Here is a 57,671-nt window from a genome sequence, read left to right as displayed (position 1 = left end):
GAGAGCAACGGCGAGGTCGTCATGCACCAGACGCTCACCCTCGAGCAGTGCACGCGGGCGGTCGATTGGCTCAACTCGCGTGGCCTTGCGTTCTATCTCGAAAGCAACAGTGGACTCTACGCCAGCGAGGGGTTCGAGGAGGGGGCGCTCGCCGCCGTGCGCGAGTATTCCGCGCGCAAGGGCAAGGAGGACGCCTGCACGATGACCGTGCGCGACGGCTATCCGGAGATGATCTATGATGGTGAGCTGTACCGTGGCGACGTCAACAAGATCAGCTACGTGCTCGGTTCCTATCAGGATTTCCTCGATACCAGGGAACGGTTCGACGACCTGCAGAACGGCACATGGGGTGGCAGGGACGCCACGGCGCTGTGGGGTGACCTCGGCGTCAAGGGCATCACCAAGGCGCATGCCATCGACGTGCTGCTGGCGCATCTCGGAGCCGACAGGGCCGACACCATCGCGTTCGGCGACGCGACCGTCGACGTGCCGATGCTCGAATACTGCGCGTTCGGCGTCGCGATGGGCAATGGTTCGGACGACGTCAAGGCGACGGCCGACCTCATCGCCGACGACGTCGAGGCCGACGGTCTCGCACACGCCTTCGAACGGATCGGATTGGTATAGGCAGTGTGCTGGCACGTGAATACGTGCCGGATGCCGGAAGAAGGATGTCCGTAGGGGGATGGTCGCCGTAAGCGACCATCCCCCTACGTTGTTAGCGGTCTTTCCGGTATGTGGTGTTCGGATGTCGATCCCTTATTCGAATTACCGGGCGGACGCGGATGGCGTCATCCGTGAGGGAGGAGGGAGTTGCTGGCCCAGCGGCATGAAATTATTCGAATAAATTTTCCGTTCGGCGTGTCGCGTAGGGGCTGAGTGAACGCTAACAGTGTTGTAAAATCAGTGCTTTCCGGTAGGAAATGAAACGTTGCCGCGCATTTGACACTTTCCTCAGAAAACGTATACTGGAGCCACAAGTTATTCGAACAACAAAGAAAACGACGAATAACTTCGGCTCACAAGGCCGATGGAAAAAGGAAAAGGTGCGGGCTATGAAAGCTCGCAAAAGTCCAAGGAAGGACCCCTTTGATGAAGGAATGGTTCACCAATGTGGCGCAGAAGGCGCTTGATGTGTTCGTGAAATTCGCGAGCACCAAGGCCATCACCGCACTCAAGGACGGCTTCGTTCTGTCCATGCCGGCGACGCTTGTCGGCTCGATCTTCCTGCTGCTCGCCAATCTGCCCATCAATGGTTACACCGAGTTCATGGCCAAGACGTTCGGCGCCGACTGGAACATCGGTCTCAACCAGATCAACAATGCCACGTTCAACATCCTGGCGATCATCATCGCCGTGGGCATCGGCTACTCCTACGCTCGCAATGAGAAGCTTGACGGCATCTCCTGCGGCATCCTGACGCTGATCTCCTTCCTGATCGTCTCTCCGTCCTCCCTGCAGATCACGGGTGGCACGGTCAAGGCGCTGGGTGATAAGACCGCCGAAGTCTCCGGCGTGCTGCCGACCACATGGATGGGCGGCAACGGCATCATCTCCGCCATCATCATGGGTCTGATCGGCTCTTGGGTCTACTGCACCTGCATCCAGAAGAACATCCGCATCAAGATGCCGGACGCCGTTCCGGAAGGCGTCGCCAACGCGTTCTCCGCCATGATCCCGGGCTTCTTCATCATGTGCTACTCCGCCGTGATCTATCAGGTGTGCCAGATGTTCGGCGGTGTCTCCCTCACCGAGCTTATCTTCAAGGTCATTCAGACCCCGATGCAGTCCCTCACCGACAACTGGGCCGGTGCCATCATCATCGTCCTGCTCATGTCCTTGCTGTTCTGGTGCGGTATCCACGGCCCGAACGTGGTTTCCGGCATCATCTACCCGGTTCTCACCGCGAACTCCCTGGTCAACCAAGACCTGATGAACAAGGGCATCGAAGTCACCCAGGCCAACGGCGGACACTACCTTGTCCCGCAGCTCATCGATTGCTTCTGCAAGTACGGCGGTGTCGGCCTGACCCTCGGCTTCATCGTCTCCGGTTTGCTGGTCGCCAAGTCCGCCCAGATTCGTGAGCTGTCCAAGTTCGCCCTGGTGCCCGGCCTCTTCAACGTCAACGAGCCGATCATCTTCGGTCTGCCGATCGTGTACAACCCGATCATGCTCATCCCGTTCGTGCTCGGTCCGCTGGTCGCCGTGATCCTCACCTACGGTGCAATGGTCATCGGCTTCCTGCCCGCCTTCGGCGCCATGCAGGTGCCGTGGACCACTCCGCCGATCATCTCCGGCTTCCTGCTTGGCGGCTGGCAGGGTGTGGTCATCCAGCTGCTGATCTTCGTCGCTTCCGTCGCGATCTGGTTCCCGTTCGTCAAGATGCAGGACAAGATCTACGTCGAGCAGGAGCAGGCCAACGCCGAGGCGGAAGCCTGATCTGATCCGCATCCGGTCCCGTCCCCGCGTCTTGCGGGGCGAGGACCGGACGACTCTCACCAACATTCACCACTGTTCACCAACACTTAACCCAAAAACGACTTGCGGTTCCCGAAGAAAGGGCCGCACAACTGAAAGGAACAATGATCATGACTCACATCGTGCTGTGCTGCAATCAGGGCATGTCCACCTCCATCCTCGTCAAGAAGATGCGTGAAGCCGCCGCCAAGGAGAACCTTGAAGATGTGCAGATCGACGCCTACCCGATCTCCGAGATCGAGGAGAAGGCCCCGGACGCCGCGGTGATCCTGCTTGGACCCCAGGTTCGTTTCGAGCTGGGACGTGTGCAGAAGCTCTTCCCGAACACCCCGGCGGAAGCCATCAACCCGCAGGACTACGGTCTGGCCCGTGGCGGCAACGTGCTGAAGCACGCGCTCGAGCTGGCCGGTAAGTGATCCTTGCGCCGGCGCCGTCGATTTCAGCCGGCGCCGGCGTCTCCCATACTGAGCGTCTGTGCTCCCTCAAAATACAACAAAGAGACTTAATTATTAAGGACATTTAATTAAGGAACCCGTCACGGCGAAAACAAGCTGTGGCGGTTCCATGAAAGGAAACCAACGATGGCTGACGAACCCGTGGACATGGAAGTCCTGTGCATGCAGATGATCGTGGCGGCCGGTTCCGCCAAGTCGGACTACATGGAGGCTCTGCAGGCCGCCAAGGCCGGCGATTACGAGACCGCTGATGCGAAGATGAAGTCCGGCGACGAGAACTACGCCGTCGGACATGAGCACCATGCCCGCATGGTGCAGCAGGAGGCCGCCGGTGACCCCGTGACCATGACCCTGCTGCTCACCCACGTCGAGGACCAGATGATGAGTACCGAAACCATCAAGACCATGGTCACCGAACTCATCGATCTGTACAAGAAAGTCAACGCCTGATCGGGAATGTTCCCGGCATTATACGGCAGAATCCACAGATAAGGACAAAGACAATGGGTTTCCCCGATAACTTCCTGTGGGGCGGCGCGGTGGCCGCCCACCAGCTCGAAGGCGCATGGAACGAGGACGGACGCGGCCCCAGCATCTGCGATGTGCTCACCGGAGGCGCTGCCGGAGTCGCCCGCAGGATCACGGACGGCGTGGTCGACGGGCTCAACTACCCGAATCATCGTGGCATCGACTACTACCACACGTTCCGTGAGGACGACGCACTGTTCCAGGAGATGGGCTTCAAGTGCTTCCGCACGTCGATCTCCTGGTCGCGTATCTTCCCGAACGGCGATGACGAGGAGCCGAACGAGGCCGGGCTCCAGTTCTACGAGAGGCTGTTCTCCGACTACCGCGCCAAGGGCATGGAGCCGGTCGTCACGCTCTCCCACTTCGAGATGCCGCTGCACCTCGCCAAGATGGGCGGTTTCACTAACCGCAAGGTCGTCGATTGCTTCGTGCGGTTCGCGACCACGGTCATGGAGCGTTACAAGGATCTGGTGACGTACTGGCTGACCTTCAACGAGGTCGACAACCAGATGAACATGCACACGCCGATCTTCCCGTACACGAACTCCGGCATCATCCCCAATCCGGACGACGACCCGCACACCGTCGAGCAGAAGGTGTGGCAGGCGATCCACAACGAGTTCGTCGCCGCTGCGATCGCCGTGAAGAAGGGACGTGAGATCAATCCCGACTTCCAAATCGGTTGCATGCTCTCCTTCGTGCCGATCTACCCGGAGACCTGCCGCCCCGACGACGTCATGCTCGCCCAGACCGAGATGCGCAACCGCTATCTGTTCGGTGACGTATACGTGCACGGCGAGTACCCGCGCTACCTGTGGAAGCGTTGGGAGCGCGAAGGCATCGATATCGCGATGGAACCGGGTGATCTCGACGTCATCAAGGAAGGCGTCGTCGATTTCATCTCGCTGAGCTACTACATGTCCGTGGCCGTCAGCTCGCAGGGGTCCAAGCTGGACGCCATGGAGCATGGTCTTGATGGTCTCGTGCCCAACCCGTACATCAAGGCCACCGACTGGGGATGGCAGATCGATCCGGTCGGTCTGCGCTACTCCCTGTGCGAGATGTACGAGCGTTGGAACAAGCCGCTGTTCATCGTCGAGAACGGTGTCGGCATGTATGAGACCCCCGATGCCGACGGTTATATCGCCGATGATTCGCGCATCGAGTATCTCAAGAGCCACATCGCGGAAGTCAAGAAGGCTATCGACCTCGACGGCGTTCCCGTTATGGGTTACACCGTGTGGGGATGCATCGACGTGGTGAGCTTCACCACCGGCGAGATGAAGAAGCGGTACGGCATGATCTATGTCGACGCCGACGATGAGGGCCACGGCACCTTCGAGCGCCGTCGCAAGAAGTCCTTCTACTGGTACAAGAAGGTCATCGAGAGCAACGGCGAGGAGCTGTGAGCCCGATGACCGGTCATGTCACGCTCCACGGGGCGTGACGACGAACGAAATCCTCCCTTCGCATCATGCGGCGGGAGGATTTCGTCATATATATCGTCGTTCCATCGACGCCGACCGGTCCCGCCCGGAGGCCGAGACACCGTGCTCATCCCCGGATTCGGCAGCCGCCGGAACGGTGAACGCGCGGTGACGCGCGGGTGACGCGGAGCCGCGTTGCGAGTCGGCGAAATGGTCTATAGTCGGATAGGTCACGTTAGTGGCCACCTTATCCGCTTCACGCACGAAAGGTGAGCCGTGTCAACTCCACAAGAGCCGGCGGAGACGCCGATGATCGGTAAAAGTGTCATTTCGCTGGATGATCTGTCCATCGCCCAGATCAGGGATCTGCTGCACAAGGCGCAATACATTGATTCCCACCGTAGGGAAGTGGCGCACACCTGCGACGGCAGGGTGCTGGCCACGCTGTTTTACGAGCCCTCGACCCGCACGCGTCTGAGCTTCGAGACCGCGATGCTGCGTCTCGGCGGCAAGGTGATCGGCTTCGCCGGCGCGCAGCTCGCCTCCGTCACCAAGGGCGAGTCCATCGCCGACACCTTGAAGACCGTCTCCAACTACGTCGACGTGGTCGCGATCCGCCACCCGAAGGAGGGCGCCGCGCTGGTCGCCTCCCGCGCCGCGTCCGTGCCGGTCATCAACGCCGGCGACGGCGGCCACATGCACCCCACGCAGACGCTCGCCGATCTCGCCACCCTTCAGTCGCGCTTCGGCCGCGTCACGAACCTGACCGTCGGCCTGTGCGGCGACCTCATGTTCGGCCGCACCGTGCACTCCCTGATCGAGACGCTGTGCCGTTTCGGCAACGTGAACTTCGTGCTCATCAGCCCTGACGAGCTCAAGCTCCCGCAGTACGTGCTCGACCGCATCGACGCGACCCCGTCCTGCTCCTACACCGAGGTCAAGGACCTCGTCTCCGTGATCGGTGACCTCGACGTGCTGTACATGACGCGTGTGCAGAAGGAGCGTTTCTTCAACGAGGACGACTACCTGCGTCTGCGCGACACCTACATCCTCGACGAGGACAAGCTCTCCCACGCGAAGAAGGACATGGCCGTGCTGCACCCGCTGCCGCGCGTCAACGAGATCGCCGTCGAGGTCGATGACGACCCGCGCGCCGCGTACTTCGAGCAGGTCAAGAACGGCATGCTCATGCGCATGGCGCTCGAAAGCTCCGTCGTGGGCGACGAGCTGCCCGGATACGAACCGCTCGAATCCAAGGAGGTCCAGGCCTGATGGAGGTCACCAGCATCCAAAACGGCATCATCATCGATCATGTGCCGTCCGGCACCGCGCTCAAGGTGCTCGAATACCTGAAGATCGACCCGGCGAAGACCAAGCTCGCCCTGATCATGAACACCGACAGCCACCTGTACGGTTCGAAGGACATCATCAAGATCGAGGACCGCGAAGGCGAGGACAACCCGGCCATCGACCTCGACGTGCTCGGCCTCGTGGCCCGCACCGCGACCGTCGGCATCGTGCGCGGCGGCACCATCGTCGAGAAGAAGACCCCGACGCTGCCCGAGCATGTGGTCAACATCCTCACCTGCCGCAACCCCCGTTGCGTGACCACCACCGAACGCGGCATCGACCAGATGTTCCACCTGACGCACTCCGGTCGTCAGGAGTACCGTTGCGACTACTGCGACGAGGAAGCCAAGCTGTAGTCGATCCGCATAACGAGCACAAGGAGCACAAGGAGGACGCCATGCTCACGCTGCGCAACATCAAGGTGTGGGACACCGACGAGATCATCGATCTCAAGGTGCCAACGGACGGGACGCTGTTCGAGGACGGCGCGAGAGACGCGGAAGGCGGGAACGGCGACATCGAGATCGACGCCACAGGACTCACGCTCGCACCCGGCTTCGCCGATCCGCACGTCCACTTCCGCGATCCCGGCCAGACCTACAAGGAGTCGATGGTCTCCGGTTGCGCGGCGGCGGCCTCCGGCGGCTACACCGACGTGCTCATCATGCCGAACACCGTGCCCGCCATGGACGGCGAGATGATCGATGACCCGGATGCCCCCGGCGCGAAGGAGGTGCTCGATTCCGGCTACGACACCGTCATCGACTACCTCCAGCATTACGAGGCCATCCACGGCGTCAGCCTGCCGGTGCGCTACGACCTGTGCGTGTGCGCGTCCAAGGGGCGTGCCGGGCGCGAGGCCACCGAGTTCAAGCATTGGCGCCGCTACATGCCGGGCGTCGACGACGAATCCAAGGACGACGCCCAGCTGGCGCATCCCGTCACCGCGATCAGCGACGACGGTTCCGCCGTCACCCCCGGGATCCTCGACGATGTGCTCGAACTGGCCCGCGAGAGCGGACTGTGCCTCATCGAGCACTGCGAGCACCATGACACCGGAGCCGTCAACGAGGGACCGGTGTCGCGTGAACTCGGCGTGCCCGGCATCCCCGAGGACACCGAACTCAAGGTCGTCGCGCGAGACATCGCCAAGGCGCGCGAGACCGGCGTGCACGTCCACTTCCAGCACGTGAGCACCGCGATCTCGTTCGACGCGATCCGCGCGGCCAAGGCCGAGGGTCTGCCGATCACCTGCGAGACCGCGCCGCACTACCTCGCGCTGAGCGACGAGGCGCTCCTCAAGTACGGCACGCTCGCCAAGATGAACCCGCCGCTGCGCTCCGAGGCCGACCGCAAGGCCACCATCGCGGCCATCGCCGACGGCACGGTCGACCTGCTTGCCACCGATCACGCCCCGCACACGATGGAGGAGAAGGCCCGCGGCTTCCTCGAGGCGCCCAACGGCATCATCGGACTGGAATGCGCATACGGCGTGTGCCACGCGAAGCTCGTCGACGGCGGTTTCATCTCGGAGAAGCGACTCATCGAACTGATGAGCATCGAACCGATGCGACTCATGGGACACGAACCCACCGACATCACCGCGCTGCTCGACCGCGAAACCGACGCCTCCCGCGAACCGGACGCCAAGCGCGTGCTCGACCTGACGCAGCCCGGCGAGGCGGACGGCATCGGGCTGGTCGTGCTCGACACGGCCGCCGCATGGACCGTCGATCCGGAGGCCTTCCACTCCAAGGCCCGCAACACCCCGTTCGGCGGATGGCGGGTCACCGGACGACCGATGGCCACGATCATCGGACGGAACCTGACGTTCAGCCGACTGTAGAAGAACCGCGCACGCGGAAGAAACGTAGAGAAAGGGATCATCATGGACCGTCTGATCGATGCGATCGAGGCGACGCAGAATCCGAGCGTCGTCGGACTCGACCCCACCGAGGCGCTGGTGCCGCCGCAGGTCGTCGCGAGCTTCGCCGAGGAGGTGCGCGACTCCGTCGACACCCCCGAGGAGGTGCCCGCCGCACAGCTCGCCGTCGCCTACTACGAGTTCAACCGTACGATCATCGACGCGATCAGGGGCGTCGTGCCCGCGGTCAAGCCGCAGATCGCCATGTACGAGGCACTCGGCCCGGCCGGCATCGACGTGTACACGATGACCTGCGAATACGCAGCCGCGCAGGGGCTTTATGTGCTCGCCGACGTCAAGCGCGGCGACATCGGCTCGACGGCCTCCGCCTACGCGCACATGCTCTCCGGCGTCGAGGGCCATGACCCGTGGCACGTGGACGCGGTGACCGTCAACCCGTACCTCGGCACCGACGGCATCACCCCGTTCGTCGACGCCGCGAAGACCGCTGACAAGGACCTGTTCGTGCTGGTGCGCACGTCCAACCCCTCGTCCAGCGAACTGCAGATGCTCGACCTCGCCGACGGCTCCAAAGTGTACGAGCACGTCGCCGACCTCGTCGAAGGCTGGGGTGCCGACATGATCGGCTCCCACGGCTACTCGCGCGTCGGCGCGGTCGTCGGCGCCACTCACCCCGAGGAGGGCAGGGCGCTGCGCGCGCGCATGCCGCACACCTTCTTCCTCGTGCCCGGCTACGGTGCTCAGGGCGGCACCGCCGCCGACGTGCGCGGCATGTTCGATAAGGACGGCTCCGGCGCCATCGTCAACTCCTCGCGCGGCATCATCGGCGCGTGGAAGAAGAACGGCGGCTACTCCAAGTCGATGTCCGCCGACGACGCGCTCGCACTGGTCTTCGACACCGCGCGAGAGGCCGCCGAGGCCATGCGCGACGACCTGCGCGCCGTGCTGTAACGCTGCACCCCGCTACGCAAGCCCACAAGTCCACAAGTCCACAAGCCAAGTTCTACTTCGTAATTTCGTATAAGGAGCATGATGACCGCCACCTTCACCCCCACATACGACGTGGTGGACGAAGCCGTCGCGGCCGGGTACTTCCCGCCGCGTCACCCCGTCGAGATCACCGGCGTCGAAACCCTCGCCGACCGCGTGGTCCGACTGACCTTCCGCGACCCGTACATCGCGAAGCACGCCCGGCCGGCGCAGTTCGTGAACCTGTTCACCAACGATCCGCTGATGCCCATGCCTCGTCCGTTCGGCGTGAGCGAGGTCAACGGGGACGAGGTGAGCGTGATCTTCGCGGTCGTCGGAAAGGGCACCGCCGAATTCGCCGAGCTGCGCGCCGGCGACACGCTGCAGGTGCTGGGGCCGCTCGGACGCCCGTTCAGGACCAAGCAGGCCGCCCACTACGTGCTCGTGGCCGGCGGCCTCGGTGTGCCCCCGCTCATCTATACCGCGCAGTGCCTCGCCGCCGACCCGGCCGTGCGCACCACCGCCGTGTTCGGCTACCGCAACGAGCATTTCGCCGATCGCTTCGTCGAACCGTACGCGGACGCCACGGTGAGCATCGACGAATCCGAAGGCAACGTCATCACGCTGCTTGACCGGCTTGAGGCGACCGGAGAACTCCATGCCGACGGGCTCGAGACCGTGATCCTCTCCTGCGGACCGCTGCCGATGATGAAGGCCGTGGCCGCATGGACCGCCAAGCGAGGCCTCGCATGCCAGCTGAGCATGGAACAGCGCATGGGCTGCGGCTACGGCACCTGCGTGCTGTGCACCGTCGACACCGTGGACGGGCGCCTCAAGGTGTGCGCCGACGGACCGGTGTTCACCCGCGAACAGCTCGGATGGGGGGAGTGAACATGACGGAGCGGATCAAGGAACACATCAACCACATCAACCTGTACGAGGCCCACGAGTGGAAGCACCCCACCAAGGTCGCGGGCGTGACGTGGAAGAACCCCGTCGGCACCGCATCCGGCACCTTCCAGTACGCGGCCGTCCGCTGGTTCTACGACGTCAGCCAGCTCGGCGCCGTGTGCACCAAGGGCTGCTCGCCCGTACCGTGGGAAGGCAATCCGTCGCCGCGCACCGCCGAGGGGCCCGCCTCTAACATCAACGCCGTCGGCCTGCAGAACCCCGGCGTCGACCACTACCTCGTCGACGACCTGCCCAAGCTCAAGGAGGCCGGGGCCATGGTCATCGCCAACGTCGCCGGCCACAGCGACGACGACTACGCGGCGGTCGTCGACAAGCTCGCCGACTCCGCGGCCGACATGCTCGAGATCAACGTGAGCTGCCCCAACGTGACTCACGGCGGCATGAGCGTCGGCACCGACCCTGTGGCCCTCGCCAAGCTCATGGACCGTCTGCGTCCGATGACCGACAAGCCGATCATCGTCAAACTCACCCCGAACGTCACCGACATCACCGTGCCGGCGCGCGCCGCCGTCGAACATGGCGCCGACGCGCTAAGCATGATCAACACGCTGCTCGGCATGCGCATCGACATCCGCACCGGCGAGCCGCTCATCGCGCACGTCACCGGCGGCGTGTCCGGACCGGCCGTGCTGCCCGTCGGACTCGTGGCCGTCTACCGCACGCGCACCGTGCTGCCCGACATCCCGATCATCGGCATCGGCGGCGTCGACTCCGGCGAGAAGGCGCTCGAATACCTGTACGCCGGCGCGAACGCCGTCGAAGTGGGCGCCGCCGCGCTCTTCGACCCCGTGGCGCCTCTGCGAGTCGCCCGCGAACTTGACGACCTGCTCGACGATCGCCCCGAACTCGCGGCCAAGCTCGCCGCCGGCGAGACTTGGCGCTGACTCGCGCTGCACGACTACACGGCACATCCACAGAACCACAGAAAGAGATACAGGACCATCATGACCGACACCGCATCGCTCGACATCCGCTTCACCCAGTTCCTGCTCGAGGCGCAGGCCCTGAAGTTCGGCGAGTTCACGCTCAAGTCCGGGCGTAAGTCCCCGTACTTCATCAACGCCGGCGCGTTCAACGACGGCACCAAGATCGCCACGCTCGGCGCGTTCTACGCCGAGAAGATCGCCGCCGAGATCGAGGCGGGACGCCTGCCCAAGGACATCGACACCGTGTTCGGTCCCGCGTACAAGGGCATCCCGCTGGCAGTCTCCACCGCGATCGCGCTGGTCAGCGCGCACGGCATGGAGATCGGCTACACGTTCGACCGCAAGGAGAAGAAGGACCACGGCGACGGCGGCATGATGGTCGGCACCCAGCTGAAGGACGGCATGAAGGTCCTGCTTGTCGACGACGTGATGACCGCCGGCACCGCCGTACGCGAGGTCATCCCCAAGCTCAAGGCCGAGGCGAACGTCGAGGTCGTCGGCCTCGTGCTCTCCGTCGACCGTATGGAGAAGACCCGCGATTCCGACACCTCCGCGGTCAAGGCCGTCGAGGCCGAATTCGGCTTCCCGGTGTTCGCCATCGCCAACGTGCGTGAGATCTTCGAGGCCGGACAGCACATCGCCACCGCCTCCGGTGAGCCGTACGTGACGCCCGAGATCAAGGCCGCCGCCGACGCCTACCTCGCCCAGTACGGCGCCTGACAGACCCCGCGCCAGCGCGGCAGAGATTTGGGCTAGGCGCGTCATCGCGAGACAAATCGCTGAAAGCCGTGATCCTTCTGATGTATTCGGGAGGGATCACGGCTTTCGTTGTCTCTCGCATGTCCTTGGAGCCATCGCATCTATTCCGCCGTCGACGATGAATTCTTGATGACATCGCTGTTCGAGACTGTCCGGATCGAACCCGGATCACTACAGTTGATGATATGAGAGACAGGAATGAGGCGCAGGCGCCGATCGAAGGGGTCAAAAACACGCAGGTCAATCCGGTCATCGTCGTGGTGGTGACGGCGGTCGTCGCGATGCTGGTGTTCGCCGGCACGTACGCCGCCGGGCGTTCCGCCACCAAACCGACGGACAGCCCCGAATACCGTGCTCTGGTGTCGGACATCACCGACGTGAAGAAGCGTACGGCGGCCAACAAGGCCAGGGCGAAGGAGATCACCGACGAGGTGGAACAGCTGGAGGAGAAGCAGCAGGCCGCGGACAAGCGGCTTGAGGAGGCCAAGCAGGCGTATCAACAGTATGTGCCCGCAGGCAGCGTCGCCGATCAGCCGTTGACCGTCGAATCGCTCGACGTGGCGTTCGACAACTCCGACGGCACGGGGATGCACGTGCATCCCAGGTTCGTTGTGCGCAACACGTCTGGGCACATCATCACCAAGATCGAGATCGTCGGCGACATCGTGCGTCCCGACGGCAGTGTGGTCTCCGGCGATCAGTTCGTCTCCGCCGACGACATCCGTCTTATGCCCGGCAGGACCGCCGTCATCGAGAAGGTCCTCTTTTCGAAGGTCGGCGGCAGGGGAGATCTGTTCAAGCCGAAGCACTACTACTATCAGACCGCAGCGGAAAGCCAGTCCAAGAATGTGCAGTTCGGCGGCGACGTGACGGCGAAGGTGATCTCGTGAACGACCTCATGAACGGTAGGAGGGTGAAGACCGCGATCGTCGCCGTCATCTGCCTGATCGCGGTGGTCGCGGCCGGAATCATGGGCTGGAACATGGGAGGCCGCTCCATAGACGTACGCGCCAGCGCGGAATACCAAGCCAAGACGAAGGAGCTCAGGCGCGCCGAAACGGCGTTGACCGAATCGCAGCAGGACATCGACAACCGCAACACGCAGCTCAACGAGACGGACGACGCCATCGGGAAGACCGAGCAGGAGATGAAACGGTATCAGGATTTCGCCAAGGAATTCGGACCATCCGCCGGCGACGTCAACCCGCAGATCACCGTGAAGAGCATCAGTGCGGTGGATGCGGCGTACGGATACTATAAGATCCCGATCACCGTGCACAACAACACCTCGACCGCACTCACCTACTACGAGGTGCGGTACCAGTTCACCGACGACGCAGGGAACATCACCAACACTCATTTCGCAAACAGCGTCAACGGTTGCGCCGGCAACGCCGATTGCACTTTCATGGGCTACGGTCGGTTCAACCCGGCGGGCATGACGCTCACGCCGATCTCGTGGACCACCGGTTCGGCGGAGAACAGCTACGGGCACTACGGTACTGACGTGGTGACGCGGAAATTCTAGACGGACCCGGTTTCAAGAGTCCGTCTAGTGGACCGTCGGTAGGCCAAACGTAGGATGATGGGGCGTATCCTTGGCGTATCCTTTTGGCTGGGAGGCTCCCATGGGCAATATCACCGATGACATCCGCACACGGTTCGCGACGTTCGGCGAATCCTCGTTCAACGAAGCCGATTCCCTGGCGCTCTCGCAGCTGGCGTACGCGCGCATGCCCGATAATGTGCCCCGGTGGCGTGACGATGAGCGGGGGAGCGGGGTCATGCCCATGGTCCCCGTCCGAGACCTGCTGCGCGCCGAATGCTATGACGCGATGTTCGGCAAGGTGTGGTCGCCCGACATGAACGTCGACCTGCTGCGCGCGATGGCCGAAAGTCCCCGGTGGCGCGACCTGCGTATCGGCGCGTATGTGGACGAGTTCGATCCCGAGACCACGAAGCAGTTCTCCGCATGCGCGTTCGATCTCGGCGACGGCACGCTCTACGTCGCCTTCCGCGGCACCGACAGTTCGATCGTCGGGTGGAAGGAGGACTTCATGATGGCCTTCCGCCGCCCGGTCGCCTCGCAGGAGGCCGCGGCGCGGTATCTGGCCGACGTCGCCTCGAGGTGGGATGGGTCGATTATGGTCGGAGGTCATTCCAAAGGAGGCAACCTCGCGGTGTACGCCTCCGCCTGCGCGCCCGAGGATGTCCAACGGCGTATCGCGGCCGTGTACTCGCATGACGGCCCCGGTTTCGACGAGGCGTTCTTCGCCACCGACGGCTATGCTCGGATCTCCACAAGGATCCACAAGTCGGTACCGGGCTCATCGATCATCGGCATGCTGTTCGAGACGCGTGAGAACGCGGCGGGCGGCTATACGGTCGTCGACAGCGACGGTGTGGGCATCATGCAGCATTTCGCGCTCCACTGGCAGGTGAAGGACGGTGCCTTCGTCCAGGCCGACGGACTCACCGCCGGCGCCCGATACGCCGCACGTACGCTGAACGACTGGATGGCGCGGTACGACGACGAGCGTCGACGGCTGTTCATCGAGAACTTGTTCTCCATTCTCGAGGCGGGCGCGGCCTCCGGTGGGTATGCGACCTTCGGTGAACTCACCGCGCACTGGACTCAGTCGTTGCCCGCCATGCTCGTCGCGATGCGCGACGTCGACCCCGCCGACCGGGCTGTCATGATCGAGGTCGTCAAGGGGTTCGCCGCCACCGCGGCCGGCGCCGCAACCACAGTGATCCCCTCGATCGCGCGATAGCTAGTCGATGAGCTTGTAGCCGTGGTCGGAGACGACGGACTTGAGCTTCTCGAGGTAGTTCTCGGCCGCCGAGGAGAGCTTGGCACGCTCGTTGGTGATCCAGCCGACGAGCATCGTCTCGTCCGAGTCGAGTGGAACCGTGCAGATCTTCTCGTTGTTGAGGTCGCCGTTGTCGATGCCGGTGCACACCGTGTAGCCGTTGAGGCCGATGATGAAGTTGAGGATCGTGGCGCGGTCCGTCACGTTGATCTGCTTGGGGGAGTAGTCCGGCCAGACCGCCTCCTCGGCGAAGTAGAAGGAGCCGTCCTCGCCCTGCTCGTACTGGATGAACGGGAAGGGCTTCAGATCCTTCATCGTGACCATCTTCTTCGTGGCGAGCGGGTTGGTGCGCGCCAGGAACACATGGAGCGGGGCGCGGAAGAGCGCATGGAACTCCAGATGCTTCTCGCGCAGCAGCTTGCCGATCACGTCCTTGTTGAAGTCAGACAGGTAGATGATGCCGACGTCGGAGCGCATGTTGGCGACCGAGTCGATGATGTCGCGCGTGCGGGTCTCGCGAATCGTGAACTCGTACTCGTCGGACTTGATCGAGTTGATCATCTCGACGAACGCCTCGACGGCGAACATGTAGTGCTGCGTGGAGACGGTGCACAGCTGCTTGCGGGGCTTCGCGTTCTTGTAGCGCTCCTCGAGGAGCGCCGCCTGATCGAGCACCTGACGCGCGTAGGTGAGGAACTCGGCGCCGTCCACGGTCAGGGCGATGCCCTGCGAGGAGCGGGTGAAGATCTCGATGCCGAGCTCCTTCTCCAGTTCCTTGACGGAGGAGCTCAGGGCGGGCTGCGAGACGTAGAGCTCGTGGGAGGCCTCGTTCATCGAACCGCATTCGACGATCTTGACGATGTATTTGAGTTGCAGAAGCGTCATAAACCACAGTTATAGCAGTCAGGATGGTCGAAGAGAGAGGTTATAGCCGATTACTTCCACGACGGCGGACGCCATGTGAGACAGAGTTGGGGCACACCACGGCTGACGGAGGGACTGGCATGACATGCATCGTTTCGATGGAATATATGCCACCGGTTCCACGATTCGGCTGCTAACCTGTTGGCGTCGAAATCCTTCGACCTTCAGACTGTACAAGGAAGGTGAACTGGGTGGGAACCGTCAGAGTACTGATGCGGCACATCGGGGAGTTCAGACGGGACGCCGTCATCACCCCGCTGGTGATGATCGGCGAGGTCGTGTGCGAGATGATCGTGCCGCTGCTCATGGCCACGCTCATCGACGACGGCGTCGAGAAGGGGGATATGGGCGTCATCGTGCGCACCTCCCTGATCATGCTCGCCGTCGTGCTGTGCGGACTCGCGGTCGGATGCCTCGGGTCGGTCTTCGGCTCGAAGGCCGCTGCAGGCTTCGCGAGGAACCTGAGGCAGGACCAGTACGACAACATCCAGACCTTCTCCTTCACCAACATCGACCGCTTCTCCACGCCGAGTCTCGTCACGCGCCTGACCACGGACGTGATGAACATCCAGAACGCATTCATGATGATCCTGAGGATGGTGCCGCGCGCGGCCAGCTCGCTGATCGTCGCGATGTGCATGGCGTTCGTCGTCTCCGGTCGCATGGCCCTGATCTATCTCGCGGCCGTGATCTTCCTCGGCATCGTCCTCGGCGTGCTCATGAACGTCGCGGCCCGCTTCTTCCGCCGCGCGTTTCCCGAGTACGACGTGCTCAACGAGAACACCGAGGAGAACATCACCGCCATACGCGTGGTCAAGGCGTTCGATCGCGGCGACATGCAGAACGAGCTGTTCCGCACGGTCTCCAAACGCATCTACGACATCTTCCTCAAGGCCGAGCTGACGCTCGCCTCCGTCAACCCGGTCATCCAGTTCACCATCTGGGCCTCGATGCTGCTCATCAGCTGGTTCGGCGCGAACCTCATCGTCGCCGGAGACCTGACCACCGGAGACCTCACATCCCTGCTCATGTACTGCATGAACATCCTCATGAGCCTCGTCATGCTCTCGATGACCATCGTCATGATCACGATGTCGTCCGCCTCCGCGCGCCGTGTGGCCGAAGTGCTCACCGAACGGGCCGACATGCCCGTGGCCGAGCATCCCGTCATGGCCGTCAAGGACGGGGCCATCGACTTCAACGACGTCGACTTCAGCTACCCCGAGGTCACGCTCTCCGACAACGACCCGACCGCCAAGCGGCGCGCCGCCATGGCCGCGAAACTCACCGGCGCTCGGCGCCGCGAGCGCGTGCTCGACGACATCGACCTGCACATCCCCTCCGGCGCGGTCGTCGGCGTGATCGGCGGCACCGGCTCGGCCAAGACCACGCTCGTCAACCTCATCCCGCGCCTGTACGACGTGACCGGCGGCTCGGTCATGGTCGGCGGCGTCGACGTGCGCGACTACGACCTCGACACCCTGCGCGACAACGTCGCCGTCGTCCTGCAGAAGAACGTGCTGTTCTCCGGCACCATCGCCTCGAACCTGAAATGGGGAGACCCGAACGCCACGATCGAGGACATGCGACGGGCATGCCGCATCGCCTGCGCCGACGAGTTCATCGACCGCATGCCCGACGGCTACGACACCGTCGTCGAACAGGGCGGACAAAACCTCTCCGGCGGCCAGCGGCAACGCCTGTGCATCGCACGCGCCCTGCTCAAACATCCCAAGGTGCTCATTCTCGACGACTCCACCTCAGCGGTCGACACTGCCACCGACGCGCGCATCCGCCGCGCCTTCGCCAACGAGATGCCCAAGGTCACCAAGATCATCATCGCCCAACGCATCTCCAGCGTGCAGGACGCCGACATGATCGTCGTCATGGACGACGGCCGCATCCACGGCGTCGGCACGCACGCCGAACTCGTCGGCAGCGACGAGATCTACGCGAGCATCGTCGAACTGCAGACCAAGGGAGGCGGCGACTTCGACGAGAACGCGATGACGGATGTGATGACGGATACGGCGGCCAAAGCCGCAGCACACGAAACGGAGGTGAAGTGATGCCGGGACCAAGGGGCAATGCGGCGAAGAACGCCGCAGGGGCGAAAGACTACCTGAAGATGGGCCATCCGTGGCGCACGTTCACGCGTCTCATGGGCGACCTGTTCGCCAGATACGGCGTGCAGTACGCCGTCATCATGGCGTGCATCCTCGTCACCGTGCTCGCCAACGTGCGCGGCAACCTGTTCATCCAGCGACTCATCGACGACTACATCATGCCGCTCGTCCATGCGACGCCGGCGGAACGCGACTTCGGCCCGCTGCTCGGCGCCATCCTCGCGCTCGCCGGCCTCTACGCGGTCGGCGTCGTGGCCGCGGCCGTCCAGGCCGTCCTCATGGCGTTCGTCACCCAGGGGTTCATGCGTCGGCTGCGCAACCGCATGTTCGGGCACATGCAGAAGCTACCGCTCGGCTATTTCGACACGAACTCGCGCGGCGACGTGATGAGCCTGTACACCAACGACATCGACACGCTGCGCCAGATGGTCTCCCAGTCCATCCCGCAGATCCTCACCTCGGTGCTCCAGATCGTCATGGTCCTAGTCTCGATGATCTACCTGAGCGTGCCGCTGACCGGTGTGATGCTCGTCATCGCCGCGGTCATGGTGATCCTGACCAAGGTGCTGACCGGCCGCTCCGGCGCGCACTTCTCGCAGCAGCAGCGGTCCGTCGGCAAGCTCAACGGCTTCGTCGAGGAGATGATGACCGGGCAGAAGGTCGTCAAGGTGTTCACGCACGAGGAGGCCGCCAAACACGACTTCCGTGAGGTCAACGACCGACTGTACGACGCCTCCAACAAGGCCAACAAGTTCGCCGGCTATCTGGGCCCCATCAACAACCAGCTCGGCTACATCGGCTACGTGATCTGCGCGCTGGTTGGCGGCGCGCTCGCGATGACCGGCGCCACCGGTCTCACGCTCGGCGCGCTCGTGAGCTTCCTGACGTTCGTCAAAAGCTTCACGATGCCGATCTCGCAGGTCTCGCAGCAGCTCAACGCCATCGTCATGGCGCTGGCGGGCGGCGAGCGCGTCTTCGATCTGCTCGACGAGCGCATCGAGGAGGATGACGGCCGGGTCGCGCTCGTCAACGTCACGCACGACGCGGACGGACGATTGGTCGAGTCGCGGGAGCGCACCGACGACTGGGGTTGGAAGGATCCGTCCGACGACCGTATCACGCCGATGCGCGGCGACATCCGTCTCGATCACGTGAACTTCAGCTATGTGAAGGGCAAGGAAGTGCTTCACGACATGACGATGTTCGCCAAGCCCGGTCAGAAGATCGCGCTCGTCGGATCCACCGGCGCCGGCAAGACGACGATCACCAACCTCATCACCCGCTTCTACGACATCGATTCCGGTTCGATCACCTATGACGGCATCGATATCCGCGATATGCGCAAGGGCGATCTGCGCAGGTCGCTGGGCATGGTGCTGCAGGACACGCACCTGTTCTCCGGTTCGATCATGGACAACATCCGCTTCGGGCGTCTCGACGCCACTGACAAGGAGGTGAGGGCCGCGGCGCGCCTCGCCAACGCGGATGCCTTCATCGAGAAGCTGCCCGACGGCTACGACACGCAGCTGACGGCCGACGGCGCCGCCCTGAGTCAGGGCCAACGGCAGCTGCTCGCCATCGCGCGTGCCGCCGTCGCCGATCCGCCGGCGCTGATCCTCGATGAGGCGACCTCGTCGATCGACACCCGCACCGAGTCGCTCGTCCAGCATGGCATGGACCGGCTCATGAAGGGGCGCACCACGTTCGTCATCGCGCATCGTCTGTCGACGATCCGCAACGCGGACTGCATCATGGTCATCGAGGCCGGCCGCATCATCGAACGCGGCACCCATGACGAGCTCATCGCGATGAAGGGGCGGTACTACACGCTCTACACCGGACTCAAGGGCGACGCTGACTGACCGGGGCTGACCGGGGCTGACCGGGACTGGCCATACTGGCCAGCCAGTATGGCCGATTGGAAGCGTATTAAGCGTATTAGAGGCGCACGCCCAGCGCGGCGAGCGCCTCGCGGGCTCCGAGCGCGTTCTCGAACAGTCGGCCGTGGATGCCGACCTCGTTCGCGCCGACCACGTTCTTCGCGGTGTCGTCGAAGAACACGCAGCGCGAAGCCGTAAGGCCGAAGCGGGAGAGTGCCAGTTCGTAGATATCGGCGTTCGGCTTGTGCATCTTCTCGATGCCGGAGACGACGGTGCCGTCCAGCAGATCGTTGAGGACCGGGTACTTGTCGAAGGCGATGTGGATCGTCTCGTGCGACCAGTTCGTCAGACCCCATACGCCGTAGCCGTGCGCCTTGAGATCGCGCAGCAGCTGCTCCATGCCGGGCAGCATGCGTGGCAGGGCATCGCCGTAGTGCTCGATGTAGTACCTGAAGATCCGCGCGATGTCCTCGCCCTGCTCACGCACCACGTCCGGATAGATGTCGGCGAAGTCCTCGCCGGCGTCCATGCGGTCCTCGTAACGGAAGAAGCCGTGCGGGTCGTCGTCGGCGCAGATCGCATCCACCACGTCATCGGGGAAGTGGCCGGTAAGGCAGGCGCGCGTGTTCCAGTCGAACAGGACGCCGCAGAAGTCGAAGATCACGTCGGTGACGGGGGAGTCGGTGTAGGGGGAGGTCATGCAAAGCTCCTTGGACGAGTCGGCGGACATGGGGGATGTCCGACGACAGCCAGACGTCCCCGCTGATCACATACCTATATATACGCGATGCAGCGGCCAACACGAGGGCGGCCTAAGGTAAACGGACACGGGGGACTACGTTGACCAACGGCGTTAGCAAAGCGTTAGCGAATCGCCATGCGCCGTTGTTATGGTCGTATGTAACCCGTAAAAACCGTTTCATCTCCTTCACATTCCCAATAGCATGAAGAGCTGTAATGACCCGACGGTGATGTCTGACCGCCCTGCACAGCCCCACGGCTGCGCTGCGGGGCGGGAAGGTTCAGAACCGTCGGGTTTGTTCAATGATAAGGAGAAAGACATGCCCTGGTGGGTAGATGTTGCCTATGTCGTGGGCACGATCGTCATCTTCGTCCTCTTCGATCTGTTCGGAAAGTGGGTTGACAAGCTATGATGACGTTCTTCACCGTGCTGGGTGTCGTGCTGGGAATCGTGGGAATCGCCTACATGATCTATTCCCTGTGCCGTCCCGAGAAATTCTGACAGGCCCTTAAGAGAAAACAGTCTAGGGAACAAAGGTTCATCACATGGTATATCTTTTTGCGATCATGGCATTCGCGCTGATTGCCATCATCCTGGCGGCGATCTACAAGCCGCTGGGCGACTACATGTACAACGTGTTCACGTCCGACAAGGATCTTTTCTTCGAGAAGTGGATCTACAAGATCATCGGCGTGGATTCCAAGAAGGGGCAGACCTGGAAGGCGTATCTGCGCGGTCTGCTCGGCTTCTCCCTCATGAGCGTTCTGGTGCTCTACCTGCTCCAGCGCGTGCAGCAGTGGCTGCCGTTCTCGCTGGGCTTCCCGAACGTCGAAGGTCCGCTCGCGTTCAACACCGCGGCCTCGTTCGTCACCAACACCAACTGGCAGTCCTATTCGCCTGATGTGACGCTCGGCTACACCGTTCAGTTCGCCGGCCTCGCTGTGCAGAACTTCGTCTCCGCCGCCGTCGGCATCGCCGTGTCGATCGCTCTGGTTCGCGGCTTCGCCTGGCGCAAGTCCGAGACCATCGGCAACTTCTGGGTCGATCTGACCCGCGGCACGCTGCGCCTGCTCATGCCGATCTCCATCGTCATGGGCATCATCCTCATCGCCCTCGGCGTCGCCCAGAACTTCGCCGGCTTCGTCGACGTGAACACCATCGCCGGCGGCACACAGAAGATCATGCAGGGCCCGGTCGCCTCCCAGGAGGTCATCAAGGAGCTCGGTACGAACGGTGGTGGCTTCTTCAACGCCAACTCCTCGCACCCGTACGAGAACCCGAACATGTGGACCAACCTCATCGAGATCCTCCTCATGCTGTGCATCCCGGTCGCGCTCACCCGCACCTTCGGCCGCATGGTCGGCGACGTGCGTCAGGGCTACGCGATCCTCGGCGCGATGGTCATCCTCTTCGGCGTGAGCTTCCTGTGCGTCGTCACCGCCGAGTCCTTCTCCAACGACGCGATCGTCAACCTGACCGGCGGTTCGATGGAAGGCAAGGAGACCCGCTTCGGCATCGTGTGGTCCGGCCTGTTCGGCACCACCTCGACCTCCACCTCCACCGGCGCCGTCAACTCGATGCACGATTCGTACACGGCACTGGGCGGCATGATGTACATGCTCAACATGATGCTCGGCGAGGTCTCGCCGGGTGGCGTGGGCGCCGGCCTCTACGGCATCCTCGTGATGGCCGTCGTCGCCGTGTTCATCGCGGGCCTCATGGTCGGCCGTACGCCTGAGTACATCGGCAAGAAGATCGGTCCGCGTGAGATGAAGATGGCCTCGCTGTACTTCCTCGTCATGCCGATCACCGTGGTCGTGGGCGTCTCGCTGAGCTTCGCCCTGCCGTTCGCACGCCAGTCCATCTTCGACACGTCGCTGAACAACTCCGGCAACCACGGCTTCTCCGAGGTCGTCTACGCGTTCACCTCCGCCGCGAACAACAACGGTTCCGCGTTCGCCGGCATCACCGCCGACACCCCGTGGCTCGACACCGCGCTGGGTCTGGCCGTGCTGCTCGGCCGCTTCCTGCCGATCGCCCTGGTGATCGCTCTGGCCGGCTCGCTGGCCAAGCAGGACAAGGTGCCGGTCACCGCTGGCACGATGAAGACCGACAACGGCCTGTTCGTCATCCTGCTCGTGTTTGTTATCGTCCTTATTTCCGCGCTGACGTTCTTCCCGACGCTTGCTCTGGGACCGTTGGCAGAAGGTTTGGTGGCGTGATATGACTTCCGCAACTGCGAACGACGTCACGAACGACGCGACTTCCCTCGCGAACGACGTCAAGAATTCCAACAACCAGTCCCTCGGCGTGATGCTCGGCAAGAGCCTGCCGAACGCGTTCCACAAGTTCGACCCGCGCAACATGTGGCACAACCCCGTCATGTTCATCGTGTGGGTGGGCGCCGCGTTCCTTACACTGCTCGGCATCTGCCAGCTGTTCGACGCCTCGCTGACCAACGGCGAGCCGGTCTACTTCACGTGGATCGTCGCCATCGTCCTGTGGGCCACCGTGCTCTTCGCCAACCTCGCCGAGGCCGTGGCCGAGGGCCGCGGCAAGGCGCAGGCCGATGCACTGCGCAAGACCCGCACCACCACGCCGGCCCGCATCGTGCGCGGCTACGACGAGAAGAACGATCCGGACGTGCAGGGCCCCGAGAAGGGTGAGGGCCCGGCCTACATCGAGGAGATCCCGAGCTCCGATCTGAAGCTCGGCGACGTGGTCGTCGTCTCCGCCGGCGAGCTGATCCCGGGTGATGGCGACATCATCTCCGGCATCGCCTCCGTCGACGAATCCGCCATCACCGGCGAATCCGCCCCCGTCATCCGCGAGTCCGGCGGCGACCGCTCGTCCGTCACCGGCGGCACCCGCGTGCTCTCCGACCGCATCGTCGTGCGCATCACCCAGAAGCCCGGCGAGAGCTTCGTCGACAAGATGATCGCCCTGGTCGAAGGCGCCAACCGCCAGAAGACCCCGAACGAGATCGCCCTCGACGTGCTCCTGAGCTCCCTGACCATCATCTTCCTGGTCGTCGTGCTGTGCATCAACCCGCAGGCCTCCTCCGTCAACGCCTCCGTGAGCCTGACGGTCCTCATCTCCCTGCTGGTCTGCCTCATCCCGACCACCATCGGCGCCCTCCTGTCCGCCATCGGCATCGCCGGCATGGACCGTCTGGTCCAGCGCAACGTGCTCGCCACCTCCGGCCGCGCCATCGAGGCGGCAGGCGACGTGACCACGCTGCTGCTCGACAAGACCGGCACCATCACGTACGGCAACCGTCAGGCCTCCGAGTTCCACGCGCTGCCCGGCATTGACCACGACGAGATCGTCAAGGCCGCCGCCCTGAGCTCGCTCGCCGACTCCACCCCTGAAGGCCAGTCCATCGTGGCTCTCGCCAAGACCGAGGGCTTCGACCTCGACGAGGTCCCGGGCGCCGTCTCCGTGCCGTTCACCGCCGAGACCCGTATGTCCGGACTCGACCTGCCCAACGGCGACCGCATCCGCAAGGGTGCCACCTCCGCCGTCGAGGCGTGGATCGACAAGGAGGGCGGCAACATGTCCTCCGAGGTACGCGATGCGCTGCACGACCGTGTGGCCGCCATCTCCGGTCAGGGCGGCACGCCGCTCGTCGTCGCCGAGCAGAACGCCGCCGGTGTGGCGCGCGTCCTCGGTGTCGTCCAGCTCAAGGACGTCGTCAAGGCCGGCCTCAAGGAGCGTTTCGCCGATCTGCGCAAGATGGGCATCCGCACCGTCATGGTCACCGGCGACAACCCGCTGACCGCCAAGGCCATCGCCGCCGAGGCCGGTGTCGACGACTTCATCGCCGAGGCCAAGCCCGAGGACAAGCTCGCCTACATCAAGAAGGAGCAGGCCAGCGGCCAGCTCGTCGCCATGACCGGTGACGGCACCAACGACGCCCCGGCCCTCGCCCAGTCCGATGTCGGCGTCGCGATGAACTCCGGCACGTCGGCCGCGAAGGAGGCCGGCAACATGGTCGACCTCGACTCCGACCCGACCAAGCTCATCGACATCGTCGCCATCGGCAAGCAGCTGCTCATCACCCGTGGCGCCCTGACCACCTTCTCCATCGCCAACGATGTCGCGAAGTACTTCGCCATCATCCCGGCCATGTTCATGGAGAAGTTCCCGGGCCTCGGCGTGCTCAACATCATGGGTCTGCACAGCTCGCTGTCCGCGGTGCTCTCCGCGATCATCTTCAACGCGATCATCATCGTGCTGCTGATCCCGCTGGCGCTCAAGGGCGTCAAGTACCGCGCCGAATCCGGTGAGAAGATCCTCGGCCGCAACCTCAAGATCTACGGTCTGGGCGGCATCATCGCACCGTTCATCGGCATTTGGATCATCGACCTGTTCATCCGCCTGATCCCGGGCTTCTGATCGGTCCCGAGACACTAGGCAATTGAAGGAGCGAATGAAATGAATTCCTCGATGTCACTGAACCTGCGCAGCTACTGGGCCGGTTTCAAGGCAGTGATCGTCTTCACCGTCATCGTCATCGTCTACACGTTCGTGTTGACCGGCGTCGGCCAGCTCGGCATGCCCGACAAGGCCAACGGTTCGATGGTCACCAACTCCCAGGGTGAGGTCGTCGGCTCGTCGCTGATCGGCCAGTCCTTCACCGACGAGAACGGCGACGCCCTGCCGCAGTACTTCCAGTCCCGTCCGTCCGCGGCCTCCGACCCGAACAAGGAGGAGGACAACCAGGGCTACTACGCCGCTGCGTCGTCCGGCACCAACAAGGGCCACGCCGACGAGGACCTCATCAAGAACACGACCGAGCTGCGCAAGGCCATCGCCAAGCGTGAGGGCGTGAGCGTCAAGGAAGTGCCCGCCGATGCGGTGTCCGCCTCGTCCTCGGGTCTTGATCCTGAGATCAGCCCCGAATACGCGGCCATTCAGGTCAAGCGCGTCGCCAAGGAGCGCGGTCTTAGCCAGGAGAAGGTCGAGTCGCTGGTCAAGAAGTACACCACCGGCCGCGGTCTCGGCTTCATCGGCGAGTCCACCGTCAACGTGGTCAAGCTGAACCTCGCACTCGATGAGCTCAAGTAGCCATTACGAGTGATCGACATCCCTCAGGGGTGATGGCGTGAGTGTCCGACGCCGTCACCCCTGAAGGTGTTTTATAACGTATAGTCGAAGGCAACGGGACAAGGGGAAGGCGGGAAACGCATATGGCAGAGGCGCGAGGAACGTTCACGGTGCTGCTCGGCGCCGCGCCGGGCGTCGGCAAGACGTTCGCGATGCTCAAGGAGGGGCATCGTCTCAAGGACGAGGGCAAGGACGTCGTCATCGCACTGCTGGAGACGCACGGCCGTAAGAACACCGCCGAGGCGGCCTACGGACTCGAGATGGTCCCACGCAGGCACGTGCGCTATCGCGGCATGTGGCTCGACGAGATGGACCTGTTCAAGATCATCGAACGTCACCCGCAGGTCGCGCTCGTCGACGAGCTCGCCCACACCAATGTTCCCGGGTCCGTCCACGAGAAGCGCTGGCAGGACGTCGAGGACCTGCTCGACGCCGGCATCGACGTCATCACCACGATCAACGTCCAGCACATCGAATCGCTCAACGACGTCGTCCGTGAGATCACCGGCAGCACGCAGAAGGAGACCGTACCCGACAAGGTGCTGCGCTCCGCCTCGCAGGTCAAGCTCGTCGACCTGCCGCCCGAGGGCCTGCGCGAGCGTCTCTCCGCAGGCCTCGTCTACAAGCCGGACCGCGTCGACGCCGCGCTGAGCAACTACTTCCGTGTCGGCAACCTCACCGCGTTGCGCGAGCTCGCGCTGCTGTGGCTCGCCGGCCGCGTCGACGAGACGCTCAACACGTATCGCACGGAGCACCACATCCGCGCCAAGTGGGAGACCCGAGAACGCGTCATCGTCGCCCTGTCCGGTGGTCCCGAGGGCGAGCAGCTGCTGCGCCGTGGCGCGAGAGTCGCCCGTGCATCCGGCGGCGGCGACCTGATCGCCGTGCACGTCACACCCGAGGACGGTCTCGCCGGATCCAACCCCGCCCTGCTGATCAAGCAGCGCGAGCTCGTCGAGAAGCTCGGCGGCACCTACCATCAGATCGTCGGCGAGGACATCGCCGACGCCCTGCTCGACTACGCGCGCGCCAACAACGCCACGCAGGTGATCGTCGGCGTCTCCCGCCGCGGCTTTCTCGCGCGGTGGTTCGGCCGTCCCTCGACCCCCAACGGGATCATCGAGAAATCCGGCGACATCGACGTCCACATCGTCACGCACACGTTCGCGAACCGGGGCCTAGCGGGTCTGCGCATGCCCTCGAGGCACCAGTCGCCGATCGCCCTCGGACGGACGGTCGCGGGTCTCGCGTTCTCCGTACTATCCGTGCCGATCGCCGCATGGGTGCTCGCGAACTTCAGCTCGGTCGACTTCGCGCAGCGTGACGCGCTCATCCTGCAGCTGCTCGTCGTGATCTCGGCGGTCATCGGCGGATTCATCCCCGCGACCGTCTCGGCCGTGCTCAGCGGACTGGTGCTCGACTTCCTCTATACGGAGCCCATAGGCACCCTCCATGTGATGCGCGCCTCGGACGTGGCCACCATCATCCTGTACGTCGTGGTAGGCCTCATCGTCTCCGCCGTGGTCGACCGCGCCGACTCCCATACGCGTCAGGCGCAGCGCGCCAGCGCCGAATCGGAGATACTCGCCTCCGTGGCGGGCTCCGTGCTGCGCAGCGACGATCCGCTCGAGGCCATCGTGCACCGTACTCGTGAGGCGTTCGGCTTCAGCTGCGTGCGCGTCGTCCAGGACGGACACGTCATCATCTCCGACGGCGAGCCGGGCACGCTGTCCGACAAGGACGGCAAGGAGAGCGCGGGCCCCCGCGACTCCATCGCCGTCGAGGAGCCGGAGACCATCGCCCATGACGACCACGGTCCGGCCCTCAAGCTCTACGGCAGGTCGGTGGAGGCCTCCGACCAGCGCATGCTCATGGCCATCCTCTCCCAGATCGAGACCGTCATCGAACACAACGATCTCGAACGCAAGGCGCAGGAGATCGGTCCACTCGCCCAGGCCGAGAAGATCCGCACGGGTCTGCTCAACGCCGTCAGCCACGACCTGCGCAGGCCGCTGGCCTCCGCCACGGCCGCCGTTTCCGGCTTGCAGCGCATGGGCGACACGATGGACGAACGCGATCGAGCCGAACTGCTCTCCGTCGCCTCCAATGGTCTGAACCAGCTGACCAAGCTCGTCACCGACCTGCTGGACGTCTCGCGCATCCGCGAGGGTGCGCTGCCGTTGTCGCTCGTCGCCACCGACGTGGGGGAGGAGATCATCCCCCTGTTCGACGAGCTGGGCATCGGTCCGTGGACCGTGGACCTCGACATCGCCCCCGATCTGCCGCTGGTGGTCGCCGATCCGCCGCTGCTGCGGCGCGCATTGTCGAACGTGGTGGTCAACGCGCTGCGCTTCACCCCGAAGAACAAGCGGGTGCGCATCGCCGCCTCCGCGTTCAACGGCGTGGTCGAGATCCGCGTCGCCGATCAGGGGCCGGGCGTACCGGACGACCGCAAGAACGACATTTTCCTGCCGTTCCACCGTCTCGGGGACACGGACAACAGCACGGGCCTCGGCCTCGGCATGGCGCTGTCCAAGGGCTTCGTCGAATCGATGGGCGGTTCCATCACTCCGGAGGACACTCCGGGAGGCGGGCTGACCATCGTCATCACCCTGCGTGCCGCCGACCGTGTGCTGCGCGTCGGCCAGCTCATCCCGAAGAACGAGCGGCCGGACCCGTCGGACATCCTCGAGCAGGATACGCTCAAGGTGTCCGGAGCGGTCTCGGACGTGATTCTGCCGCTGCCCGGCAAGGGCAATTCGGACGAGCGCGGGCTCGACCGGTTCATCACCTACGGCATCATGCGAGGCGGGGAGAAGGATCGCGATGACGACAAACGGGCCTCGAGCTCCGATACACCAGAAAGGGACGCGAATGACGCGAAGAACGGCGCCCGGCGAGCCGACCGCGGCGAGGAGACCATGAAGAACATGACCGATCAGACCAATCATGGGAAAGGGAGCGACGCATGATGAAGATTCTGGTTGCCGATGACGACCCCCAATTCCTCAAGGCGCTGAAGATCACCCTGCATTCACAGGGATACGACATCGTCACCGCACGTGACGGCGTCGAATGCATCACGGTTGCGGTCAAGGAGCATCCGGACCTGTTCGTCCTCGACCTCGGCATGCCGAGGATGGATGGCATGGGGGTGATCCAGGGCGTGCGCGGATGGACCGAGGCGCCGATCCTCGTCGTCTCCGGCCGCACCGATGCGCGCGAGAAGGTCGCCGCGCTCGATGCGGGCGCCGACGACTACGTGACCAAGCCGGTGTCGATCGACGAGCTGCTGGCCCGTATCCGGGCGCTGCTGCGCCGCGTCGCCCTCGAGGGGGCGTCCGAAAGCGCGGCGCCCCTGACCCGTTTCGGTGACGTGACCGTTGACCTCAATGCCAAGGCCGTCTTCCGCGGGGGGTCGGGCAGGCAGACCCGCATCAGGCTCACGCCCACCGAATGGAAGGTGCTGGAGGTGCTGGTGCGCAACGCGGGCAAGCTGGTCACGCGTCAGGATCTACTCACCGAGATCTGGGGAGCCCAGCACGTCAAGGACACCGGCTATCTGCGCCTGTACATCTCGCAGCTGCGCAAGAAGATCGAGCCGAACCCAGCCCATCCCCGGTATCTGAAGACCGAACCGGGGATGGGCTATCGTCTCGACATCGGCGGCACCGATGGCGCCTCAGATGCTCCCGAGGCCTCCGAGGCCACTGAGCAGGGCGCCAAGGCCTAAGAGACTGGCTTGAAGGGCGGGGCGGGATCCGGCCGGGGCTAGCCGATGAGATCGGCGATCGAATCGGGGATGGCGTCGATCACGTCCGAGGCGACGATCGGATGACCGATCGTGTTGAACCGGGCGGTGCGCGTCATACCGAACAGCTCCGGCGTCTGCCAGCCGTACTGTTCCGACTCGCTGGCCAGCCCCGCTGCCATGCCGTGCAGGTAGGCCGCGGCCGCGGCGGTATCGGCGACGAGCGCGGCGTCATAGGAGAGCGGGGCGTCCGTGGCGCCATCCAGATCATCATCCATCTGCGCGAGCAGCGCGCCGGTGATGCCGGCGAGCACATCGCCGGCGCCGGCCGTCCCCAGCCATGCGGGGGCGCTGCCCGAAACCATCGGATGACCGTCCTCGCCCACGACGATGGTCGCCGCTCCCTTGAGCAGCACCGTCGCACCGGTGCGCTCATGGGCCTCCACGGCGTATCTGAGCGGTTCGTGCTCCACCTGTTCACGGCTCACGCCCAGCACTCGCGCCAGTTCGCCGGCATGGGGTGTGATCACCACCTGCGGTGAGACGCGGTCGGGCATGAGATCGAGCGCACCCGCATCGACGACGATCGGCGGCATCACCCGGCAGTCCGCGGCATCGGCGGCGTAGTAGGCGAGCAGCGCCGCGATCGTCTGACGCTGGATGTCCTTCAACTCGGGGTCGCCGTCATTGTCCGGCACGCCGGAGCCCACCACCCACGACTGCACGTGGCCCTTGCCGATCACGGCCTCCGGCAGGGCGTTGAGCACCATGTCCTGCGCGCGTTCCGGGCCGAGGTAGCGCACCATGCCGACGTTCGTGCGAGCAGCGGCCCTCGCCGTCAGCACTGCGGCACCCGGATAGCGCGACGATCCGGTGACGAGCCCCACCACGCCGCGCGAGTACTTCGCGTCCGTGACACGCGGTAGGCGGATCGCCTCGGCGGCCAGATCGCGCGACATCGCCTCGACCGACGGTTCGATGCCGTCGAGATCGAAACCGAAGTCGACCAGCGTGATCCGCCCGCAGGCGAACGTCGCCGGCGGCAGTATCGCGCATGGCTTCATCGCGCCGAACATCACCGTCTCATCGGCCGGAATGTACGCGCCCGACAGCGCCCCATCGTCCACGCCGACACCGGAGGGGGTGTCCACCGCCAGCACCAGAGGGAAATCGACGCCGGCGTCACGGTTCGGCAGCGCCGGACGATCCGGCAGCGGGGAGCCGTCCTCGCCCTCGGCGGCATCGTCCCGGGACTGCGGGTCGTCCGCCGTCTCGTTCCTCCACGGCTTCATGCCCAGCGAGGAGGCGAGCGCCGCGGGAATGCCGCGAAGATCGCCGGCGACGCCGATGCCGGTCATCGCGTCGATGATCAGGTGGGAGCGGCGCGCCAGCCGTATGGCCGCCTGCAGTCGTTCGCCGGCCTCGCCCGCGGTGAATCCGGAGGAGCATCCGGGGATCTCGGCCTCGGGGTCCAGCACCAGCACCTTGCCGCCGGCCTGCACGAATGCGGCGAAACCGGCGTCATGCAGCGCGCGTCCGGTAGCCACCGCGGTCACCTGGGCGCCCTCGTCGGCCAGTGCGGCCGCCGCGAACAGGCCGTCGCCGCCGTTGTCGCCGGAGCCCGCCAGCAGCGTGACCGCCGCGTCCTCGATGTCGACGTCCGCGTCGTCGAGCATGCGCGCGGCCACATGTGCGGCGGCGTTGGCGGCCATGCGCATCAGCGGAACGCCGTCGTCGAGCAGTGGACGTTCCATGTCGCGCACGTCGGCCGTGGCATACGCGTTGTGCAGCAGGGTGTCGCGGCGTTCCGAATCGTTGCGGGTGTCCATGTGTGGCCTCCTTGACCATTCGATCCTTCGGGTCCAGTCTAGTCCGCATGAGGGCGGCGGGATGCTCGCGTGTAGGGTGATGTGGTGTTGTTCTCGCCTTGCCGTTATAGTGGTTAGTCGGCAAAACGCCGGATGCGGCGGTATGCGCGAGAACGGCAATGGGCGCGATGGTGATTCGCGACGGTGATTCCAAGGAAAGCGGCAGGTGGGGTATGGCGATCGATGCACAGGGTCTGGAGATTCAGATCGGCGCGCGCACGTTGTTGCATCCCACCGACTTCCACGTCGCCAAGGGCGACAAGATCGGTCTGGTCGGTCGCAACGGCGCCGGCAAGACGACGCTGACGCGCGTGATCACCGGCGACATGCTGCCGACGTCGGGCAAGGTGCGCGTTTCCGGCAAGCTCGGCTACCTGCCGCAGGACACGCATGCGGCCGATCCGGAGCAGACCGCGCTCGACCGCATGATGAGCGCCCGCGACATCGCGACGATCATCGACCGACTGCGCAAGGCGGAGAAGGAGATGACCGATCCGGATCCGGATGTCATGTCCAAGGCTATGAACCGCTATGACAAGGCCATGCAGGACTTCGAGAAGGCCGGCGGCTACGCGGCCCAGTCGGAGGCGGTCACCATGGCCGCGTCGCTGGGGCTTCCCCAGGGCGTCATGGAGCAGAAGCTCGGCACCCTCTCCGGTGGTCAGCGCCGTCGTATCGAGCTGGCGCGCATCCTCTACTCGGATGCCGATACGCTGATCCTCGACGAGCCCACCAACCACCTGGACGCCGATTCGATCGAATGGCTTCGCGGATACCTCAAAAAGTACGAGGGCGGATTCCTTGTCATCTCCCACTCGACCGAGCTGCTCGACGAGGTCGTCAACAAGGTGTGGCATCTCGACGCGCAGACCGGCAGCATCGACATGTATTCGCTCGGCTGGAAGGCGTATCTGCATCAGCGTGTCGTCGACGAGGAGCGTCGCCGCCGTGAGCGCGAGGTCGCCGAGAAGAAGGCCGAACGCCTCATGAAGCAGGGCATCCGCCTGCACGCCAAGGCCACGAAGGCCGTCGCCGCGCAGAACATGATGCGCCGGGCCGAGAAGCTGCTCGAGAACACCTCCGAGGCGCAGAAGGCCGAGAAGGTCGCCGACATCCGTTTCCCCGAACCCGCCCCCTGCGGCAGGACGCCGATCATGGCCAAGGATATCTCCAAGGCGTACGGGTCGAACATCGTGTTCGCCGGCGTCAATCTCGCCATCGACAAGGGTTCGCGCGTCGTCATCCTCGGCTACAACGGCGCCGGCAAGACCACCACGCTGCGCCTTCTGGCACACATCGAACAGCCGGACACCGGCTCGGTGGAGTACGGCCACGGCTGCAAGATCGGCTATTTCGCGCAGGAGCACGACACGCTCGACCTGAACGCCACGGTGCTGGAGAACCTCACGCACGTGGCCCCCGATCTCAACGACACGCAGGCCCGCTCCATTCTCGGCTCGTTCCTGTTCTCCGGCGACGATGCGTTGAAGCCCGCGCGCGTGCTCTCCGGCGGCGAGAAGACCAGGCTCGCCCTGGCCACGCTCGTCACCTCCCGCGCCAACGTGCTGCTGCTCGACGAGCCGACCAACAACCTCGACCCGGCCTCGCGCGACGAGATCCTCAAGGCGATCGCCAAGTACGAGGGCGCGATCGTGCTGGTCACCCACGATGAGGGCGCCGTCGAGGCGCTGAACCCCGAACGCGTGCTGCTCATGCCCGACGGCGACGAGGATCTGTGGAACGACTCCTACCTCGAACTGGTGGCCGAGGAGTAACGAGTAACGACCGGGCGGCCGCCGGGGGAGCAACGGCCGTCGATTCAGTCGAAGAAGCCGCTCGGACGATTCCCGTTCCGATGCGGGGTGCGATGCGTGTACGCGAACACCTCCGATTCGCTCGGTTCGGGTTGGCGCATCCAGGTGAGATCGCCGGCGACCAGCGGATCCTGCTCGTCGATGCAGGCCCGCATCGCGTCGATGTCGCGCAGCATGCCCTCCTGCTCCGCGGCGTCGTCGTAGGTGCGCTGTGCGAGCGAGCATTCGACCTTGTCGAGGTAGGAGCGCTGCCGTTGCAGACGATCATGCCTCGACACGTCCTCGCATAGGGCCGCATACATCCGTTCCCGTCGGAAATCGTGTTTGGCGGCGGCCGAGCGTCTGCGCTCCTCGACCGTTCTGCGCCTGACCTCGCGGCATCTGACCATCTCCCCGGTAAGCGCGTCGAACAGGTTCGGCACACGCGTCTCCACGGGCGTGTTGACGGTGTCCTTGCTGGTCTTGAGCCGATAGTGCGCCATGTCGCTGTCCACGCGGATCGTCATCACGCCTGTGGGTGCGAACCGGGTGGAACGCTGCGCCTTCCAGATCGGCGCGTCATCGGCCATGCGCCGATCCTCCAGCGTGCGCGTCTTGGCCTCGGTGCCATGGCGCGAACGCTCCGAAAGATGAAACGAGAGCATGTGTCCGTCCTCGGTGCCCACGACGATGTGCGGCCATGACCACCTGGCCTGTTTCGCCTTGGCGAACAGTCGTGCGCATGGTTCCCGGACGGTGAACCCCCGGTCCAGCGCATGTCCGCCGATCGTCTCGATCAACGCCGTCGATCGTCCGATCAGGTCGGCGGACACATACTGATGGTCGACGTCGCGGCCGAACAGTTCGGACCATCGGCGGATATTCTCGGCGCTCGCAGTCATGATGATTCCCTTTCCGTTCGAGGGTCTTGCGACCGGCATGCCCGCCCCCATTGGCGGGACATGCCAACCACCATCCCACGCCGGCGCCGATGACGGCAAATCCTCCTCGCCCGTATGTGCACAATCACGTCGACGATGTGCATAACGTGATGCGCGTCATCATCGCGGGTCGGACAGCATGACGATGCGGTCGCACCATCCGGCCGCCAGCTCCTCGTCATGGGTGACGACCAGCAGCGTGCGCCCGCTGTCCGCCAGACGGCGCAGCAGCCTGCCGACCTGCTCCATATGCAGCCGGTCCAGACCGCTGGTCGGCTCGTCGAGAACGATGAGATCCTTGCCGCACATGAGCGCCGAACCGATTGCCACGCGCTGCTTCTGCCCGCCGGACAGGCTCATCGGGTGACGGTCGGCAAACGCCGTCAGATCCAGCTCGTCGAGGATCCCGTCGCATCGGGTCCGGGCGTCCGCGTCATCCTCGTCGAAGCCGAGCATGAGCTCCTCGCGCACCGATGCGGAGAACAGCTGATAGTTGACGTCCTGCATGACCATGAATCCCGCCCGGGTCAGTGCATGCGCGTTGGCCGCGCGCCCGTCGAGCTCGATCTGTCCACTCAATGGGCGCATCAGCCCCGTCAGCGTGCGCACCAGCGTCGTCTTGCCGGCCCCGTTGCGCCCCATCAGCCCGACGATCTGCCCGCGGTACAACGTCAGATCGTCGACGGCGCATCTGAACGGCATGCTCCGGTCCTGAAGGCCACGATGATCGCGTCCATTAGCGCGTCCTGCGCCGGCAAGACCGAAACGCAGCCCCGTGCGGCGACGGTCATGGCCGATGACCAGACCGCGCGTGCGCAGCAGCGGGGCGCCGGACGCGACATCGGCGCCCCGACCTGATGCCGCCTCGGATGCGACAAGCCCGCGAACCCGCTGCCGGTACGGTTCCAGATCCAATGCGCGCAACCCCATGCCGGCCACCGTATCGGGGGAGAGCGCCAGAAACTCATCCGCCGCAAACGAGCGGACGATGCGTCCGGACTTGAACACCACATACCGGTCGGCCACGCCGTTGAGCCACGCAAGACGATGCTCGGCGACCAGCACCGCCACGCCATCGGCCTTCATCCTCGCGACCAGAAGCCGCATGTCGTCGATCGCCGACGCGTCAAGATTGCTCGTCGGCTCGTCGAGCACCACCAGACGCGGCTCGAGCATGTTTGCCGCGGCCATCGCGATGCGCTGACGCTGCCCGCCGGACAGGCGCAGCACGTCACGCTCCAGCAGATCGGCCACGCCGAACCGCTCGGCCACCTCGGACACGCGCCGGTTGATCTCGGCCGTCTCCATGCCCATGTTCTCGCATGGAAATGCCAGCTCGTCGGTCGAATTCGCGTTGAAGTACTGCGTCTTCGGATTCTGGAACACGCTGCCCGTCAACGGCGTCAGACGGTCGATCGGCACCTGCGTCGTATCGAGACCGCACGTCAGACACGATCCCGTGAACACGCCATGGAAGAACGAGGGGATCAACCCATTGGCCACACGGGTCAGTGTCGTCTTGCCGCAGCCGCTCCCGCCACACAGCACCACGCACTCGCCCGGGGCAAGACGCAGCGATGCATCATCCAATGCCGGCGACGATACGGTCTGTCGTACATCGGCGGACGCATCCGCCGGCACCTCTGCGGCATCGGCGGCGTCACCGACATCGTAGCGAAACGACACCTCGCGCACGTCGAGCGCCGCTCTCGAAACGGCGTCGGCCATCTCAGATCACCCCCGCGATATCCAGAGCAAGCGGCAGCGTCGCCGCCGACATCATCATCCAATCGGCCGCGCGCATGCGGATCGCCGTACGCGACGTATGCGCGCCCTCACGTCCAAGCCCCTTCGTCAGCGCCGCCACCGACAGATCCTGCGCCACCGTCGTGGCGTTCATCAGCAACGGCACCACCACGTACTCCAGCGACTGCGCAGGATGACGGATCCACGCGAACGCGCCCGAGGCGATGCCCCGCAACGCCATCGCCTCGCGGATGCGCCGATAATCCGGCAGGATCGTCGGAAAGAAGCGGATGATCACCACGCACGGGATCACCACCGTCTCCGGCACACGCATACGACGCATCGCACACACGAACGCGCTCGCCGACGTGGTCGTGAACGCGTACGCGCCCGTCATGAAGCACGGCAGCATCATCGAGACGCCAACAGCCAGCGCCGCGACAACATGCAGCTGCGGGACGCCCATCGCATCCGGGTCGAGCATGCCGAGTGCGGTGAGAGCCGCATACAGCACGGCGAATCGTGCGGCCATGCGCAGACGTCCCGCGGCCGCCAGCGGCGTCAGGAACAGGACGACCATGACGATCTGCGTGGCGAGCCCCACGTGGAAGAACAGCATGAGGTTCGCAAGCAGCAGCAAGTAGAGTTTCGCGCGCGGGTCGAGCCCCATCAGGCGATGCCGGCCTTGACGAAGTGCTTTCTCATCAGACGCTGTCCGAACCATCCGCCGATCAGCGCGCACACTAGGATCGCGACCATCGCCAGCACGAACGTGCCCATGTTGATGTTCGCGAACACGCCGTCGATGTACGCCGCGTCCTTGCCGCGCGCCTCGAGGCTCGCCACGTACGCGTCCCTCATGAACCACAGCGGCAGGATCGGGCCGGTCAGACCGTACGAGAACACGACGTAGGAGACCAGAAGCAGCACCTTGTTGCGGTATGCGCCGGCCCGTGCGATGAGGTCGGCGGCCAGCGGGAAGACGATGCTCGCGACGAACGAGAGCGCGAAATGGCCGGAGACGAACAGGAACAGGCCGATCACCAGACCCATCACCGTGATGCCGCCGAACTTGCGCAGGCGAGCGTCGAGCAGCATGAACACGGGGCCGGAGATCAGGGCCGCGATGGCGGGCAGGAAGATCGAACCGAAGCCTCCGGTGAACAGCGTGCTGACCAGCGTGGCGACGCACACCATCACGAAATACAGTGCGGAGAACACGCCGATCGTGATGAGATCGGCGGTGGCGAGCCTCCTCTTTGCTCGGGTGTCGGGAGCTTCGGCTTCGGAGGACGGGGTCGTGGGGGTGGTGACGGGGGCATTCGGTGCTGTCAAGACTGTTCTTCCGTTTCCTGTGATTCCTGTACTTCGCATCGCCCGTGGCGGTTGCGGCGGACGTGCCATACTCGCCAATGTAACGGGGAAGCGGAGCAAAGGCAATACCCAATTTTCCACGATTTCCCCGACACGCCATCGAACAACTGTTCGAATTGTGTCGGGGAATCGGGTATCCTTGGGGCAGGTTTGACGTATTGACACACATAGGAACAGGGACGAGGAAGGCGGGGCGCTGTGGCGGCGACGCGGACTGATACTCATGCACGGGAGGACGTCGGGGAAGACGGGAAGGTCGGCGGTCACGCCGTCGGAGGCGTCATGGGCGCGGCGGTCGCCGGAGAGGAGTCGTTCCTCTCGCGCGAGATCGCGAAGGCGCCGCTCGTCGAGCGTGGCGGTTCGCTGATCGCGGACATCTCGCACATTCCGAATGATCTCAAGATCACGATCCAGGGCGCCCGCGAGCACAATCTGAAGAACGTGGATCTCGCGATCCCGCGCAACCGCATGGTCGTGTTCACCGGCCTGTCCGGCTCGGGCAAGTCGTCGCTCGCGTTCGACACCCTCTTCGCCGAAGGACAGCGCCGATACGTCGAGTCGCTCTCCGCCTACGCCCGTCAGTTCCTCGGGCAGATGGACAAGCCCGACGTCGACTTCATCGAAGGTCTGAGCCCGGCCGTCTCCATCGACCAGAAGACCACCAACAGGAACCCCCGCTCCACCGTCGGCACCATCACCGAGATCTATGACTACCTCAGGCTCCTGTTCGCGCGCACCGGCGTGCCGCACTGCCCCGAATGCGGCGAGCCCGTCGCCTCGCAGACCCCGCAGCAGATCGTCGACGCGCTGATGGCCTACCCCGAGCGCACGCGCTTCCAGATCCTCGCTCCCGTCGTCAGGGGGCGCAAGGGAGAGTTCGTCGACATGCTCGAGCTACTGCGCTCCGACGGCTACGCCCGAGCGCTCATCGACGGCGAGATGAGGCAGCTGTCCGACGACATCACGCTCGCCAAGCAGAGGAAGCACACCATCGAGGTGGTCGTCGACCGTCTCGTCGTCAAGGACGGCATGCGCCAGCGCCTCACCGATTCGGTCGAGACCGCGTTGAGGCTCGCCAACGGATCCATCGTCATCGACTTCGTCGACGAGGAGGAGGGGTCGCCGGCGCGCCGACGTCCGTTCTCCGAGCATCGCAGCTGCCCCAACGGGCATACGCTCGAACTTGACGAGATCGAGCCGCGCACCTTCTCCTTCAACGCGCCCTACGGCGCATGCCCGGCCTGCACGGGTCTGGGATTCAAGCTGGAGATCGACCCGGAGCTCGTCATCTCCGATCCTGACAAGTCGCTCGCCGAAGGCGTCATCGAGCCGTGGAGCGGCACCAAGATGGCCTCCCAGTACTACGGGCACGTCCTCGAGGGGCTCGCCAGGGAGATGGGATTCTCGATGCGCACCCCGTGGAAGGACCTTCCCGAGGACGTGCGCCACGACATCCTCTATGGCCACGATTTCAAGGTCGACGTCTCCTACCGCAACCGCTGGGGGCGCCTGCGGGAGTACTCCACCGGTTTCGAAGGGGTCGTGCGCACGCTGATGCGCCGTCACGAGGAGACCGATTCGCAGTCGATGAAGGAGTACTACGAGTCGTACATGCGCGAGGTGCCCTGCCAGGTGTGCAAGGGCAGGAGGCTCAAGCCCGAGGTGCTCGCGGTCACCGTGGACGGCAAGTCCATCTTCGACGTGTGCGACATGCCCGTCGTGCGCGAGCTCGCATGGATCAACGGTCTGCACCTCGAGGGCTCCGCGCTGAAGATCGCCGGCGAGGTGCTCAAGGAGATCAGGGCGCGTCTCGGCTTCCTCAACGACGTCGGCCTCGACTACCTCACCCTCTCACGCGCCGCGGCCACGCTCTCCGGCGGCGAGGCGCAGCGCATCCGCCTCGCCACGCAGATCGGCTCCGGCCTCGTCGGCGTCATGTACGTGCTCGACGAGCCGTCCATCGGCCTGCATCAGCGCGACAACGCCCGGCTCATCGAGACCCTGCACCACCTGCGCGACCTCGGCAACACGCTCATCGTCGTAGAGCACGACGAGGACACGATCCGCGGTGCCGACTGGCTCGTCGACATCGGCCCCGGGGCGGGCGAGCACGGCGGCGAGGTCGTCTACTCCGGCCCCGCCTCGCACCTGATCGAGGCGAAACGCTCCATCACCGGCGACTACATCGCCCGCCGCCGTGAGATCGCCGTGCCCGCGCATCGCCGCAAGATCACGCGCACCGCGAAGCTCAGGGTCGTTGGCGCGCGCGAGAACAACCTGAAGAACATCGACGTGGACTTCCCGCTCGGCGTCTTCACCGTCGTCACCGGCGTCTCCGGCTCCGGCAAGTCGTCGCTCGTCAACTCGATCCTCTACCCGGTCCTCGCCGACAGGCTCAACGGCGCACGCATCGTGCCCGGCAAGCATCGCCGCGTCGAGGGACTCGACCAGGTGCGCAAGGTCATCCACGTCGACCAGAACCCGATCGGACGCACCCCGCGATCCAACCCCGCCACCTACACCGGCGTGTGGGACAAGATCCGCACCCTCTTCGCCAAGACCCCCGAGGCGCAGGTGCGCGGCTACGGGCCGGGGCGCTTCTCGTTCAACGTCAAGGGCGGCCGATGCGAGGCCTGCCACGGCGACGGCACGCTCAAGATCGAGATGAACTTCCTGCCCGACGTGTACGTCGAATGCGAGACCTGCCACGGCAAACGCTACAACCGCGAGACCCTCGAGGTGAAGTACAACGGCAAGACGGTCTCCGACATCCTCGACATGCCCATCGAGGAGGCCGCCGACTTCTTCAAGGCGTACACCGGCATCTCCCGGTACCTCAAGACCCTGGTCGACGTCGGCCTCGGCTACATCCGTCTCGGACAGCCCGCGCCCACGCTCTCCGGAGGCGAATCGCAGCGTGTCAAGCTCGCCACCGAACTCCAGCGCCGCTCCGACGGCAGGACCGTGTACATCCTCGACGAGCCGACCACGGGCCTGCACTTCGAGGACGTCAACAAGCTGCTCAAGGTGCTGCAGGGTCTCGTCGACAAGGGCAACACGGTGATCGTCATCGAACACAACCTCGACGTCGTCAAGTCGGCCGACTGGATCATCGATCTGGGGCCCGAAGGCGGCGACGGCGGCGGCACGATCGTCACGCAGGGCACACCGGAACAGGTGGCGGCGTGCGAAGAGTCGTGGACGGGGAAGTTCCTCAAGGGCATGCTGTGACGAACGACATTGAACGGCATTCGCCGGAGGTGTGGCGCAGGACCGCCGACGCCCTGCTCGGCGAGCATGGGGCGAGCGCGGACGACGTCGGTGAGGGCACGGCGCGCGTGAACCGCAACGGGGCTCCGCTGCTGGGGGACTCGCGCGACCTGTTCCGTCCCAGAACCTCGGACATCCCCGCGAAGCCGGGAGTGTACAAGTGGCGCGACGGCGAGGGGCGCGTCATCTACGTGGGCAAGGCGAAGAACCTGCGCAACAGGCTGACCAACTACTTCCAGCCGCTCTACCTGCTGCATCCGCGCACGCAGACGATGGTGCTCACGGCCCGCAGCCTCGAATGGACGGTCGTGGGCACCGAACTGGAGTCGCTCACGCTCGAATACACGTGGATCAAGGAGTTCGACCCGCGGTTCAACGTGCAGTTCCGAGACGACAAGACCTACCCGTATCTGGCGATCTCGGCGGGCGAACCCGTTCCCCGCGTGTGGGTGACGCGCAGCCGCAAACGGCGCGACACCAGATACTTCGGCCCCTACGCGAAGGTGTGGGATCTGCGGCACGGGCTCGACAGGCTGCTGCGCACGTTCCCGGTGCGCACCTGCACGACGAACGTCTACCACAAGGCCGAGCTGACCGGACGGCCCTGTCTGCTCGCCTCCATCGGCAAATGCTCGGCGCCCTGCGTCGGACGCATCGACCCGGACGATCACAGGCGCATGTGCGAGCGGCTCATCGGCGTGATGACCGGACGGCTCGGCAGGTCGTACATCGCCCGGCTGACGCGTGACATGAAGGCCGCGGCCGCCGATCTCGAATTCGAGAGGGCCGCGCGGCTGCGCGACGAGATCGCCATGCTCTCCACCGTCGTCGAACAGAACGCCGTCGTCTTCGATCAGGACGTGGACGCCGACGTGTTCGGCTTCGCCACCGACGAGCTCGAGGCGTCCGTGCATGCGTTCCACGTACGCGCCGGGTCGATCCGCGGCGAACGCAACTGGAGCGTCGAACGCGTCGAGGACATCGACGACGCCGACCTGATGGCCGACCTCATCGTGCAGGTCTACTCCGAGCTGACCGGGGATCGGACGCGGACCGCGGACGGGGAGACCGTCGGCGAGGCCGACGGACTCGTGCGGGAGCGACGCGAGGCCGTCGGCTCCACGCAGAGCGTCACGGCGGTGGACGCGCAGGCGCGTGCGAAGGCCACCCGCGAGCGCAACGCGCGGCAGGAGGTCACCGGCCGCGCCGACCTGCTCGCGCCGATCGCGCCCGTGCCGCGCGAGGTGATCGTGCCGGTCGAGCCGTCGCGCCGTGAGGAGCTCGAGCATTGGCTCACGATCCTGCGCGGGGGAGCGGTGTCGATCCGCGTCGCCTCCCGCGGGGACAAGCGCCAGCTCATGGACCGGGCGAACGAGAACGCCTCCCAGGCGCTGCAGCGTAGCAAGCTCAGCCGCATCTCCGACATGGGCGCGCGCACGCGGGCCATGAACGACGTGGCCGATGCGCTGGGGCTCGACGAGGCGCCGCTGCGCATCGAATGCTACGACATCTCGAACACCGTCGGCGGGGCGTTCCAGGTCGCCTCGATGGTCGTGTTCGAGGACGCCGTCGCGAAGAAGTCGGAATACCGCCGCTTCGCCATCCGCGGTGAGGACGGCAAGGGCGCGCTCGACGACCTGTCCGCCCTCTACGAGACGCTCACCAGGCGATTCCGTCACGGCAACATCGCCGGAGACTCCGGTGAGAGCATCGACGCGGAACGGCGTGTGGCCCAGGCCGGCATCGCGGTCGGGCCGGATGTGGCGCGCGTCGACGGCGATGCGCCCGTCCAGCGGGACCTCGTCCAGCAGAACACGGACCGCCACCACTTTGCCTACAAGCCGAATCTCGTCGTGGTCGACGGCGGTCAGCCGCAGGTCATGGCCGCCGCCAAGGCGCTGCGGGACTGCGGCGTCGACGATGTGGCCGTCTGCGGGCTCGCCAAGCGGCTCGAGGAGGTGTGGGTGCCGGACGACGACTATCCGATCATCCTCAAACGCCAGTCCGAGGGCATGTACCTGCTGCAGCGCGTGCGTGACGAATCCCACCGGTTCGCCATAACCTACCATCGCCAGACCCGGCGCAGGGGAGCGCTGCGCAGCGCGCTCGACGACATCCCCGGCGTCGGCGAAACGTATCAGAAGCGCCTGCTCGCGCACTTCGGATCGGTGCGTGCGATGCGTGCGGCGAGCGTCGAGGAGCTGGAGTCCGTCAGGGGCATCGGCCACGCCAGGGCGCAGGCCATCCACGACGCGCTGGCGAAGGACGAACCCGGGGGTAGCATTCGTTCCGAATAGTCCGAGTAGGATGGGATCCAGCGAACTCCAAGGAGGCATGGATGACGATCGACAACCGATGCGCGGTGCTGGGCAAGCCCATCGCGCACTCGCTGTCCCCGGTGCTGCACAATGCGGCGTACCGTGCGCTGGGGCTGAAGGACTGGGCCTACGACAGACACGAGGTGGGCGAGGACGATCTCGACGCCTTCCTCAAGGGCCTCGACCGCACCTGGCGGGGACTGAGTCTGACGATGCCGCTCAAGAGGACCATCCAGCCGTACGGCGTACCCGCCAACGTGTGGGCGCGCGAGCTGAAGGTGGCCAACACCGCGATCCTCGACTGGTCCGCGGCCGACCATGACGACCCCGCCTGGCCCAACGGCAGACCGGGCATCAAGCTCTACAACACCGACGTGGTCGGCATCCAGCTCGCCTTCGACCACGCCAACCGCGAGCTCGGCGTCCATCACGCCGACGGCGAACCGGGCCGCGCGCTCATCATCGGCAACGGCAACACGGCCACGTCGGCCGCCGCCGCATGTCTGATGATGAGCGAGATCGGACGCATCACCGTAGCCTCGCGGCACCCCGGCAGGAGCCTCGGGCTCGACTCCGCCTCCCGAATCATCAACGGAGACGACCGCCGTCCGTACGACGAGATCGACCTGAACGACGAGGAAGCCATGATCCGGGCGGCGTGCGAGGCGACCTACGTCATCAGCACCATCCCCGGGCGTGCGGCGGACGGACTCGCCGCCGTGCTCGATGCATCGTCGGCGTCGTTCGACGGCCTGCTGCTCGACGTGGTCTACGATCCGCGGCCCACGAAACTCATGCAGGCATGGCGCGACCGCGGCGGCCATGCGATCGGCGGCGAGGAGATGCTGCTCTACCAGGCCGTCATCCAGGTGCTGCTCATGACCGGAATATGGGACGGCGACCCGCCCTCGGACGCCGACAGGCGTCTGCAGGACGTCACCACCGATGACGACCAGTTGGAAATGGCGATGCGACGGGCCCTCGAGGAGGCGTTGTGATGAGAAACCGGCGACTGATGACGATGATCAACCAGGCCGAACCGGGCGAGGAGAACAAGCCCGCGCCCGCCGACGCGTTCGAGGTGCTGCTCATCACCGGCATGTCCGGCGCGGGGCGCTCGCACGCCGCCGACTGCCTGGAGGACATGGGCTGGTACGTGGTTGACAACCTGCCGCCCAAGCTGCTCGTGCCGCTCGTCGACATGATGACCAATGCGCGCGGCGGCGACGGCGTGCACAAGCTCGCCGCCGTCATCGACGTGCGCTCGCGCTCCTACTTCGACGATCTCAATGAGGTGCTGAGCCATCTGGACGATCTCGGCGTCAAGACCCGCATCCTGTTCCTTGACGCGCGTGACGACGTGCTCGTCAAGCGCTACGAGTCGGTGCGCAGGCCGCATCCGCTCCAGCGCGGCAACCGTCTGATCGATGGCATCAACGAGGAGCGCGTGCTGCTGTCCGATCTCAAGGAACATGCGGACATGGTGATCGACACCTCCGCGCTCTCCATCCACCAGCTGTCCACCAAGCTCTACGAGGCGATGATCGGCAAGGGGCCGTCCACGGTCTCCGTGCACGTCTTCAGCTTCGGGTTCAAATACGGCACGCCCACCGACGCCGACTTCGTGGCCGACGTGCGCTTCCTGCCCAACCCGTTCTGGGTGCCGAGCCTGAGGGAGCTCACCGGACGGGACAAGCCCGTCGCCGACTACGTGCTCGGCTCCAAGGGGGCCACGGAGTTCCTCGACGCCTACGAGAAGGCGCTGGTGACGGCCATCGAGGGGTACGCGAAGGAGGACAAGCACTTCGTGACCATCGCCGTCGGCTGCACCGGCGGACAGCACCGGTCCGTGGCGATGAGCGAGGAGCTGGCACGCCGTTTGCGTTCACATGGGCTTGATGTCACCGTTTCGGCGCGCGAGCTGCAACGTAGGCGATGATCGCGGGCTGACCATATCCCGAGACGGCACCGTCGAAAAGGTGAAAAAGGTAAGAATGTTGTCCAAGATGGTCGGTATCACAGAAGTTTGGCGGACGGCAGGAGTATCCATCCTTCAGGGCCGGGCCTGAGACCATTGAGAGGGACGAGACTTAGGAGGTTGGCTCTTGGCTCTTCTGGATGATGTGAAAAGCGAGCTGGCGGCGTTGGAGGATGAGAAGGCGGATGCGCGCAAGGCGCAGGTGACCGCCATGATCCGCTTCGCCGGCGGCTTCACGAACAATGCCCAGAAGCAGATCGTCATGCTCGCCACATTCGATTCGCTGATCGCCGCGCAATGGCTGCAAAGAAACATCGAGGACCTGTACAACCTCGAGGCACGACTCATCACGTCAAGCCGCACCACGCCCAAGGGGACGCACCAGTACCATGTCGTCAAGGTCGAGCGCGGCGCCGTGAACCTTGCGGTGGCCACGGGCCTGATCGACCGCAACAAGGCGGTGCGCGGCCTTCCGGTCAAGATCGTGCAGGGCAAGATCGCCCAGGTCCGTGCCGCATGGAGAGGCGCGTTCATGGCGAAGGGCATCCTGTCCGATCTGGGCAAGAACCCGTACATGGAGATCATCTGCCCGGGCAACGAGGCCGCCATGGCGCTGGCCGGACTCGCTCGCAGGCTCGGCATCACCGCCAAGCCGCGTCAGTTGAGCAAGTCATATCGCGTCACGCTCACCGACCCCGATTCGATCGAGCGCATGCTCAACTCGCTGGGCGCGCTGCGTTCCGCACGCGAGTGGACCGGCAAGCGCACCGACGGGGAGACCCGTTCCAAGGCCAACCGACTGGCCAACTTCGACGACGCCAACATGCGCCGATCCGCCAAGGCCGCGGCCGAGGCGTGCGAGAAGGTGCGCAAGGCGTTTGAACTGTTCGAGGAGGCCGGCGTCGAGGTGCCCGACAATCTTCTGGCCGCCGGTAAGCTGCGTCTGGAGCACGGCGACGCGAGTCTCGAGGAGCTCGGACGTCTCGCCGAGCCGCCGATCTCGAAGGACGCCATCGCCGGTCGCATCCGCAGGCTGCTCCAGCTCGCGGAGAAGACCGCCAAGTCGCGTTCCTGATCGCGAACGCGCGGGGAACAGCGGAAACGTTTGTTAAAAAACATGTGTCAGGCCTGCCGTCCGCGGCAGGCCTGTTGTATTATGCGAAGTGGCAAGAACTCGCCACTTTCCCGCGCGAGCGGTTCAGAAAGGATACACATGAAGACACTTAAGGATCTTGGAGATCTCAAGGGCAAGCGCGTTCTGGTGCGCGCCGATTTCAACGTCCCGCTGGACGGCACCACGATCACCGACGACGGTCGTATCAAGGCCGCCCTGCCGACGATCAAGACCCTGCGCGAGGAAGGCGCCAAGGTCATCCTGATGGCCCACCTCGGTCGTCCGAAGGGCAAGGTCGTCCCGGAGCTGTCCCTGGCCCCGGTTGCCAAGCGTCTGGGCGAGCTGCTCGGCGTCGAGGTCCCGCTGGCCGCCGACACCTACGGTGAGGACGCCCAGGCCAAGGTCGCCGCGATGAACGACGGCGACGTCGTCCTGCTCGAGAACGTGCGCTTCAACCCGGAGGAGACCAGCAAGGACCCGGAGGTTCGCGCCCCGTACGCCAAGAAGATCGCCGCCCTCGGCGATGTCTTCGTCTCCGACGGCTTCGGTGTCGTGCACCGCGCCCAGGGCTCCAACTACGACGTGGCCGCCGATCTGCCGGCCGCCGCCGGCCTGCTGGTCGAGAAGGAAGTCAAGGCCCTGTCCAAGGCCACCGAGAACCCGGAGCGTCCGTTCACCGTCGTGCTCGGTGGCTCCAAGGTCTCCGACAAGCTCGGCGTCATCGAGAACCTGCTCGACAAGGCCAACCGTCTCGTCATCGGCGGCGGCATGGTCTTCACCTTCCTCAAGGCCAAGGGCTACGAGGTCGGCACCTCCCTGCTCGAGGAGGACCAGCTCGACAAGGTCAAGGGCTACATCGAGACCGCCGAGAAGAACGGCGTCGAGCTCGTGCTGCCGACCGACATCGTCGTGAACCCCGGCTTCCCGGCCGGTGACACCCCGGTCGCCCCGGAGGTCGTTCCCGCCGACGCCATCCCGGCCGACAAGATGGGCCTCGACATCGGCCCCGACTCCCAGAAGCTGTTCCACGACAAGATCGTCGACTCCAAGACCGTCGTGTGGAACGGCCCGATGGGCGTGTTCGAGATCGCCGCGTTCGCTGACGGCACCAAGGCCGTGGCCCAGGGTCTGGTCGACGCGACCGCCGCTGGTGCCTTCACCATCGTCGGCGGCGGCGACTCCGCCTCCGCGGTGCGCAACCTCGGCTTCCCGGAGGACGGCTTCTCGCACATCTCCACCGGTGGCGGCGCCTCCCTCGAGTTCCTCGAGGGCAAGGAGCTCCCGGGCCTGAAGGTGCTCGAGTAGTCATCACGGTTTCGTGAGGAAGGGGCGGCGTCAGGCCGCCCCTTTCGCTTGACGGCGCTCCTCGCCGTCCGTCACACTCTCACCGCTCTCCAACCACTCCGCCTGCAAGTGCAGTGCGCTGCATCATCGCAACCCCCGCGCAACGGAAGGAATCCCATGGCGTCCAAACGCATCCCGCTGGTGGCCGGCAACTGGAAGATGAACTTCGATCATCTCGAGGCCACCTATTTCGTGCAGAAGCTCGCATGGCTGCTGCGAGACGCCCATTTCGACTTCCGATCCGTCGAAGTGGCGCTGTTCCCCTCTTTCACGTCGCTGCGCAGCGTCCAGGTGCTCGTCGAGGCCGACAAGCTCAGGATCCGCTACGGCGCACAATCCGTGTCCGTCACCAACCAGGGCGCGTTCACCGGCGACATCTCCGCGGACATGATCGCCCACCTCGGTTGCTCGTACGTCATCATCGGCCACTCCGAACGCCGCAAATACCATCCCGAGGACGATGCCAACATCGTCGATCAGGTGCGCGCCGTGCTCGCAGCCGGCATGCAGCCCATCCTGTGTGTCGGCGAAAGCTTCGAGGAGCGTCGTCAGGGCATCGAGCTCGACTTCGCCGTCGGACAGGTCCACGATGTGACCCGAGACCTCAACGAGGATGAGGCGGCCAAGCTCATCATCGCCTATGAGCCGGTCTGGGCGATCGGCACCGGCATGGTCGCCACCCCCGAATCGGCGCAGGACGCCGCCCAGGCCATCCGCGCCGACATGAGGTCGACGTTCGGCGCCGACGTGGCCGACACCGTGCGCATCCTCTACGGCGGCTCCGTCAGCTCGAAGAATGCGGTCGAGCTCATCGGCGAGCCGGACGTGGACGGCTTCCTCATCGGCGGCGCCGCGCTCGACGCGGACGAGCTGGCGCGCATCTGCCGTCTTACCGAGCGGACCGTGCGCTGATCGTCTGATCGTCTGATCGTCTGATCGTCTGATCGTCTGATCGTCACATGTTTTTCAACACGTTGCGCTATGCTTAGGCGCAGCATTAGTAGAACCCGGAGGTATACACACCTTGACCGCTGTCAAAATCGCCCTCGAAATCGTCGTCGTCATCCTGAGCTGCTTGCTCACCCTGCTCATCCTCATGCACAAGGGCAAGGGCGGCGGCCTGTCCGACATGTTCGGCGGTGGCCTGACCCAGAACGCGGGCACCTCCGGCGTCGCCGAGAAGAACCTGAACCGCTGGACCGTCATCATCGCCCTCATCTGGGTGGCGATCATCATCGCCTTGGGTCTGATGACCAAGTTCAACCTCATCTGAGTTCGTCAGGCCTTGGCCTGAACTCCCCGAGTATCGCATAGGGACATACACACGGCGTACAAGGGCATATTCGCAATCGACCCATGACCCAACGGCCATGGGTCGTATTCGTATGCGCTCATGCACGCGTGTACACGTCGCGCCCGCAACAACCGAAAAGGAAACAAGCATGGTCACCATGAACCGCAACAAGGTCGTCATCGTCGGCACGGGCCAGGTCGGCTCCACCGCCGCGTTCGCCATCGTCACGCACGGTCTGTGCAACGAGCTCGTGCTCATCGATCACAATCCGGACAAGGCGTCGGGGGAGAGCCATGACCTCGACGACGGCAGCGAGTTCTGGGACCGCCACATCCGGGTCCACGCCGGCGACTACTCCGACTGCCGCGACGCCGACATCGTCGTCATCACCGTCGGCCGCAAGCCTCCGGCCAACTCCACGCGTCTGGCCGAACTCGGCTTCACCGTCGGTCTCGTCGGCGACGTCGTCGACCATGTCATGGCCTCCGGCTTCGACGGCGTGATCGTCATGGTCTCCAACCCGGTCGACGTCATGGCATGGTATGCGTGGAGGCGCTCCGGACTGCCCCGCACGCAGGTGCTCGGCACTGGCACCGCGCTCGACACCTCCCGTCTCAAGACCATCATCGGCGAGGAGACCGGCCTCGACCCGCGCAACGTCGGCGGCTTCGTGATGGGCGAGCACGGCGACTCCCAGTTCACCGCATGGTCCACCGTCTCCCTCGGCGGCAAGCCGTTCGCCCGGTTCCTCGCCGACAACCAGAGCCGCTTCTCCTCCGTCTCCACCGAGGAGATCGAACGAAAGACGCGCATGCGCGGCAACGAGATCGTCGCCGTCAAGCACGGCACCAACTTCGGCATCGCCTCCACCGTCGCCGGCATCGTCCAGACGATCCTGTGGGACGAACGCCGCATCGTGCCCGTCTCCACGCTGCTCGACGGCGAATACGGCGAGCATGACGTCTTCCTCGGCGTGCCCACCGAGCTGCGCGCCAACGGCGCCAACGAGATCGTCGAACTCGATCTGACCGACGAGGAGCACGCCAAGCTTCACCGCTCCGCCGAGATCGTGCGCTCCTACTGCGAGGGGTTGCTGTGACGGATCCCGCAAGCACCATCACGGCCGCCGGCATGGACCCGCGCCCGCAGCTCATCGTCGCCGACCTCGACGGCACGCTCCTGCACGGCGCGCCCACGTTCGAGGAACGATACATCACCAGCCGTTCCGTCGAGGCGGTGGAACGCCTGCACGACGCCGGATACCGCTTCGCCATCGCCACGGCACGTCCCGTGAGCACCGGCTACGAGTACGCCGAAAAGCTGCCCGTGGATGCCTGCATCTACCTGAACGGCGCGCTGATCGACTTCGATCCCGCGAAATCCGACTACGACATGCTCACCTCTGGCATGATGCCGGCCGACGGGCATCTCATGAAGATCGGCTTCCTCTCGTCGCGCGCCTGCGAGGTGTGCCGTTTCCTGCTGGGCGAGATGCCGGGGCTGAAGCTCGGCATCGTCATGGACGACGTGCGCTACACGAACTTCGACGTGAGCGTCTACTGGAAGACGCAGACGTGGCGTCCCACCGACTTCACCGATGTGCCCGACGGCGTGGCCGACAAGCTCATCATCTTCCCCGAACCCGAACAGTGGACGCGCCTGAAGACCCTCGTGCCGCCGGATTTCGACGTGGCGATCTCCGAAGGTTCGATGTGGATGCTTATGAATCCGCTTGCCAACAAGCGCCATGCGCTTCAGACACTGTGCGAGCGCATGGACGTGCCGCTCGAGTCGAGCGTGAGCTTCGGCGACGATCTCATCGACATCGACATGATGACCGCCTCCGGCATCGGTGTCGCCGTCGCCAACGCCAACCCCGAGGTTCTGAAGATCGCTGACCAGATCTGCCCGCCTAACGACGACGACGGCGTAGCCCAATGGATCGACGCCCACCTGCTCGTAAACTAGCTCGGCCTCCTGTGACGAGGGGGTGGGCAGCGGCAGCTGACTTTGGGAGAGAAAGGGCCAACTGTCCCCATCCCGGGGACAGGACATTGACCTGAACTCATCCTCCGTGATGCAATGACACCGTGAACGCGATCGGTGGATTGCACGGGGAGGGGAGTGGCGTATGCGACGATTCGATTCGGTGAGGTTCGAGGATGTGAGCTACCGTTACGGGCGCAGTCACACCGCCTTGGATCATGTGTCGTTCCGGCTCGGCACCGGGCTGACGGTGCTGCTTGGTCCGAACGGAGCGGGAAAATCGACGCTGATCGGCATCCTGTCGACGTTGCTGACGCCCGGTTCGGGAACCGTGTCATACGGCCGGATCGTCAATCCCAAGGCGCGTGCGATGGAGACCGTTCGATCGTCGATCGGCTACTTGCCGCAGAATTTCGAAGCCATTGAATGGTCCTCCGTGCGCCGCAATGTGGAATATGCCGCATGGGCGCACGGAGTGCCCGGACGATCCTGCGCGCAGGCCGCCGAAACGGCCATACGTGACATGGGCCTCACCTCTCAGACGGATACCCGGGCGAGGGAACTGTCCGGCGGCATGCGACAACGCCTTGGTCTCGCCTGCGCGATCGCCCACAGACCATCCCTGCTGATTCTGGACGAGCCGACGGTGGGCATAGATCCCATGCAGCGCGTGCAAGTCCGGGAGATGATACGTCGGTATGCCCGGCGCTCGATGGTGATCATGAGCACACACATGGTCGAGGAGCTGCATGGATCCGCATCCCATGTGCTGGTCCTCAACGAGGGCGGACTGGTCTTTGATGGTGATCTGGCGTCGTTCGCGGCAATAGGGAATACCGGTGCGACAGCGCATCAGACCGATCGGGAGGACGTATTCGGCATGTCGGGGCTGGAGTCCTCCTACATCGTGCTCATGCGCTCACCGGCACAGAAGCGGGAGTCGCAACGATGAACAACATCGCGAACCATCGTAACCGTGTGCCTTGGTTCCCATTGTCCACAAGGCCACTGGTCATGATGGTGCTCGTGACGGCGTGTTCGGCTGCCGTCATGTCGGAGTTTCTTATCGCATGGCCGCCGCCGACATGGGTCGGATGGCAGGCGCATTTCCGCGACGGTCAGATCGGAGCCGCGGCCGCGGGATCCTTCATGGGGGCCGTGATCGCGAAATCATTCGACGTGTGGTCGGTGATCGCCCCACCCTGCGCATCCCGACCGAAAGCGGGAGCCGTCATTCAGCTGATCGGATGGCCATGTCTGGCCAACGCGTTCGCCTATTGTCTCGGCATGGCGCCGTCGACCGTCATCACCGCAATGCACGCGTCCTACGGAACTCCCGACCTGCTGGCCGTTTCGGGGACTCTGGTCAATGTGGCGGCATGGCCCGCGTTCGGCGCCATGGTCGCGATGGTGGTCGTTCACCCGCTCAGTGCGCTGTTCGCGCTCGCGGCCAGTGAGATCGCCATCATGACGCCGATTGTTCTGAGCAATACGATTCCGGGCTTCTCGGCTTTGGCGGTCGCCCCGATCTGGCAGTTAGACTTTCCATTTGTAGGGGAACGGGCCAATCCGTGGGTTGCGATATCGCGCCTTACGCTGTTCCTGGTCGTGTTCTGCTGTCTGATCGTCGTAGTCGTCGTACGTGCGTCGGACGGGCACCGGGAGGGAATGCATCTTCGAGCGTATTCATGGCTTGTTTTTCCGGCAGCGTTGTCCGTCATCATCGTGGCGTTCCAGCCGAATATCATCGCGATCGACCATCGGCTATCCGCTGTATGTGCGACGGAGGGCCGCATCACCGCGTGCGTCGCGGAAAGCTACAGGGATACGCTGCCGATCCACCTCGAGACGGCTCATGATGTGTATGATGCGTTCGGTCCTCCCGGTCCGATCACCATCATCGGTATGGGTTTGGAAGGGCGGGATCTGAAGTCGATGCCGGGAATCGAGCCGCGGATGCTGGATGCCGGCGAAGTGATCCAACCCACCAATGCGATCGTCGAAACCAGGAAGGCGTTCGAGAGGGATCTGCGCGGCAGCCTTATCGATTACGTTTCCGGTGGCCCCGCCTGCGATGACGGCGGCGGCATGTTCTCCAGACTGTCGGCCTTCGCCTTGGGAGAGCATATCGACGACTATCTTCGCTTGGGGAAGCAGCGTTATATGCAGTCTCAGACGCAGGAATCGCGACGATCACGACATACCGGTTCCGACGGAACGGATCCGTTCGATGCCGATGCCGATACCTTTGATCTTGCGGCATGGTATGACGCCCATCGTTCCGATGTGCTGTCATGCGCATTGAATGAGAAGGACTTCTCATGAGAACGTGGATGGAAGGCAGGCATGCGATGGCCGTCTATGCGGCGGCGGTATTGGGATTGGCGACGGCCTGTCCGTGGATGGACATCGTGCTGGTGCTGGGCCCCTCCAAGGGGGCTGGAAACCATCTCGTGATTTCGCTCGCAGACATGATGCTTCTGGTATGTACGCACGTCATGGCATGGGCGTTCGCCCCCTGCATGACCCATGTGGATGCGCTTGGCAGAAAGCCGATTGCGCTGGATTCCGCCATGGCGTCTGTCGCAGTGCTGATCTACGCGATCGCCGTCCCGTGGCTGAGGTTCGTGTACTCGCCTACGGTGGATGTCGCATACACGTCGGTGTTCGGTTCGTTGCTGGTTGGTACGGCGACCGCCATGACGATGCTGATGGTCGCCTGCATTGGTGGGAGCGGCGCATTGGTGGGAGCGGTCGTGGTCGTACTGCTGATAGGTGGCGAGAGCTGGCAGATGCGCCTCTTCGGGTTCAGCGTGCTGCCCGGGGACATCAATCAGATGACGAAGCTGCGTACTGCGCTGCTGATCATGCTGGTTGCGGCGGTATGCTGGTCATGGTGGTCATCCCGCGCCGGTGCGTGGCCGTTGCTGGGAAGGACCGTATGGGAGCGGCGATGAAGAGTGCATCCGAGGTCATCCGCATCGGCGTCGTCGACAATGACGAGCTTGCCTTAGGCGCGTTGCGGATGGTGATCGCATCCTCCGACGCGCGGTTCAGGGTTATCTGGACGTGCGCTCTCGGATCGATCGCCGCACGTCGATGCCTGTCCGCCGCGACGCGCCCACAGGTGCTGGTCGTCGATATGGCTATGGAGGAGATGAGCGGCGTGGAGCTGTGCGCCAAGATCCGACGTCTCAATGCGGGCATCGGCATCGTCGGCGTCACATCGTACGCGCTGGGCCCGTATAGACGTGATCTGGCCGTCGCGGGGGCGCAGGCGCTGGTGTCGAAGACCGATTTCCGGGGATTGGGCGAGGCGATACGTTCGGCTGCTGAAGGTCGGGGAGTCGGTTTCCGATCCTCTTTGAATACCGTGGCGTTCCCCGATGTCGGAGATGCGGAACGTGCGATGAACGAGCACGACGGTTCGATTCACGCATCTCGTGAGGATGGATTGTTCTTCTCCGCAAAACTGTCCGCGAGCGAATTGCGCACCCTGCGCCTCTACGCGTCGGGAGCCTCCACGGCCGACATCGCGGCGTTGATGGGGGTCAAGGAGTCGACGGTGCGCACGTTCGAGAAGCGTGGCATCGCCAAACTTGGTGCGCGGTCGCGTGCGCATGCGATTGCGCTGTGCCTGACACGACACCTGTGGTAGGTCGATATGTGGTGAGCGAGATATGAGCTGGGAATGGTTCGAAGGGCATTGGCGACGATACTCGGCCGTAGCGGTCGGTGTCGTCGTCATGATCTCGTGCGTCCGCGAACTGGTGTGGGCTGATGTCGTGTACCCGACGTCCGCGCCGTTCACCGCAGGCGTGTACGTGGCATGCGTGTTGCTGATGGCGGTGCTGCCGACCGTCGGAGCGTGGATGACGCTGGTGCTGTCGATCGCCGGCATGCTGTCATCGGGGTTCGTGGATACCATCAACAACGGTCTGACCCTGATTGGCGTGCATACCGTCTCGGTGCCGTGGATGCCGTCGGTGATGCCTCTTGCGGCTGCGTTGGCTCTGCTTATGCTGGGATATGAGGGCGGTCTGCACATGTCTTCGGCGGCAATCGTGGTGTTGATCGCCGCGGGATGGGGCTGGATCCACGGAATTCCGCCGTTCTCGGCACCGGTCGTGTCCGTCGTGGTGGCGACGACGATGGTGCTGCTGTTGATCGCGGCCGCGATACGCTGGCGTGGACAGCGCGTTCGTGCGCTCATAGAGGAGCGTCGTATCGCCCGCGAGATGACGGAGCGTGATGAACGGCACAGGATGGCGGCCCGTCTGCATGATGACGTGACCAACAAACTGGCGTTTCTCATCACGGATCTCGAATGTATGCGCTCCGATTCCCGTGGGATCACGGACGAGCGGCTTGAACTGTCACAGCGGATGGCTCGCGAGGCGTTGGATCGGGTTCACGAGGTGATTGCGATGATGGAGGGGAACGCCGATGATGGAGGGGAGACGATTCCTGCAGCGGCGCATTCCGTTGCTCGGGACGATGCCCGAGACGCCGTTCTGGACGACATGGGTGAGCGCATTGTGGAGCACGACGTCACCGCACTCCTGACCGAACTCGACGATCGACTGCGGATGCTGGGCTTCGAGGGCACCTCCTCGGTAGAATGCCGCTTTGCATGCGCCCTGCACTCCGATGCCGCCGACGTTCTCATGGCGTTGATCCGCGAACTCTACGCGAATATGGCCCGTCATGCGAGACCCGATGGCGGATACGACGTGAACATCGTATTCGACGAGCATCGCGTCATCGTCACGGCCTGCGACGTGGCGAAGGCGGAGGACACCCGTGGTGCCGGCACTGGTCTGGAACGGCTGCGACGGGAGCTCGCCCCATTGGGCGGGACCATTGATGTTGTAGCGGACAGTGACGGCGATACGGATGACCACAAGGGAGGCGAGGATGACAGGGCGGTCCCCGGCGAATGGTCCGTCATCGCGGTGATTCCATACGATTCCCGAAAGTTCAATTCACGATGTGAGATGACGCGGGAATCAAATTGAACTTGTCTTGAACCGGGGCTAGCTTTTGAACCAATGTTCAATATAAATTGAACTTTATGGTTTGGAGGAAGCCATGACCACTACGGTGTTCGCCGACCGTCTGCGCAACGCGATGATCGACAGGGGAATGAAGCAGATCGATCTCGTCCACGCCGCCGAACGCAGCGGCGTCAAGATGGGCAAGAGCCACATCAGCCAGTACGTGGCCGGCAAAACCATGCCCCGCGAGGATGTGCTTGACTTCCTCGCCGGCGAGCTCAAGGTGGATGCGAACTGGCTCAAGGGGGATCTGAGAAGCTCGGCCAACGACGTTGTCACGGACCTTGGTCCGGGAGCCTCGATGCCGTCCTCTGCGAACGACACGGAAGCCATCGATCCCGAATCCACGGCCGACACCGATCCGATCGTCGAACCGTTCCCCGAACCGACCCACGCCGTGCGTCCGATCGATGATGGGAACACAGCATTCACATCCACTGAGACGGGATCGACCGGATCCTCCGCGTCTTCGGCCGCATCGCCGTCCTCGCCGAGCTCCTCGACTCCGCGTCGCCGCACGTTCGGCAAGTCGCACAAGCTCGACCACGTGCTCTACGACGTGCGCGGCCCGGTCGTCGACGAGGCGGCCCGCATGGAGGCCGACGGCACCCACATCCTCAAGCTCAACATCGGCAACCCCGCTCCGTTCGGCTTCCGCACCCCGGACGAGGTCGTCTACGACATGGCCCACCAGCTGACCGAGACCGAAGGCTACTCGCCGTCCAAGGGCCTGTTCTCCGCCCGTAAGGCCATCATGCAGTACGCGCAGCTCAAGAACCTGCCGAACGTCACCATCGACGACATCTACACCGGCAACGGCGTGAGCGAGCTCATCAACCTGTGCATGTCCGCGCTGCTCGATGACGGCGACGAGGTGCTCATCCCGAGCCCTGACTATCCGCTGTGGACCGCCTGCGTGAACCTCGCCGGCGGCACCGCCGTCCACTACGTGTGCGATGAATCCTCCGAATGGTATCCGGACATCGATGACATGCGCTCGAAGATCACCGACCGCACCGTCGCCATCGTGCTCATCAATCCGAACAACCCGACCGGCGCGCTCTACCCGAAGGAGGTGCTCGAGCAGATCGTCGAACTCGCGCGCGAGCACCATCTCATGATCTTCTCCGACGAGATCTACGACCGTCTGGTCATGGATGGCTTGAAGCACACGTCCATCGCCTCGCTCGCCCCTGACCTGTTCTGCGTCACGTTCTCCGGCCTGTCCAAGTCGCACATGATCGCCGGCTACCGCGTCGGCTGGATGGTGCTCTCCGGCAACAAGCGCATCGCCCGCGACTACATCGAGGGCATCAACATGCTCGCGAACATGCGCATCTGCTCGAACGTGCCCGCACAGTCGATCGTGCAGACCGCGCTCGGCGGCCATCAGAGCGTCAACGACTACATCGTGCCCGGCGGACGTCTCTACGAGCAGCGCGAGTACATCTACAACGCGATCAACGCGATTCCCGGTCTGACCGCCGTCAAGCCGAAGGCCGCGTTCTACATCTTCCCGAAGATCGACGTGAAGCGGTTCCACATCCACGACGACGAGCAGTTCGCGCTCGACCTGCTGCATGACCAGCGCATCCTCATCACGCGCGGAGGAGGCTTCAACTGGGGCGAGCCGGACCACTTCCGCATCGTCTACCTGCCGCGCATCGAGGTACTGAAGGACGCAACCGCCAAGATCGCCGACTTCTTCAGCTACTACTGGCAGAGCTGATTCCACGCGATCCGCGCAGCTCCGGCAGCATCACCACGAACAGCACCACCGCTAGAACCGCCGTCACGAGATCGGCCAACGCCTGCGCGGCGATCACGCCGTTATAGCCCGCCACACGAGAGCCGATGAACAGCGTCACGGCGAGGATCACGCCCTGACGCCCGATCGACAGCAGGAACGCGCCCAGTGCCTTGCCGGTCGACTGGAACGTGCACGTCGTGACCATGACGATCGCCACGCACACGAGGCTCAGCAGCTGCACGCGCAGAATACCCGCACCAAGCGTGATGATCGTCTCGTCGGCGATGAAGAAGCGCATGAGCTGACGGTCGAAGACGCTTAGGACCACCGTCATCACCAGCGCGAACGAGCATAGGAACGCGTATGCGAACCGCATGATGCCGGCGAGCCTGACCATGTTCCGTGCTCCGTAGTTGTAGCCGATGAGCGGCTGTGCACCGAACGCGAAGCCGACGAACACGAGCACCGCGATCATCACGACCTTGAGCGCGATGCCCATCGCCGCCACCGTGTCGGTGCCGTAGGGCAGCAGGAACAGGTTCATCATCACGATGCCGACGCTCTGCGTGAGGTTCGTGATGGCCGAGGGAATGCCGATGACGAGGATATCGCGGATCTCGGCGCCGGTGATGTCGAGGCGACCGCGCGTCGGCCTCGTATGCGCCGTTGATGCATCCGCCGTCATGGCATCCGCCGTCATGTCCGTCGTCGTGCGCGGCGCATCGTCTTTGCGGAACATGAGCC

General features: G+C 64.4%; 48 protein-coding genes (2 of these 48 only partly in view). 40 read left to right on the top strand and 8 right to left on the bottom strand.

What is annotated here, in order from left to right; translation table 11 throughout:
* The 15 genes from EMB92_RS02530 to EMB92_RS02460 form a co-directional block, all read left to right on the top strand.
* Positions 1–627 carry the 3' portion of a Cof-type HAD-IIB family hydrolase gene (locus EMB92_RS02530; RefSeq protein ID WP_150393669.1) on the top strand. It extends 207 nt beyond the left edge of the window, so 627 of the gene's 834 nt are visible here — the last part of the coding sequence; its start codon lies beyond the left edge, outside the window; its stop codon occupies positions 625–627.
* 465 nt (positions 628–1,092) lie between these two features.
* On the top strand, positions 1,093–2,439 hold the full coding sequence (locus EMB92_RS02525; RefSeq protein ID WP_150393668.1) for a PTS sugar transporter subunit IIC: 1,347 nt from the start codon (positions 1,093–1,095) through the stop codon (positions 2,437–2,439).
* Between the two features lie 149 nt (positions 2,440–2,588).
* Positions 2,589–2,894, top strand: a complete 306-nt coding sequence (locus EMB92_RS02520) for a PTS sugar transporter subunit IIB (RefSeq protein WP_107044517.1) — start codon at positions 2,589–2,591, stop codon at positions 2,892–2,894.
* Positions 2,895–3,059: 165 nt separating this feature from the next.
* The gene (locus tag EMB92_RS02515) at positions 3,060–3,383 is read left to right on the top strand and encodes a PTS sugar transporter subunit IIA (RefSeq protein ID WP_107044484.1); all 324 of its coding nucleotides are present in this window, start codon (positions 3,060–3,062) and stop codon (positions 3,381–3,383) included.
* Between the two features lie 53 nt (positions 3,384–3,436).
* Positions 3,437–4,870: a 6-phospho-beta-glucosidase gene (locus EMB92_RS02510; protein ID WP_150393667.1), complete on the top strand. Its 1,434-nt coding sequence runs from the start codon at positions 3,437–3,439 to the stop codon at positions 4,868–4,870.
* Between the two features lie 327 nt (positions 4,871–5,197).
* Positions 5,198–6,160 carry an aspartate carbamoyltransferase gene (gene pyrB / locus EMB92_RS02505; protein ID WP_107044481.1) on the top strand — a complete coding sequence of 321 codons (963 nt, stop codon included), beginning with the start codon at positions 5,198–5,200 and terminating at the stop codon, positions 6,158–6,160.
* Positions 6,160–6,594 (top strand): aspartate carbamoyltransferase regulatory subunit, encoded by a 435-nt coding sequence (locus tag EMB92_RS02500; RefSeq protein WP_150393666.1) that lies wholly within the window; start codon positions 6,160–6,162, stop codon positions 6,592–6,594. The genes pyrB and EMB92_RS02500 overlap by 1 nt, the downstream gene beginning before the upstream one ends.
* Before the next feature lie 41 nt (positions 6,595–6,635).
* The gene (locus EMB92_RS02495; protein ID WP_150393665.1) at positions 6,636–8,084 is read left to right on the top strand and encodes a dihydroorotase; all 1,449 of its coding nucleotides are present in this window, start codon (positions 6,636–6,638) and stop codon (positions 8,082–8,084) included.
* A 42-nt stretch (positions 8,085–8,126) separates the two neighbouring features.
* Complete coding sequence (pyrF, locus tag EMB92_RS02490) at positions 8,127–9,074, top strand: orotidine-5'-phosphate decarboxylase (RefSeq protein WP_150393664.1); 948 nt, start codon at positions 8,127–8,129, stop codon at positions 9,072–9,074.
* A gap of 78 nt (positions 9,075–9,152) precedes the next feature.
* Positions 9,153–9,983, top strand: coding sequence for a dihydroorotate dehydrogenase electron transfer subunit (locus EMB92_RS02485; RefSeq protein WP_150393663.1), 831 nt, complete (start codon positions 9,153–9,155; stop codon positions 9,981–9,983).
* A complete protein-coding gene (locus tag EMB92_RS02480) occupies positions 9,971–10,948 on the top strand; it encodes a dihydroorotate dehydrogenase (protein WP_190973528.1) in 978 nt (325 codons plus the stop codon). The genes EMB92_RS02485 and EMB92_RS02480 overlap by 13 nt, the downstream gene beginning before the upstream one ends.
* Positions 10,949–11,008: 60 nt before the next feature.
* Positions 11,009–11,710, top strand: a complete 702-nt coding sequence (pyrE, locus tag EMB92_RS02475) for an orotate phosphoribosyltransferase (protein ID WP_150393661.1) — start codon at positions 11,009–11,011, stop codon at positions 11,708–11,710.
* Positions 11,711–11,934: 224 nt separating this feature from the next.
* On the top strand, positions 11,935–12,639 hold the full coding sequence (locus EMB92_RS02470) for a hypothetical protein (RefSeq protein ID WP_150393660.1): 705 nt from the start codon (positions 11,935–11,937) through the stop codon (positions 12,637–12,639).
* Positions 12,636–13,277: a coiled-coil domain-containing protein gene (locus EMB92_RS02465; RefSeq protein ID WP_150393659.1), complete on the top strand. Its 642-nt coding sequence runs from the start codon at positions 12,636–12,638 to the stop codon at positions 13,275–13,277. Before EMB92_RS02470 ends, EMB92_RS02465 begins: the two co-directional genes overlap by 4 nt.
* Before the next feature lie 100 nt (positions 13,278–13,377).
* Complete coding sequence (locus EMB92_RS02460; protein ID WP_150393658.1) at positions 13,378–14,523, top strand: DUF2974 domain-containing protein; 1,146 nt, start codon at positions 13,378–13,380, stop codon at positions 14,521–14,523.
* On the opposite strand, the gene EMB92_RS02455 is transcribed toward EMB92_RS02460, so the two are convergent.
* Positions 14,524–15,447 (bottom strand): LysR family transcriptional regulator, encoded by a 924-nt coding sequence (locus EMB92_RS02455; protein WP_043163682.1) that lies wholly within the window; start codon positions 15,445–15,447, stop codon positions 14,524–14,526.
* Between the two features lie 230 nt (positions 15,448–15,677).
* Between EMB92_RS02455 and EMB92_RS02450 the strand changes: the two genes are divergently transcribed.
* Both EMB92_RS02450 and EMB92_RS02445 read left to right on the top strand, forming a co-directional pair.
* Positions 15,678–17,555 carry an ABC transporter ATP-binding protein gene (locus tag EMB92_RS02450; RefSeq protein ID WP_223847526.1) on the top strand — a complete coding sequence of 626 codons (1,878 nt, stop codon included), beginning with the start codon at positions 15,678–15,680 and terminating at the stop codon, positions 17,553–17,555.
* 59 nt (positions 17,556–17,614) lie between these two features.
* Positions 17,615–19,474: an ABC transporter ATP-binding protein gene (locus tag EMB92_RS02445; protein ID WP_150393928.1), complete on the top strand. Its 1,860-nt coding sequence runs from the start codon at positions 17,615–17,617 to the stop codon at positions 19,472–19,474.
* Positions 19,475–19,550: 76 nt separating this feature from the next.
* On the opposite strand, the gene EMB92_RS02440 is transcribed toward EMB92_RS02445, so the two are convergent.
* The gene (locus tag EMB92_RS02440; protein WP_150393657.1) at positions 19,551–20,192 is read right to left on the bottom strand and encodes an HAD family hydrolase; all 642 of its coding nucleotides are present in this window, start codon (positions 20,190–20,192) and stop codon (positions 19,551–19,553) included.
* Positions 20,193–20,436: 244 nt separating this feature from the next.
* On the opposite strand from EMB92_RS02440, the gene EMB92_RS02435 reads away from it, so the two are divergent.
* The 6 genes from EMB92_RS02435 to EMB92_RS02410 all read left to right on the top strand — a co-directional run bounded on the left by EMB92_RS02435 (position 20,437) and on the right by EMB92_RS02410 (position 29,076).
* Positions 20,437–20,646, top strand: a complete 210-nt coding sequence (locus EMB92_RS02435) for a hypothetical protein (RefSeq protein WP_150393656.1) — start codon at positions 20,437–20,439, stop codon at positions 20,644–20,646.
* Between the two features lie 133 nt (positions 20,647–20,779).
* Positions 20,780–22,456 (top strand): potassium-transporting ATPase subunit KdpA, encoded by a 1,677-nt coding sequence (gene kdpA, locus EMB92_RS02430; protein WP_043163689.1) that lies wholly within the window; start codon positions 20,780–20,782, stop codon positions 22,454–22,456.
* 1 nt (position 22,457) lies between these two features.
* Entirely contained in the window at positions 22,458–24,632 is a 2,175-nt protein-coding gene (gene kdpB / locus EMB92_RS02425) for a potassium-transporting ATPase subunit KdpB (RefSeq protein ID WP_150393655.1), read from the top strand.
* Positions 24,633–24,671: 39 nt separating this feature from the next.
* On the top strand, positions 24,672–25,304 hold the full coding sequence (kdpC, locus tag EMB92_RS02420) for a K(+)-transporting ATPase subunit C (protein WP_150393654.1): 633 nt from the start codon (positions 24,672–24,674) through the stop codon (positions 25,302–25,304).
* Positions 25,305–25,426: 122 nt separating this feature from the next.
* Positions 25,427–28,315: an ATP-binding protein gene (locus EMB92_RS02415; protein ID WP_150393653.1), complete on the top strand. Its 2,889-nt coding sequence runs from the start codon at positions 25,427–25,429 to the stop codon at positions 28,313–28,315.
* Complete coding sequence (locus tag EMB92_RS02410) at positions 28,312–29,076, top strand: response regulator transcription factor (protein WP_190973526.1); 765 nt, start codon at positions 28,312–28,314, stop codon at positions 29,074–29,076. Before EMB92_RS02415 ends, EMB92_RS02410 begins: the two co-directional genes overlap by 4 nt.
* A gap of 38 nt (positions 29,077–29,114) precedes the next feature.
* Here the strand turns inward: EMB92_RS02410 and EMB92_RS02405 are convergent, their stop codons facing one another.
* Positions 29,115–30,923, bottom strand: a complete 1,809-nt coding sequence (locus EMB92_RS02405; protein ID WP_150393652.1) for a bifunctional ADP-dependent NAD(P)H-hydrate dehydratase/NAD(P)H-hydrate epimerase — start codon at positions 30,921–30,923, stop codon at positions 29,115–29,117.
* A 212-nt stretch (positions 30,924–31,135) separates the two neighbouring features.
* Between EMB92_RS02405 and EMB92_RS02400 the strand changes: the two genes are divergently transcribed.
* On the top strand, positions 31,136–32,737 hold the full coding sequence (locus tag EMB92_RS02400) for an ABC-F family ATP-binding cassette domain-containing protein (RefSeq protein WP_107044684.1): 1,602 nt from the start codon (positions 31,136–31,138) through the stop codon (positions 32,735–32,737).
* 44 nt (positions 32,738–32,781) lie between these two features.
* Here the strand turns inward: EMB92_RS02400 and EMB92_RS02395 are convergent, their stop codons facing one another.
* The 4 genes from EMB92_RS02395 to EMB92_RS02380 all read right to left on the bottom strand — a co-directional run bounded on the left by EMB92_RS02395 (position 32,782) and on the right by EMB92_RS02380 (position 36,777).
* Complete coding sequence (locus tag EMB92_RS02395; protein WP_150393651.1) at positions 32,782–33,657, bottom strand: hypothetical protein; 876 nt, start codon at positions 33,655–33,657, stop codon at positions 32,782–32,784.
* A 159-nt stretch (positions 33,658–33,816) separates the two neighbouring features.
* The gene (locus EMB92_RS02390) at positions 33,817–35,424 is read right to left on the bottom strand and encodes an ABC transporter ATP-binding protein (protein WP_150393650.1); all 1,608 of its coding nucleotides are present in this window, start codon (positions 35,422–35,424) and stop codon (positions 33,817–33,819) included.
* A gap of 1 nt (position 35,425) precedes the next feature.
* A complete protein-coding gene (locus tag EMB92_RS02385; protein ID WP_140444697.1) occupies positions 35,426–36,112 on the bottom strand; it encodes an energy-coupling factor transporter transmembrane component T in 687 nt (228 codons plus the stop codon).
* Positions 36,112–36,777 carry an MptD family putative ECF transporter S component gene (locus tag EMB92_RS02380; protein WP_223847525.1) on the bottom strand — a complete coding sequence of 222 codons (666 nt, stop codon included), beginning with the start codon at positions 36,775–36,777 and terminating at the stop codon, positions 36,112–36,114. Before EMB92_RS02380 ends, EMB92_RS02385 begins: the two co-directional genes overlap by 1 nt.
* A gap of 321 nt (positions 36,778–37,098) precedes the next feature.
* Here EMB92_RS02380 and uvrA point away from each other — a divergent pair, with 321 nt between their 5' ends.
* The 16 genes from uvrA (at position 37,099) to EMB92_RS02300 (ending at position 56,906) form a co-directional block, all read left to right on the top strand.
* Positions 37,099–40,047 carry an excinuclease ABC subunit UvrA gene (gene uvrA, locus EMB92_RS02375; RefSeq protein ID WP_043163920.1) on the top strand — a complete coding sequence of 983 codons (2,949 nt, stop codon included), beginning with the start codon at positions 37,099–37,101 and terminating at the stop codon, positions 40,045–40,047.
* Entirely contained in the window at positions 40,044–42,383 is a 2,340-nt protein-coding gene (uvrC, locus tag EMB92_RS02370; RefSeq protein ID WP_150393648.1) for an excinuclease ABC subunit UvrC, read from the top strand. Before uvrA ends, uvrC begins: the two co-directional genes overlap by 4 nt.
* Before the next feature lie 41 nt (positions 42,384–42,424).
* Positions 42,425–43,402: a shikimate dehydrogenase family protein gene (locus tag EMB92_RS02365; RefSeq protein ID WP_150393647.1), complete on the top strand. Its 978-nt coding sequence runs from the start codon at positions 42,425–42,427 to the stop codon at positions 43,400–43,402.
* 17 nt (positions 43,403–43,419) lie between these two features.
* The gene (gene rapZ, locus EMB92_RS02360) at positions 43,420–44,343 is read left to right on the top strand and encodes an RNase adapter RapZ (protein WP_223847574.1); all 924 of its coding nucleotides are present in this window, start codon (positions 43,420–43,422) and stop codon (positions 44,341–44,343) included.
* Between the two features lie 166 nt (positions 44,344–44,509).
* The gene (whiA, locus tag EMB92_RS02355) at positions 44,510–45,457 is read left to right on the top strand and encodes a DNA-binding protein WhiA (protein ID WP_043163711.1); all 948 of its coding nucleotides are present in this window, start codon (positions 44,510–44,512) and stop codon (positions 45,455–45,457) included.
* Positions 45,458–45,595: 138 nt separating this feature from the next.
* On the top strand, positions 45,596–46,801 hold the full coding sequence (locus EMB92_RS02350; RefSeq protein WP_107041677.1) for a phosphoglycerate kinase: 1,206 nt from the start codon (positions 45,596–45,598) through the stop codon (positions 46,799–46,801).
* A 156-nt stretch (positions 46,802–46,957) separates the two neighbouring features.
* On the top strand, positions 46,958–47,752 hold the full coding sequence (gene tpiA / locus EMB92_RS02345) for a triose-phosphate isomerase (protein WP_043163715.1): 795 nt from the start codon (positions 46,958–46,960) through the stop codon (positions 47,750–47,752).
* A gap of 112 nt (positions 47,753–47,864) precedes the next feature.
* On the top strand, positions 47,865–48,113 hold the full coding sequence (gene secG / locus EMB92_RS02340) for a preprotein translocase subunit SecG (protein WP_107044693.1): 249 nt from the start codon (positions 47,865–47,867) through the stop codon (positions 48,111–48,113).
* A 169-nt stretch (positions 48,114–48,282) separates the two neighbouring features.
* Positions 48,283–49,233, top strand: coding sequence for an L-lactate dehydrogenase (locus EMB92_RS02335; RefSeq protein ID WP_150393645.1), 951 nt, complete (start codon positions 48,283–48,285; stop codon positions 49,231–49,233).
* Positions 49,234–49,265: 32 nt separating this feature from the next.
* The gene (locus tag EMB92_RS02330) at positions 49,266–50,102 is read left to right on the top strand and encodes an HAD family hydrolase (RefSeq protein ID WP_150393926.1); all 837 of its coding nucleotides are present in this window, start codon (positions 49,266–49,268) and stop codon (positions 50,100–50,102) included.
* A 196-nt stretch (positions 50,103–50,298) separates the two neighbouring features.
* Positions 50,299–51,072 carry an ABC transporter ATP-binding protein gene (locus EMB92_RS02325; RefSeq protein ID WP_190973525.1) on the top strand — a complete coding sequence of 258 codons (774 nt, stop codon included), beginning with the start codon at positions 50,299–50,301 and terminating at the stop codon, positions 51,070–51,072.
* Entirely contained in the window at positions 51,069–52,445 is a 1,377-nt protein-coding gene (locus tag EMB92_RS02320; protein ID WP_150393643.1) for a hypothetical protein, read from the top strand. The genes EMB92_RS02325 and EMB92_RS02320 overlap by 4 nt, the downstream gene beginning before the upstream one ends.
* Complete coding sequence (locus tag EMB92_RS02315; RefSeq protein WP_150393642.1) at positions 52,442–53,077, top strand: hypothetical protein; 636 nt, start codon at positions 52,442–52,444, stop codon at positions 53,075–53,077. Before EMB92_RS02320 ends, EMB92_RS02315 begins: the two co-directional genes overlap by 4 nt.
* Positions 53,074–53,778 (top strand): response regulator transcription factor, encoded by a 705-nt coding sequence (locus EMB92_RS02310; protein WP_150393641.1) that lies wholly within the window; start codon positions 53,074–53,076, stop codon positions 53,776–53,778. The genes EMB92_RS02315 and EMB92_RS02310 overlap by 4 nt, the downstream gene beginning before the upstream one ends.
* A gap of 184 nt (positions 53,779–53,962) precedes the next feature.
* Positions 53,963–55,138, top strand: coding sequence for a sensor histidine kinase (locus EMB92_RS02305; protein ID WP_190973524.1), 1,176 nt, complete (start codon positions 53,963–53,965; stop codon positions 55,136–55,138).
* Between the two features lie 73 nt (positions 55,139–55,211).
* A complete protein-coding gene (locus tag EMB92_RS02300) occupies positions 55,212–56,906 on the top strand; it encodes an aminotransferase class I/II-fold pyridoxal phosphate-dependent enzyme (protein ID WP_150393639.1) in 1,695 nt (564 codons plus the stop codon).
* On the opposite strand, the gene EMB92_RS02295 is transcribed toward EMB92_RS02300, so the two are convergent.
* Positions 56,884–57,671 carry the 3' portion of an MATE family efflux transporter gene (locus EMB92_RS02295; RefSeq protein ID WP_150393925.1) on the bottom strand. It continues 673 nt past the right edge of the window, so 788 of the gene's 1,461 nt are visible here — the last part of the coding sequence; its start codon lies beyond the right edge, outside the window; it ends in the stop codon at positions 56,884–56,886. The genes EMB92_RS02300 and EMB92_RS02295 overlap by 23 nt on opposite strands.

It is taken from the genome of Bifidobacterium callitrichos, from assembly GCF_008698085.1.
Taxonomy (GTDB): Bacteria; Actinomycetota; Actinomycetes; order Actinomycetales; family Bifidobacteriaceae; genus Bifidobacterium; species Bifidobacterium callitrichos.
This window is presented reverse-complemented; position numbering and strand designations above follow the sequence as displayed.

Excerpts from the sequence above, each read along its gene's own strand:
- EMB92_RS02385 (WP_140444697.1), bottom strand. The coding sequence starts at position 36,112 with ATGGGGCTCGACCCGCGCGCGAAACTCTACTTGCTGCTGCTTGCGAAC.
- EMB92_RS02400 (WP_107044684.1), top strand. The coding sequence starts at position 31,136 with ATGGCGATCGATGCACAGGGTCTGGAGATTCAGATCGGCGCGCGCACG.
- EMB92_RS02405 (WP_150393652.1), bottom strand. The coding sequence starts at position 30,923 with ATGGACACCCGCAACGATTCGGAACGCCGCGACACCCTGCTGCACAAC.
- rapZ (WP_223847574.1), top strand. The coding sequence starts at position 43,420 with ATGACGATGATCAACCAGGCCGAACCGGGCGAGGAGAACAAGCCCGCG.
- pyrB (WP_107044481.1), top strand. The coding sequence starts at position 5,198 with ATGATCGGTAAAAGTGTCATTTCGCTGGATGATCTGTCCATCGCCCAG.
- kdpC (WP_150393654.1), top strand. The coding sequence starts at position 24,672 with ATGAATTCCTCGATGTCACTGAACCTGCGCAGCTACTGGGCCGGTTTC.
- EMB92_RS02500 (WP_150393666.1), top strand. The coding sequence starts at position 6,160 with ATGGAGGTCACCAGCATCCAAAACGGCATCATCATCGATCATGTGCCG.
- EMB92_RS02480 (WP_190973528.1), top strand. The coding sequence starts at position 9,971 with ATGGGGGGAGTGAACATGACGGAGCGGATCAAGGAACACATCAACCAC.
- EMB92_RS02495 (WP_150393665.1), top strand. The coding sequence starts at position 6,636 with ATGCTCACGCTGCGCAACATCAAGGTGTGGGACACCGACGAGATCATC.
- EMB92_RS02440 (WP_150393657.1), bottom strand. The coding sequence starts at position 20,192 with ATGACCTCCCCCTACACCGACTCCCCCGTCACCGACGTGATCTTCGAC.
- EMB92_RS02305 (WP_190973524.1), top strand. The coding sequence starts at position 53,963 with ATGGCGGTGCTGCCGACCGTCGGAGCGTGGATGACGCTGGTGCTGTCG.
- uvrA (WP_043163920.1), top strand. The coding sequence starts at position 37,099 with ATGGGCGCGGCGGTCGCCGGAGAGGAGTCGTTCCTCTCGCGCGAGATC.
- EMB92_RS02415 (WP_150393653.1), top strand. The coding sequence starts at position 25,427 with ATGGCAGAGGCGCGAGGAACGTTCACGGTGCTGCTCGGCGCCGCGCCG.
- EMB92_RS02435 (WP_150393656.1), top strand. The coding sequence starts at position 20,437 with ATGAAGAGCTGTAATGACCCGACGGTGATGTCTGACCGCCCTGCACAG.
- EMB92_RS02315 (WP_150393642.1), top strand. The coding sequence starts at position 52,442 with ATGAGAACGTGGATGGAAGGCAGGCATGCGATGGCCGTCTATGCGGCG.
- EMB92_RS02525 (WP_150393668.1), top strand. The coding sequence starts at position 1,093 with ATGAAGGAATGGTTCACCAATGTGGCGCAGAAGGCGCTTGATGTGTTC.
- EMB92_RS02520 (WP_107044517.1), top strand. The coding sequence starts at position 2,589 with ATGACTCACATCGTGCTGTGCTGCAATCAGGGCATGTCCACCTCCATC.
- EMB92_RS02510 (WP_150393667.1), top strand. The coding sequence starts at position 3,437 with ATGGGTTTCCCCGATAACTTCCTGTGGGGCGGCGCGGTGGCCGCCCAC.
- EMB92_RS02390 (WP_150393650.1), bottom strand. The coding sequence starts at position 35,424 with ATGGCCGACGCCGTTTCGAGAGCGGCGCTCGACGTGCGCGAGGTGTCG.
- EMB92_RS02395 (WP_150393651.1), bottom strand. The coding sequence starts at position 33,657 with ATGACTGCGAGCGCCGAGAATATCCGCCGATGGTCCGAACTGTTCGGC.
- EMB92_RS02410 (WP_190973526.1), top strand. The coding sequence starts at position 28,312 with ATGATGAAGATTCTGGTTGCCGATGACGACCCCCAATTCCTCAAGGCG.
- EMB92_RS02330 (WP_150393926.1), top strand. The coding sequence starts at position 49,266 with ATGGACCCGCGCCCGCAGCTCATCGTCGCCGACCTCGACGGCACGCTC.
- EMB92_RS02515 (WP_107044484.1), top strand. The coding sequence starts at position 3,060 with ATGGCTGACGAACCCGTGGACATGGAAGTCCTGTGCATGCAGATGATC.
- EMB92_RS02455 (WP_043163682.1), bottom strand. The coding sequence starts at position 15,447 with ATGACGCTTCTGCAACTCAAATACATCGTCAAGATCGTCGAATGCGGT.
- tpiA (WP_043163715.1), top strand. The coding sequence starts at position 46,958 with ATGGCGTCCAAACGCATCCCGCTGGTGGCCGGCAACTGGAAGATGAAC.
- pyrF (WP_150393664.1), top strand. The coding sequence starts at position 8,127 with ATGGACCGTCTGATCGATGCGATCGAGGCGACGCAGAATCCGAGCGTC.
- EMB92_RS02365 (WP_150393647.1), top strand. The coding sequence starts at position 42,425 with ATGACGATCGACAACCGATGCGCGGTGCTGGGCAAGCCCATCGCGCAC.
- EMB92_RS02445 (WP_150393928.1), top strand. The coding sequence starts at position 17,615 with ATGGGCCATCCGTGGCGCACGTTCACGCGTCTCATGGGCGACCTGTTC.
- EMB92_RS02350 (WP_107041677.1), top strand. The coding sequence starts at position 45,596 with ATGAAGACACTTAAGGATCTTGGAGATCTCAAGGGCAAGCGCGTTCTG.
- kdpA (WP_043163689.1), top strand. The coding sequence starts at position 20,780 with ATGGTATATCTTTTTGCGATCATGGCATTCGCGCTGATTGCCATCATC.
- EMB92_RS02485 (WP_150393663.1), top strand. The coding sequence starts at position 9,153 with ATGATGACCGCCACCTTCACCCCCACATACGACGTGGTGGACGAAGCC.
- EMB92_RS02320 (WP_150393643.1), top strand. The coding sequence starts at position 51,069 with ATGAACAACATCGCGAACCATCGTAACCGTGTGCCTTGGTTCCCATTG.
- kdpB (WP_150393655.1), top strand. The coding sequence starts at position 22,458 with ATGACTTCCGCAACTGCGAACGACGTCACGAACGACGCGACTTCCCTC.
- EMB92_RS02460 (WP_150393658.1), top strand. The coding sequence starts at position 13,378 with ATGGGCAATATCACCGATGACATCCGCACACGGTTCGCGACGTTCGGC.
- pyrE (WP_150393661.1), top strand. The coding sequence starts at position 11,009 with ATGACCGACACCGCATCGCTCGACATCCGCTTCACCCAGTTCCTGCTC.
- EMB92_RS02470 (WP_150393660.1), top strand. The coding sequence starts at position 11,935 with ATGAGAGACAGGAATGAGGCGCAGGCGCCGATCGAAGGGGTCAAAAAC.
- EMB92_RS02335 (WP_150393645.1), top strand. The coding sequence starts at position 48,283 with ATGGTCACCATGAACCGCAACAAGGTCGTCATCGTCGGCACGGGCCAG.
- EMB92_RS02310 (WP_150393641.1), top strand. The coding sequence starts at position 53,074 with ATGAAGAGTGCATCCGAGGTCATCCGCATCGGCGTCGTCGACAATGAC.
- EMB92_RS02300 (WP_150393639.1), top strand. The coding sequence starts at position 55,212 with ATGACCACTACGGTGTTCGCCGACCGTCTGCGCAACGCGATGATCGAC.